This window comes from Echinicola rosea (genome assembly GCF_005281475.1).
GTDB lineage: Bacteria > Bacteroidota > Bacteroidia > Cytophagales > Cyclobacteriaceae > Echinicola > Echinicola rosea.
The window spans coordinates 2,127,844-2,185,514 of sequence record NZ_CP040106.1; the positions used below are offsets into that span (position 1 = coordinate 2,127,844).

Below are 57,671 nucleotides of genomic sequence, written 5' to 3' on the forward strand. Positions count from 1 at the left end.
CACATAATCCCTGTCGATGTACGTGATGATTTCCTGTAACTTATAAAGTGCTGCTTTTAGGTCGTTCTGGTCTGTCTTTGGTTCTGCAAAAGTGGCCCCGATCCAAATCCCCGCTGAAATGGCCAAGGCCAGGATAATGGGCAACCTGATTTGTGATTTGGTGTTTTTGGTTGGTTTCACTTTTGGCTGTGAAGTGTTTTTTTCTTCGCTCACGATATCCTCTTTTATGATGATTAGATAAGGTTCAGTTTAGGACTGATTTCCAAATATACAATTTAACATGATTTTCCACTATTTCGTTTTAATAAACGCGAGAAAATCAATTTAGGTAACTTCAATTCCTTATTTTAGCTGAAAAAATTTTACTTTTGTCAATACATGTCAGGTGAATCTCACATACAGAAACGATCAATTGCTGAATTAGTTCAGGAAAACTACGTCTTTGCTGGTGTTTTACACTATTTTGGGATTAGTTTTTACAAGTACGAACAACGGTCACTGGAGGATGTTTGCCGTAAATTCAGGGTAAATCCTCAGCAGCTCATCAGTGAGCTAGAGGTGTGGGCGTGGAGGAAGGATCCCAGCCAAGACGAACTTTACTTGCAGCCGATCGAAGTACTGGTAGAATACCTTAAAAACAAGCACCATTTTTTCTTAAGGCACCAATTGCCTTTCTTGTCCAATATCATTTCTGGCGTAAAACTTCCCAGCAAATATGCAGGGCTATTGGCTGATCTGAGGTTGATGTTTCCGTTGTTTGTGGATGATTTTATCCACCATATCCATGAGGAAGAAAGTAAAGTGTTTGGCAGGATAAAGACACTCCAGGAAATAGAGGACAATCGGTACAGGCTGGAGGAGGCATTAAAGATTCTCAACAGGCCTTCCATCGCTGGAATGGCGCATGATCATGATGCACATGATGATGAGATGGAAGGGATCCGCAAGCTTACCAATGGCTACCGGCTCGAAGACGGGGCACCTACGGCCATCAAAGTGCTGTACCATGAAATGCAGGAGTTCGAAAAGGAATTAATCATCCATGCCAGAATCGAAAATGAGCTGCTGTTTCCCAAGGCGGTGGAATTAGAGAAAGAAGTGAAGCGTAAGATTATCAGTACCATAAGAATGAACTAGATGGGCAGGGTTTTAGCGATTGATTTGGGAACAAAAAGGACGGGTTTGGCCGTTACGGATATATTGAAAATTACTTCCAATCCGTTGGAAACCATTCGTACGATGGACTTGGACAAGTACCTGAAAGCATATGTGGAGAAGGAAGATGTAGAGGCCATTGTGGTGGGATTTCCAAAATCCATGGATGGCAGTGATACTAATATGACACAGCCTGCCATTAGGCTCAAAGACCGGCTTTCCAAAACGTACCCTGATTTAAAAATAGTGCTGGTAGATGAGCGGTTTACCTCCAAAATGGCCATGCAGAGCATGATTACCATGGGCAGTAAAAAAAAAGATAGAAGAGAAAAGGCTGGTAACCTGGATAAGATCAGTGCGGCCATCATACTACAAACATATTTAGACCAACTATGATATATCCGATTGTAGCATACGGAAACCCCATATTAAAGAAAGAAACAGAGGAGATCAACGAAGGAGAAGATATCAATGAACTTATCTCGGATATGTTTGACACTATGGACCATGCCAGCGGCGTAGGCCTGGCAGCACCCCAAATCAACAAAGGAATCCGGCTTTTTGTGATAGACAGTTCATTGATGCTTGACGAGGACAGCGAAGAAAAAGGTTTTCGTAAGGCATTTATCAATCCCATAATCCTGGATGAGTATGGCGATGACTATAGCTTTGAAGAAGGCTGCTTGAGTATTCCTGATGTGAGGGCTGAGATCACCCGTCCGGAGACATTGACCATTGAGTATTTTGATGAAAACTGGAACTTGAAGGAGGAGGCGTTTTCAGGCATGACCGCACGGGTTATCCAGCATGAGTATGATCACCTGGAAGGAATCCTTTTTGTAGATTATATTAAAGGCCTCAAAAAAAGGTTGGTGAAGAGCAAACTGGTCGATATCAGCAAAGGAAAAGTACCAACGGATTACAGGATGATTTATCCAACTAGGTAGCCGGTCACCTGCTCCAATACCAATACGATTGGTGAGACAGAAAAGAAATTAGACCGTTTTATGAAATTGAAAAAAGTAGGCTTTCCACCTACTTTTTTTGTAATATAGCGCGCATGGAAGACCTCAAAATAGCACTTATTCAGACTGATTTGTATTGGCAAGACCGTGGTGCCAATTTGGCCATGTTGGAGGAGAAAATCTGGCCACTACAGGGAAAGGTAGATCTTATCGTGCTCCCAGAGATGTTTCCTACGGGATTTTCCATGGAGGTAGAGAAGCTTGCAGAGCCGATGAACTTTACCACTACCAAGTGGCTTCAGCAAATGGCTTTGCAAACAAAAGCAGTCGTGACTGGCAGTGTGATCATCAAGGATGGAAAGGGTTTTTATAACCGGTTGCTGTGGGTACGACCTGATGGTGAAGTGTCCTATTATGACAAGCGGCACCTTTTTAGGATGGCAGATGAGGAGCATCACTTTAGCATGGGGAGAAAGCGCGAAATTTTTTCCCTAAAAGGCTGGAGGATTCTTCCTCAAGTGTGTTATGACCTCAGGTTTCCTGTGTGGTCCAGAAATACCTCCAATAGTAATGGCCAAATGGAATATGACCTGGCTTTTTATATTGCTTCTTGGCCGGCGGCAAGAGACAGTGCCTGGGACGTTTTACTCCAGGCAAGGGCCGTAGAAAACCTCTGCTATACCCTAGGCGTCAACAGGGTAGGGGAAGATGGAAATGGTATTGCCTATTCTGGACATTCTGGAGCTTATGATTTTAAAGGCAGTACGATGGCCTTTTCCAGTGAAAAGGAAGAGGTGCTATTGGTGACTCTGGATGCAAATGCACTGGTCCGCTACCGGAAAAAGTTCCCAGCTTGGATGGACGCTGATAAGTTTGAGATTGAGCAGCGCAATTGATTTTTATCCAAATATGCCTTTTTTTCCAAGCAGAAAGCTGTTGTATCTATAGCAAATGGAAGGTACTTGATGTTGTTGTGTTGGGTTACCAAGCTTGCCCATCTACGGCGGACCGATGGCTTAGGCAAGACTGGTGTGTTTTACCTGTTGTTTCGATAGCTGAATTACGGAACCATGAGCATTGAGTTTTTAACTTACTAACCTCAGTTCGATTATAAAACCGTCACTACGAGGCTTAGCGGTAGGCCTGAGCGGGTGGAAGCCGTGGCAGCTCGCCGCGGCGAGTTGCCACACCCTTTTCCAACCCACATCCTCCTAAAAAGGGTTCGCAATAACGCTTTTTATACTAAAAATAAGTCGAGCTCAGGTTACTATCATCTACTCCACAATCAGTTTTTTTGTAGTTCCTTTGCCTGTATCAGCCGTGAATTGTACGTAATAGATTCCGCTGGCCAAGGTGCTTACGTCCATTTCCACAGGGGTATTTGCTTCAATGTCCACTTCCTCCATGAGCACTTGCCCCAATGAATTGACCATTCGTGCCTTGCCTGACTCGTTGCTGAGTAAAAAGGCAGGGCCACTGCTGGGATTTGGGTAAAGGTTTACCTGAAGCTGGCCATCCACTGGCGGATCGATGCCAGATGAAATGTCCTCCAGTAACTGCAATCCCCCGCCATTGTTGCCCAGCACCAAATGAGTCTTGGCGCCAAATGCCTCTGGCACAGCCGCGATCCACGTGTTGCGTCCCAGCCGAGTGGCCGTCACGTTGCCGTTTGGTAAGGTCAAAAGTTCCGTTTGTGGGTTGTTGGAATTGATGAAATCCGGGATGTAGCTGAGAATGCCTCGCTGGTCAATGGCGTACAGGTCGAGACTACCATTGGCAGGGATGGATTTGACTGCTAAATTTCGACGCGATGGATTGTCCGAGAAGCCCAAATAATCCTCGTTTAATAACTCAAAAGTGGGCGTTTCTTCAAAAACCACTCTGTAGCGCAGCAATTCTCCCGTTTGGCGAGCCAGTAGCATGAAGTTTTCACCATTGTGTTGATAGAAATCAAAATGATCATTAGCTCGAAGGGTAACATTAGGAAGGTCAACTGGTATGAGGTTATCTGCTGCACCGCTTTGGGCGTAAAGCAAATCCCTCGTCAATACGAAATCTTCAATTTTCACTCCTGAAATGAACAGGTGCTGCTGTTGTGCCGCGGAAGTGACTTCCAAGTATTGCAGGTCTGTCAGATCTAGCGAGGAGAGGTTCAGGTAATCCGTTTCTATAAGGGCCAAGGCTTCGCCATCCCAAGTATAAAGGAAGGCTTGGCCGACTGGGGTTCCGTTTAAGATGGTGTTGGCAGTGACGATCAGCTGGCCGGAGGTATTGTTGCCTTTAAAAAATGGCCTGGTATTTTCTCCCAAATCAATCATTTTCTCTTGCAGAAATGCCTGTGTTTGCATTGCGGGATTGGCAGATGCTGCCATTTGATAGATGCTTTGGGAAAAGTCAATTCCGGCAGTCAGGCTGGTTTGGGAGCTGTTTGAGGAGATCAACAGCTCACCGTTTAGGTACTGCCCTACGTGGAAGATCGGGAACTTGGGCAGGTCTCCAAATCCAGGGATGGAGGTTTCCGAGCTGGTGAAAAGGGGAGTAGTGTTTGTCCCTTGGTTGGGTAGGTAGTAGAGCGTGTTGCATTCATCCTGTCCCATGACCAGGTCCAGCAGGCCGTCATTGTTAAAGTCCTGAAGGAGAATGGAATGGCCCCCAGCGTGTTTTATGGAGTTGTTTTCGTGGTTTTGGGGGAGTTTTCTGGAGATCAGGTCTCCGTCACAGGTTCGGCCAAAAGAAAAATTGCCACAGCCACAAAACTCAAAATTGCCCCAGCGCACTTTTGGGTTTGCAAAGCCATCTATTCCGGCGGAGCCATTTCGTTCGACACTGGTGTTTTGGTAATACTCCAAGTAATCCCCCACAGTAAAGTTAAAGATCACCACATCCAGGTCTCCGTCACCATCCAGGTCTTGGATGGCAGGCGTATCAAGGTTGTTTGCTTGAAAGTTGGAGCCATTTTCCAATTTCAGGAAATTCTCAGCCACTTCCCAAGAGGGATAGGACTGGCCTGATGGTGTAATGTTTCGATAGGCTTTGATCCCAAAAGCAGTGGAGGTAAAGAGGTCTTTTTTGCCATCTCTGTCAAAATCCGCCAATACCAAAAAGCCATTTACGTCCTCTGGGAAATAGTGGTGCATGTACGGTAAGTGATTGAAGGTGTCCCCATTTTGCTCAAACACCTTGATGTTGCGGGAATTGATGTCCCAGATGACCAGCTCTTCCGTTCCGTTGCTATTGACGTCCATGGCCTGGATCTGTGCGGCATTGATTCCACCGGCCAAGGCCATGGACAGGGCTTCCCCGTTTTGACTAACTTCTTTTTCTGTAAAACGGTAGGCTTTTTGTCCCTGGCTGGAAAAAGTAATCAGTAAAAGAACAAATGATAAAAGGTGTTTCATCAATAAATGAAGGTTATTCAGCTATAGCAAAGATGGAGAAACTTTAGTTTTACGTCTAAAATTAAACGAACAATCTTGCATAAAGATGTGATGGAATCGTTTATTTTGGGTAAAAATTGATCAGTGGGGCTTTGGGGCAGCCAATGGTGAAGTGGCTGCAGGAAACGCAAATTCGATATTGATTGATTCGGTTTATCTGTATTAAATAGTTTACATATCATTACAAATGTCTAGCATAGCATCTCTGTACAGCATTTACAAAAAATCAACAGGCGTAAGCACGGATACCCGTAAGATAGGAGCGGGCAATCTTTTTTTTGCCTTGAAAGGGCCAAACTTCAACGCGAACTCCTTTGCTGCAAAGGCACTTGAAATGGGGGCTGCTGCTGTGGTGATCGATGAGGGAGCTTTTGCAGTGGAAGGTGATGAACGTTATGTGTTGGTGGAGGATGTGTTGGTTGCTTTGCAAAAACTTGCCAATTATCACCGTAAACAATTGGACATTCCTTTTTTGGCGATCACAGGCAGTAACGGCAAAACCACCACCAAGGAACTGGTCAATGTGGTGCTGAGAAATAAATTCAAGACCTATGCCACAGAGGGCAACCTCAATAACCACATCGGCGTACCGCTGACATTGCTGGCCATGGATGAGCGGACCGAATTGGGAATCGTGGAGATGGGTGCCAATAAAATCGGGGATATTGCTGAACTTTGTGAAATAGCCGAGCCCACCCACGGGCTGATCACTAATATTGGCAGGGCCCATTTGGAAGGCTTTGGTGGATTTGAAGGGGTGTTACGGGCAAAGACCGAGCTGTACCAGTTTTTGATCAGCCGTCACGGCAAAATCTTCGTCAATAGCCAAAATCAAATCCTGGCCAACATGATGAAGCGGATGAATGGTCCCGTGACCTATCCTGCCAAAGGTGATTTTTACCACTGTGAGCTAGTGGAGGCCAATCCATTTGTGACATTCAAGACGGCTGATGGAAGCGTGTACGAAACAAAGATGCTTGGAGGCTATAATTTTGAGAATATTGCTACTGCTCTGACGGTAGGGAAGTTTTTTGGGATAGAGGAAAAGGCAGGGGCAGCGGCTGTTTGTGCATATACCCCAGGCAATATGCGCTCCCAATTGATCGAAAAGCGCAGTAACATCATCGTGCTGGACGCCTATAATGCCAATCCCAGTAGCATGGAGCAGGCCATCAGGACATTTGGGAAGATGACCGGAAAGCCTCATAAAATGGTCATTTTGGGAGATATGTACGAACTTGGCGACAACACCGTCGAAGAGCATAAGAAATTAGGTGAATGGGTGAATGAGTATGCTATTGACAAAGTGTGCTTTACAGGAGAGCTTACTCAAAATGCCTTGCTGACGGCACCAAGAGCACTGTATTTTCCTGATCCCTTCAGCCTTCGTAATTGGCTGGGAGATTCCAAGCTGGAAGATCACCTCATCCTGATCAAAGGCAGCCGCGGCATGAAGCTTGAAGGTTTGGTGGAATTTATCTGAGGGATTTAGAAATTAGGGTATAGTAAGGCTTTGAGTTTGATCGAGTGGGTACGGTGATTTTAAATTACTTGGGTCAAGGTGTCCTGGTTGAAAATATAGGCTAGCCGAAATAGGAGGCATTCTTTGCACTTGTAGCTTTTACTGACATCCGTCTGGACAGACGATAACGGTTCCTAATCCATAAATCGGGCAATGCCGTTTAGTTAAGGGGATTTCCTTCTTTTCATATACCAAAAAGTCCTTTTTTTGATTGACTTTGGTTGGGGAAACCTGATCAACCTGGTGGATTTTATCCTTTTCCTTTTTTCCCCCGAAAGCCTTCGGGGCGGGCTATTGATGAAAAAAGAAAGAAAAAAATCTAGGCCGGTGGTCTGCCCTTTAAAATGGGACATGGATTTACCCTGCGACGTGGATCCGCCACCCATTTTAATTTCCAGCCGATGGCTACGGCCTAAAAGCGAGTGGGGCTCGCTGTTCCACGACGCGAGCCAACTCCCTTTCTTAACTGCCTGCACCACCGGATGAAAAACAGGCATACCAAGGGCCGTCAAAAGGAAGCGATACATTTTTGGGACTTATTAACTGAATTCGCCTTGCAGGTATTGGACGTTAAGAAATTAAAAACGGGCGGGCAAAAAGGCAGGCTTGTTTGACGAAGTGCTGCCCAAAAAGAATGTTGGCAGCTCAAGAAGGTTTACATGGCTTTAGACAGGAGGAGTTTGCCTGCATGAGGGGTAGACTTTAATTTTAGCCCAATAGCTGCACACCTGTGCGCCGTGGCGTAGCGGCGGGGTTTTTTGAATTTTATAGTCTGTTCACAAGAGCGAATCAGGCCTGTCTAAAATTTACCTTCGTCATACCATGTACAACCCTATTTATAATGTCTTTATAGGTCAAAAATATTGCCTTTATAGAAATCTGGATTTATATTAAATGATTGAATATCAATTATTTAAATTGTGATTATGAAGGGTAAATTGTGTGTGGTTTTAGGTGTTTACAGCTTGCTTTTTTTCATTGGGCTGATTTCATGCATTACATGTGGACCTTTCCCAAATAAAATCAAGAATGTTGGCTTGGATTGGTACAATGTGATTGTATCGTTTTCTGAGGATGAGGTGATCATTGATGATGCGTCCAGTGATACAGTAAGGTATGATCAATATGCTATCGTTATGGTTCCACGGCAAGAAACCTATTATGGCCAAGGAGAAAAGGGGTGGGGCTTGAATTTCATACAGCCTACATATGCCTGTTCCCCAGTTACGCCCAAAACGGATGAGAGAGTTGAGCGGATTACTGTTTTAAGCAGTAGGGACTTTGATGCAGATCACCCCGCTGGGACTGATTTGGCAGGGCTATTTGATGTAGTGGTTAACGAGGGCTGGTACTATTCACAGGAACCAATGCGTTTAGTCGATTATTTAAAAACCGACCCTTTAGTAGCAGCTCAAATAATTCTCGTTTTGACCAGTGAGCCAGAGATAACTACAGGGTTTGAATTTTTAGTTGAGTACTATCAGGACGGTGTAGAGGATAATGACTTTTATAGTTTTACCACTGATCAGATTGTGATAAAGAAAGGTGAATAGCGTTTGGTGTTTGACCTGCAATCTCCATTCAGAAATATCCAGCGAAAATGGCTCGGAAATCCTATCTTAAACCCTGTTTGACGCTTTAGCGTGCGTCTTATGTTCCAGTGTATTAGCTACACAAATTAGCTGGTTTACCTTGCTTTTTACCAAGTCATGGAATGCCGGTTTAATACAATGTTTTTTTATCTAATACACAGGAATTCCAGCTGCTCACCTTCCAGAAAGTCACCGTCTCGCTGGGGAAGTAGCAAAAAGCCATCCGTTTTGGAGAGGCTGAAAAGGTCTCCGGAGCCATTATGGCTGAAGGGAAAGGCGTGACCCGTTTTGGCGTCGATACGGACAGACACGAATCGTGATAAATTGGGATTGCCGGGGATTTTTTCGCCCAACGCTTTTACTTCCAATTGAAGGGGTGTCCCCATGGAAGCATGTAGCCATTGCTGGAAGTAAAACAAGTGATTTACGTAAGTCGAAACGGGATTTCCCGGGTAAGCAAATACCTTGGTGCCTTTTTCTGGGTGGTGTCCAAACCAAAAAGGTTTGCCAGGCCGCTGGGCGACACGATGAAAGTGCTTGTGTACACCCAAATCGCTCAACACAGCTGGAATATGGTCAAATTTCCCTTTAGAGACTCCCCCGCTCAAAAGCAATACATCGTAGGTATCAATGAGTTTGGAAAGGGTGTTTTCCAAGGCTTCTTTGTCGTCATTGATATGATACATCTTACTAAGAATGCCTTCTTTTACAAGGGCAGACCACAGGGTATAAACGTTGGATTTACGGATTTGATGGGGGAGCGGTGTCTGGTTCACATCTACCAATTCATCTCCCGTAGAGATGATGGCGACAGAAGGAAGTTTGGCTACCGATACAGTTGCTTTTCCCACAGTAGCCAGTATGCCGATGTCAGCAGCGGTGATCAGCTTTCCTTTCGAAATGATTTTTTCCCCTTTTTTGGAATCACTTCCGCGATTATGAATATAGCGCTTGGAGGCTTTTTCTAACTGGATATGGGCATTTCCATCCTTTATTTCTATTTCTTCGTAAGGAATGATCGTGTCCGCACCGACGGGGAGGATCGCTCCGGTCATCACTTCCAGACAGTGGTCAGCATCCATCAATTCCATTTGCGGTGTTCCTGCCGATTGGATGCCTTGGACGGTATAGGAAGGTTTTAGGGGATTGTCCAGGTTTCCGAGTCGGATAGCGATACCATCCATCATTACCCTGTCAAAAGGAGGGGCGTCCAGGTCTGTAAAAATGTCCTCTGCTAAAAAACGACCAGTGGTTGCAGATAGCTTTATGTCTTCTGTACCGTAGGATTGTTGTTGGCTGAGAACTGACTGCAGGGCTTCATTGATGGTGATCATGGGATACTTATGTTTTTAATCTGAAATGGAAATACAAATCCCTCTTCTGGTAGGCTGGCACACGTTCAGACCGGCCTTTTTAGGAGAAAGTGTAATTCTTGGATACGGCAAAGGACTATACCCATCCTTCTGCTTCTAATGCGTTCATGCCTCCTTCTACGTTGTATATGACTTGTTCAGGATGCAGGGATTGAAGTAATTGGGCGGCTTTAAGACTTCTCATGCCGGATTGACAGATCAAAGTAACGGGAGCCTTTTCGTTGATTTCTTGGTGTCTTTCTGTGAGTTGGGACAGTGGGATGTTCAGTGCGTTTTCCAAATGCCCCTCTTCAAATTCCCCTTCATTCCTCACATCGATGACCTGCTGCTGCCTATTTGCTTCCTGTTTGTTCCAGAACTCTTCGCTGGTCAAACTAGTGACATCCATATCGGTGCTGCACATTGGCTGCCCGTAGTTGTTTTTGAGTGCCGCGATGGATTGGTTTTCAGGAACCACGGGAAGTCCCACTTTAAGATGGGTCTGTGCCAGGGTATCTATGATCAGCAATTTGCCACTCAAAAGTTCTCCGATTCCCGTCAGGACTTTGACGGCTTCCAGTGCCTGATAGGTGCCAATAAGGGCAGGTAAGATGCCCAAAACACCGTTCTCGTCACAGTTTAGAATAGCTGAAGTATCACCTCCCTCCGGAAACAGACAACGGTATGTGGGGCCATTTTGATAGTTCATGACACTTACTTGCCCCTCAAAATCGTGTAGGGCACCATAAATAAAAGGCTTGTCGAGGATCACACAGGCGTCGTTTACCAAATAGCGCGTGCCAAAATTGTCTGAGGCATCCACGATGAGGTCGTAACCAGCCAGTTCATGCAAGGCATTTTCGGGTGTTAAAAATTTGCGGATATTGGTAAAGTGCGTAGATGGATTCTGCCGCTTTAAGTGCTGGATAAGCACATCAGTTTTGGGTTTGCCCACATCTTCTGGGGTGAATAGCGTTTGCCGTGCCAGGTTACTTTCGGCTACGGTATCTTGATCCATGATGGCTATTTTTCCTACGCCCACGCCATTGAGGTATTGGGCAGCAGGTGTTCCCAATCCACCTGCTCCGATGATCAATACACTGGCTGAAGCGAGTTTTTCTTGGGATTCTCTTCCAAAACTTTTTAGCCGTATTTGCTTTTGATAGCGTAATTCGTCCATTAGTTTTCTTCTATTCTTGATTTTGCCATTTCATAATCTTCGGGGAAATTGGCGTTGAACAGTTCCAGGTCGTTCTCAGGATAGATGAGGTGAACATCTGAATTCATGAGAAATTTTCTGGGGCAGCTTTTTCCCGATTCATTCATAAACTTCTTGGCTTCGATCAGGCCTTTTGGTTCCCAGATGCCGATGAGAGGTTCGGGGAGCTTGGATTCGTGGGTAGCATATACGGTGGCGGATTTTTGTGGTTGCCGCTGTTTTACCAAAGCCCTGAGGCTTTCTTCATGGATGTGGGGCAAGTCCACTGCCACCACCAGCCAGGCTTTGTCCGGATGTTGGTGATGAGCGGATAAAATCCCATTAAGCGGGCCTTTAAATTGGTCTTCGTCAATGATATGGTTTAGTCCAGAAGTGATGATGTTCTCCTGGTCAGCCCTGCAACTAATAAACGTTTTGGGACACAGTTCCCTAAGCGTATGGTAAAGGTAAGATCGGTGGTTAGTGCGGTAGTATTGCAGTTCACCTTTATCTTGTCCCATTCGGGAGCTTTTGCCTCCGGCCAAAACAAGTCCGTACAAATTATCTGTTGAATACATTTTTTCCTCCTTCTTTGGCCATTAATTTGGTTTCCATAATGTTGATGTCATGAGTAAGCGCTTTGCACATATCGTAAATGGTCAAGGCCGCCACACTGGCAGCAGTCAGGGCTTCCATTTCCACGCCGGTTTTTCCTTCGCATTTTACCGTCGCCGTGATCTCTAGTTGTTTATTGCCTGGGGCAATGTCCAACTGGATTTTGCTCAAGGCCAAAGGATGGCAAAGCGGAATCAAGTCCGAAGTTTTTTTGGCGGCCATGGTACCTGCGATGATGGCAGTTTGTATGATGCTGCCTTTTTTGCCCAAGAAATTATCCTTGGAGAGGCGATCAAATACCTCCTCTGGAAAAGTAACGATCGATTGGGCCGTTGCAGTTCGCTTGGTGACGGATTTTTCGGAAACATCTACCATTTTGGCATTTCCGTCACTATCGACATGGGAGAGTTTTGGGTCTTTCATCCTCCGATCAGTGTCATTGATTTTTTGGTTTCGGATTGGTTTTCGGCTTCAAAGCCGTCTTTGTGCCTTGCTTGCATGGCGGTATATATGCTGAATTTGAGGCCGTTAATATGGTCGTGTTCACGTATCAGTGCTCTCAGGTCAATGGTTTCCGTGGCGTAGAGGCAAGTTTGCATTTCACCTTTGGCCGTAACCCTTACCCGGTTGCAGGTGCCACAGAATGTCCGGGAATAAGAAGGGATCACTCCAAACTTTCCTTTGCTCCCCTTTAGCTGATAGTTTAGGGAAGTGGAGCTTGCCGGTGCAGGAAGTTTTTGGATAGGGCCAAAGTGATCCTTGATATGTTCCAAAATGGTGATGTAATCCCATTTTAGGGTGGCCGGACCGCTGGATTGGCCGTTAAAAGGCATCTCTTCCAAGAAACGAACGGTAATGGGGTGATCATGTGCGTACCTTACAAAAGGAATGATGTCTTGGGTGTTTTTTCCATCCATTACCACACAATTTAGTTTTACGTCAAAGCCCTCATCCATCATCCGTTGGACATTGGTCATGACCGTATCGAATTGATTTCTTCGGGTAATCTCATTAAAACGCGATTTGTCGAGGCTGTCAAAACTGATATTGATCTTGGTAATCCCTAGCTTTTTGAGGTGAAGGATATGGGGACCGATCAGGGTGGCATTAGTGGTGATGGAAATTTCCTCTAGCCCATCGAGGAAGGCGAGCTTTTCCAAAAAGTCCATCAGTCCTTTTCGGACAAAGGGTTCTCCGCCAGTGATACGGATTTTGTCCACACCCATTTCCACGAAGGACTGCGAGAGCAGCAGCAGTTCGTCCCAGCTTAGCAGTTCGTTTTTATGGGCAAATTGTACGCCTTCTTCTGGCATGCAGTACTGACAGCGCAAGTTACAATTGTCTGTGACTGCGAGCCTCAGGTAGTTGATAGTTCTTCCATGATTGTCAATAAGCATGTGGGATAATTTAGGGGTGTGCATTGATCCAGGTGCTGTGGTCCTGGTAGGTTTCTTTTTTCCAGATAGGCACGACTTCTTTCAGTCGGTCTATCAGGTGTCTGGAAGCGGCAAAGGCCGCATCGCGATGGGCCGATGAGGTCCCTATAAATACCACAGGGTCAGTGATTTTTTTCTCGCCAATGGCATGGACCATGACCACTCTATGCAGGGGCCACTTTTGGCCTGCTTCTTCGGCTAGCTCTTCCATTTTCAATAAAGCCATTTTTTCATAGGCCTCAAAAAAAAGATGGCTTACTTCTTTCTGGTTGTTCAGGTCCCGTACGGTACCAATGAACGTGCAGATACCACCACTCTCTGGATGTATAAGGTGCTGATAGGCTTCGTTGATGTTGATGTCTTTCTGTATCGTGATATGACGTTCCATAGGTGATTTTATCCCCCGCTTACCGGAGGGATCAAGGCTACTTCATCGTGTTTGTTTACAATCGTTTCTTCACTGGCGTAGAACAAATTGACGGAAACTGCCAATGATGGAAGCTTTACTAGGTCGGGGTACTTTTGGAAAAGTAGGGATTTGAGGTCCTTTACTTTTACAAATGTTTCTTCCACCGGGAATTCTATCATTGCTGATCCAGTGATATCCTTTGCTGCACCAAATGTGTGAATTTTCATACGTAATACTTTTTGCTTCTAATGAGCGGTTGAACGTTAACCAAGCGATTAAGTCACTCGTTATTAATGACATCTGCAAGGTACGAAAGAAATTTTGAAATACGTAAATTTACGTAGTTTTTATTTCTTTTCTTCCACTCGCCTAAAGCTTCCTCAAGGTAGGTATAAAAAGGGGTTGATTACAAGGTGTCGGGAACAAAGATCACGAATTTTGAAAATCATGACCATTTCATTCGCTATAATTTCTTGCTCCTCCCAGTGGCTGTGCTGGTTTTAAATATTTTCTATGTGCTGTTTGAGTCCAGGTTCGTCTTCCAGTTTTTTTAGAAGCTCTACCACGTTGTTTACCTTCAGCTTTTTCATGATATTAAAGCGGTGGGTTTCTATGGTACGGATGCTTTTGCCCAGCTGTTCGGCGATTTCTTTGTTGCTGGTACCGTCAGAGATCATTTTTAATATCTGCTTTTCCCGTTTGGTGATGTCATAATCATTTGCAGGAGTGATGCTTTTATTGGCCCTTTTGTCCTTTACGTTCAAGTAACTCTTTACCAGTACTTGGCTTATATCACCACTAAAATACTGTCCACCTTGGTGGATGGTTCGAATTGCCTTCATAAACTCATCTTTACTGGTGTCTTTCAGTAAATAGCCTGCGGCACCGCATTCGATGGATTGCAGGATATAATCTTCATCGTCATGCATGGAAAGAATGAGGGATTTGGTTTCTTGCTGAGTACTGGTCAGCTTTCTGGTAGCGTTTAGTCCGTTCATGACCGGCATGCGAATATCGATGATCAAGATATCGGGTTTTACTTCCTTTACTTTTTCGAGGGCTTCCTCTCCGTTTGATGCTTCGCCGATCACTTCTACTTCACCTTCATTTTCCAAGAGATTTTTGATGCCACTTCTTACCACCATATGGTCATCTGCCAGTACTACTTTAATCTTTTCCATTCTACGTATGTTTTACTCAATTAGTCTAGGGGGACGTTAATGCTGATCGTGGTTCCTTTTCCTACTTGGGATGAGATCGTACATTGTCCATTGATAAAATTAGCTCTTTCCCGGATATTGAACAAGCCGTGGCCAGAAGTTGATAAATGTCCTTTTTCTTCCAATTTGTTTACCTCAAAGCCTTTGCCATCATCGACAATATCCACATTCAAAAATTGGGAATTGTGGGTTAGGATGATCTTTACCTCTGAGGCCTCAGCGTATTTGATCGCATTATTTACGGCTTCTTGGCATATTCGGTACAGGTTGTTTTCTACCTTTCCCTCCAATCGGTTCAGAAAGCCGGTTTGGTTTTCGAAGGTCACCTGTAGGTCCGATAGTTTAGTGATTTCCCGGCAAAACTTGTTGAGAACGGGCACGATGCCATAATCGGATAGGGCACTTGGTGTGAGGTTAAAAGAGATCCTTCTGACTTCCTTGATGACATTTTTCAGGAGGTCTTTGGAGGTCTTTAACTTATCGCGTTCATAATCGGACTTTACCGAGTGGATGCCCTCCAGGTTGAACTTCATGGCGGAAAGCAACTGGCCGATGCCGTCGTGCATGTCGCGGGAAATTCGCTTTCGCTCTTCTTCCTGCCCTTCCAGGATCAATGCAGATCGAAACTGTTGCTCCTTGACTTTTTTCTCGATGCGCTCTTTATTGATTTCTTGTGAAATGGCCTCGGCTTCCTTTTTTTCTGTTTCATCGGTAGCGATGACCATGAGGGTTTCGACGTCCCCATCATCGTCCATGGTGGGGGTAATGTTCATCTTGATCCAGACAAAGTCGCCCATGTCGTTGACCACTTTGATGTCTCCTGACCACGTTTTGCCCGAAAGGGTCATCATGCGGATGTTGTCAAGGTACCTGGAATCATAGCCCTGTTGTTGCAGCCATTTGAAGATGTTTTTTGGGGCTTCGTCAAATTCCATGATTCTGGAAAACTTGTCCGAAAAGTAGAAGAAATCTCCTGTGGGCTTACTCTTCGCAAATACAGTGTAATCTTCCACGGCGACATCTACTTCCAATAAATCCTGATAGGCCTGCTCCAAGGAACTGTAAAGCGAACTGATCTCCAAGGTCATCTTATGGGCTTTTTGTTCAGAGAGAAGCAGTTTTTTGAAGGTCTTTCTGATGGTTTTGGCGGATGGTATAAATATGAAAAAAATCTCAAATGAAATCACCCCAAGTGATAGGATCAGTAGGAATATCTCGATGCTCTGTAGGTTGGTGACCTTGTCCTTGGCTTCATCGTCATATTGAAAGACAATGTTGTCCATTCCGTCTAGGAAGGCTTGTTCATGATTGATCACGGTTTGAATGTGTTGGCTTAGACTGTCTGCGGGAAGGGCAAGGTCCTGCTCCAGTTTGTCAATGATTTGTTGTGCCGAATGAACCATGATGACATGGTCGTTTTCGATACCTGCAAACAGCTCTTGAACCGTTTTGCTGTTGTGGCCTTTTATGTCGAGCGTGCTGTCGCCAAATTGCAGGCCTTTATGGACTTCTTGCCACTCTTGCAGTGATGTCTTGAGGCCGGTGAGGTATTCCTTTCTTTTACCACTGCTAAGACTGTCCCCAAGTAATAGCACGTATTTGCTGATTTGCTGACTGAGCATACGCTGTCTTCCGGAGAGGTTGACCACCCTAGAGTCGTCTTTCTGTTCGCTAATGAATTTCTGTACCAAAATCTGGCTTAGGATGATACTGGTGGCGATGGCGCACAGCGCTATCAAGTAGTACCTTACTAATTTTTCGAATTTGGGCCTTTCCGATAAATGAGGATTTTTCATACTTCCGATATTCAATGGCAAAGTACGTAAATACACTTAAAAAAATAAGTAAAGCTTGCTTTCTTTAGCGTAAGGAGTCCCTTAGCAATAAATTCCCATCTAAGTAATCAAGTGTTATGGATGAATCATTTTTAGCAGAAAACCTGATGGATTTGAGTTCGAGTTTGATTTTTAAGCCTTCTGCATCAGTGGTATAAGTCATGTCTGAAGCTTTGTGAAAAGTATGGCTTGACATGGCTTCGGCCTCATGATAGAGGGCCAATACTAAGTTGTTGAGGTTTAGGTCCGTTTGACTTCGGGCATTGGAAAGGGACAGTCCATTTTTCTTGGCATTGAGGTGGATGCTGAAATTGTATGAGCCAGCTTGAAAAGAACTGGTGTCCTGATTGTAAATGTGGAGAGGTGTAAAATAATCATATCCTCGGGTCTTTACGGCTTGATGCGCTTGGCGGTTTGCTTCCAGTGTGATCAGGGAACTGGAGAGGGCATCCGGGGTTTCGGGAATCCCCAATGTTTCCAGGTAAAATGTGGCTGCGGTAGTTTGGTTCCACGTTGGCTTGTCTTTGTTGATGGTCTGCAGGATTTGGTCCACATCTTGATCAAACCATGTTTTCATTACTTCCAGCCCGTGGTGCGCTTCGAGGTAGCGGGTGATGGAGTAGATCTCCTTTACCTGTTCTTTTTTGATGAGTTGATTTGACGCGCTTTTTTGCATGGGGCTCAATTTGGGGAAATATGACTGGTCCCAAGTGATTTCATGCGTGGCGTGCTCATCTTCCAGCAGGTGATGGTCTCGCAAGAGTGCTTGTAATCTTCTGTACTGGCTTCTTTCACTGACTGAAAATATCCCCCAAGGGCCAACTGATGAAAAAAGGAGGATGCATGCCAAGGACAAGGGGATGAATTTAATACTTCTGAAGCCGAGTTTAAAATAAAAACAAGTCAAGCTAAGCCAAATGCCCAGTAATACAATAAGATATCTATTGATGGTGATTCCGTAATCCTCGATACGGATCCCGATAGCGATAAACAGCATGACCACCAAGGGGAACAGCAGGAAGTAAAAGATGCGTGAAAACTGACCGATCCAGCCAGACTCCTTGTCGTCCCGATAGGGGTACAATAGCAAAACGGTCAAAATCCCCCAAGTGGCCACTCCAATGATAAGGTAGGATACAATACCCTTTGGCCAGTCCCAAGCCATGATGATTTTTAAGCTGTACCCATATAGGATCAGCAGGTAAATTACCAATAGGCTCAGGAGGATGTACTGGCTGAAGATTTTCAATCCTCCGGGATAATTCACCTCTTGGTCGATCTGGCGAAGATCCGAGGGGATACCGGACAAGAAAAACCAGGTATTGAAAACCCCAATGATCAATACGAAGAGCTGAAGGTATATCTTAGGGTCAAAATTCACCTCGAAAAGGAGGTGCAGTGCAGCCATAGCCATGACGATCCCTAGGTACAGTACAGCTGAAAAGAGCAAGGCCGTCAAAAAACGAATAAATAGTGTTTTATTATAATTCCAAAAGGCCAAGGTGTGGGTGTTTTTTAGGTAGGGTGTGAAAGAGACCATCAAGTGAATGCAGGTGCTGAAAATACCAAATCGATAATAGGGCATGGCGGTGCTCTCTGAGCTGCTTCCATTTGGGAGTGAAAAGTAAATTAATACAAGAAAAATAATGCCCAATACATGATTAATGTAAACAAAAGGTGTTGGTAAAGCCTTCTTTTCGTTAAAGATGGTGATGCAAAAAAACAAGGAAATCCCTAGTGCAGCAGTAAGCATCAAGTTGATAAAGGGGAAGACATTGTCCAGCCAGTTTTCACCTTCTAATAAATAATTCCCTGCAGAAGATGCCAAGATTGCGGAGAAAAGGGCCAGCGGAAACCGCTTGACAGCTTTCAGGGCATGGCTATTCAGGTAACTAAGCGAGGGGAGATTAATCATAGATTCGGATATAAATCAGCTATACAAGTTAGATTAAAATACCTTAAAAATAATATAAATGTAAAATATATATTGAAAAACGTATTTTTTACCGATTTTGTATGGTTTTCATCGAGGGGCAAAGCAACATGCCATATCCGTTTCTAGGGGACGGGTAATAGGGAGGGAAATGAGGGTAAAACCGAAAACGTGGGATGGGCAATTTACCATGGGCTTCACCCATGGTTATAAATATATCGTCCCTCTGGGGCTAGCTTTCGAGTGTAATCTTTCAACCCGCTTTATGCATAAGGAATCGTTATGAGAGCTGAAACTACAAGAAAATCAGGCTGTTTGGAGGTTGAATCATAGCATTGCTATGGAGAAATCGAAAACAGCAGCGAAGCGACTGATTTTGAAGTAGTGTCAGGTCGTAATAGATAGGCTAATGCATAATGCGGGTTCCATGCAGGTCCAACATGCACTTGGTGTCTTTGGGACCTTCTATGTTGAAAAACAAGAGAATCAGCCAAAATCCTTTCATATAGGGTGTTTTTTTACAGTTTTCTCCCATAGTTTGTCAAAACAATCGACTAACTTGAAAGTGTTGGGCCGAAACGGAATCAAGCTCTGCCGGGGGGCAACTTGCCAGGGATAGGTCCTTCCGATGAATTATATTCATTTTAACTGCGGGCTTGGGAATCCCTGTCCGCAGTTTTCAGTATAATTCAGAAGCGGTATGCCTAAGAAAACCCCACCGGTGAAACCTGATCTTCACGGCCCGGCTTTTTTATACCGTCAAACTTACCTCTTTAATCAATCTTCTATCAGCGGTCTGTATCTCGCCGCATCGTATTTTCATTTCAAAGAGGAGGGGGATGCAACCTTTGTGTAGCGGTCCTCCCTGTTCAGGGTGCTGCAATCCCAAAATTTCATTTCTTCCCCCATCCTGATTTTCAAGGTATATTTTTCCTTATTATGATACTACTCCGGTCACATATTCTTTCCGGTGGACGATCACATACCTGATCCTGTTCAGCAGTTTCCTGGCAATCCTTATGATGGCCTTGTTCTTTGGCATTGTTTTGATAAGTTCATTGAACTTGGCCATTAATGCCGGATCCTGCCTTATGGCTACCCAGGAGGCTTCGATCAGCATGATCTTCAGCTCCTTTCTTCCTCTGTTGATCAGTTTGCCCACAACCATTTTATCGCCAGACCCATACATTCTTGGCACCAATCCCACATAATTACAGAGTTCATCAAGTCGCTTAAACCTTGTAAAATCTCCCAGCTGGGTCAGAAAGGCCATCGCCGACATTAAGCCTATTCCCGGAACGGTTACCAAAAGATTATAACTGTCCTTATAGCGGGATGTCCGGGAAAGCTCACGGACTTGCCTGTTGATGCCCAACAGCTCCTTTCTTAGGTTATTGACAATTCGCACATAGTTGTCAATGAGTGGACCTACCATCGGATCTGCACCGGAGAGGCTTAACAGCCAATCTGTGTAGGGCCTGGACCAATACCTTGTTTGTGCTGTTGTAAAACGTTCAGCCATGCTTATTCCAAATTGAAACAACAACGACTTGACCCTGTTCTTCTTTCTCGCAATATCTTTTACTATCCGGAACCTCTGACGGACTAACCCCCGGTCAGCTTCCAATTGCCTGTCCGGTATGTGGATGCCCGACAACGCGCCGCTTCTCAGGGACCGCGCCAGTTTTCTGCTGTCGGCCTTATCGGTCTTCTGCAACTTCTCTTTCTGGCTGGTGGGAACATCTGCCGGATTTATCACCATGCAGTTTACACCTAGGTCCCGTAATCGCCGGCAGGACCCAAAACCACTGAACCCCGCCTCATAAACGGCGTGATAGGCAGCTCCCGGGAAGTTCTTTTCAAGATACCGCACCAGTTGCTCCGCATCCGGGTCACGGCTCATCGTCTTGTGTTCGTATTGCTCGCCATAGATGCTGACCTTCCAGCTTTTCTTGTGGTAGTCAATACCTACATAAACAGATTGCCCCTCAAATATCTTTTGACTATCTTTCCTTTGCATAAGCTTGGTTCTTAACGTTTACATGATTTAATACTCTTGTTAAGTTAAGAATTTTGGCTTATGCACTTTTCAAACATAATACCTTTTTGGCACTTTTATGTATCGGTGGTTTTTCCATTAAGAAAACTGGCAGCTCCCAACTTTTACGCTCTATCCGTGATTGGCCAATAAAAAAGCAGGGTTTATCAACCAAACCCTGCTTTAGTAAAACGAAAATAGGTCTACTACTAATTGTTGTCTTTATAGGTTGAGCTATTGGGCTGTGAAATTGGCAATGGAAATCTTTCTGAAGCCCAAGCTGAATTTTATCCTTAGTCTTCGAACCCTACAAAAACATGCCCATCTTCCACTTTGACCGGATATACAGCGATGTCACAGGTGTCTCCATTGATATTTTTGCCGGTTTTGAGGGAGAAGTTTTTTTTGTGGAATGGGCAAGCTACTTTCGGTTCACCTTCAGTGGATCCGATCATACCACGGCTGAGGATCATTTGCATCTTGTGAGGACAAAGGTTCTGGCAGGCATACCATTCGTTTCTTCTGGAGAAGTTAAAGATGGCGATCTGGAGGTCTTTGTATTTTACACAGGCTCCACCATTTTCCGGAAAGGCACTTACAGGGGCAGCCTTGAACCAAGTGTTGATTTTGGAGGTGTCGGCGGTTTTATATTTTTCCAATTCTGAGATCATGGCTTCTTGTATTTAATATCTTCAGTCTTTTGTCTGGTGTCTTGCTTATCCCCAAGATGCGGGGATTTTTTGGCCTCTCATTTCTTTCCATTTAAGGCTAGGGTCCTCTTCATTGGCGTTGACGAAGTGTTTGAACTTAGCCCTGAGTTCAGGGTTGTTGACCACTTCTTTCCATTCACAGGCATAGGTATCGATCATAAAGGCCATTTCTTTTTCCAGTTCTTCCCCGATGCCAAGTGAATCATTGACGACCACGTCCCGGACATAATCCATTCCGCCTTCAAGTTTGTTGAGCCAAGTGGCGGTACGGGTAAGGGGCTCTGCAGTGCGGATATAAAACATCAAGAAACGGTCGATGTACTTCAGGCAGGTTTCGCGGTCCACGTCATTGATGAGGAGTTGGGCGTGTTGAGGTTTGGAGCCTCCGTTTCCACAGATATAAAGGTTCCAGCCTTTTTCGGTGGCAATGATGCCAAAGTCTTTGCTTTGCGCCTCGGCGCATTCCCGGATGCAGCCAGATACCGCGCCTTTCAGTTTGTGTGGAGAGCGAAGCCCTCGATAGCGCTCTTCTACCTCTATGGCAAAAGAGACCGAATCCTGTACCCCATATCGGCACCAAGTGCTACCTACGCAGCTTTTAATTGTCCTGAGGGATTTGCCGTAAGCGTGGCCACTTTCGAAGCCTGCGTTGATCAATTCTTCCCATATATCGGGGAGTTGGTCCACTCTGGCACCAAATAGGTCGATGCGTTGGCCTCCGGTGATTTTGGTGTAGAGGTTATACCTTTTGGCTACATCACCAAGGACGATGAGTTTTTCGGGTGTGATTTCCCCTCCTGGGATTCTCGGGACTACCGAATAAGTGCCACCTTTTTGGATATTGGCAAGGTACCTGTCATTGGTATCCTGAATGGTGTCCTGTTTGGTGATCAGCTCATTCCAAGTACTGGCAAGGATGGAAGCGACTGCGGGCTTACATACCTCGCAGCCGTCTCCTTGTCCAAACTGATCTAAGAGTTCATTGTAGGTTTTGATGCCTTTGATCTTTACGATGTCAAGCAGCTCTTGGCGACTGTAGTCAAAATGCTCACAAATCACATTTTTGACTGTTTTGCCCATGGCCTTCAGTTGATGCTTCAGTAGGTCGTTGACCATTGGCATACATCCGCCACAGCCGGTTCCTGCTTTGGTGCAGGACTTGATTTCGTCTACTTTGGTGACACCATCATTTTCGATCAAGCTGCAGATGGCTCCTTTGGTGACATTCTCACAGGAGCAAACTTGCGCTTCTTCAGGGAGGCTTTCCACTCCGGCACCCACCGCTTCTTTTCCGCCCCGAGCTCCCAAGATCAGGTCTTCGGGCTCAGGTGGCAGCGGCATGTTGTTTTGGGTCATTTGCAGCAGGATGTTGTAAGCAGACGCATCGCCGACCAAGATCCCGCCAAGGAGGCGTTTCCCGTCCATGGATACATTAATGCGCTTATAAATCCCACTGTTTTTATTTTCATAGACAATAGGTTTGGAAGGTTCGATTTCACCAAATGGATCACCAAAACTTCCTACATCTACTCCTATCAGTTTCAGTTTTGTGGACATGTCAAAGCCTGTAAAAGGCTTCACTTCGGTATTGATCAGTTGATTGACCACTTGAGTGGCCATTTCATAGCCGGGCGCTACCAATCCATATACCATATTTTGGTAAGAGGCTGCTTCGCCGATGGCATAGATGTCCGTATCATCCGTTTGGAGGAATTCATTGACCACGATTCCTCCCCGTGGGGCGGTGGTCAGTCCGGCGTCCTTGGCCAGTTCGTCCCTAGGTTTGATGCCGGCAGAGATGACGAGCATCTCCGTGTTCAGGTGGGTGTTGTCCGCGAAGCTCATGCCGGTAATTTTACCATTTCCGGTGATCTTTTTGGTGTTTTTGCTCAGGTGGATATTGATGCCCAACTCTTCCAGTTTGGATTGTAAGGTGGCAGAGCCGGCACTGTCCAGCTGACGGGGCATGAGTCTGGGTGCAAATTCAATGACGTGCGCTTCCAGTTCCATGTCGATCACCGCCTTAGCCGCTTCCAAACCTAATAGCCCTCCACCGATGACAGCGGCGGATTTTACCTTCTTGGAATAGTTGATAATAGCATCAAGGTCTTCCAAGGTCCTATAGACGAATACGCCTTTCTTATCGACACCGTCGATAGGGGGAACAAATGCCGCCGATCCTGTGGCTAAAACCAACTTGTCATAATGGTAATCATGGCCAGTGTGGGCGATGACCTTTTTGGCGTCCCTGTCGATTTTTACGATCATCTCATTGGTGTGTAAGTCGATGTTGTTTTCATCATACCAAGATCGTGGAGCCATCATCAGCTCGTCCGCTGTGGAGCCCGAAAAATAAGCGCTAAGGTGTACCCTGTCATATGCCGGCCATGGCTCCTCCCCAAAGACTGTGATCTCAAATTCTCCCTCTGTAGCCTGCGCTCGAAGTTTTTCGCAAAACTTGTAGCCGACCATCCCATTTCCGATTACTATTATCTTTGTCATATGAATGTTGGTTTTAGGTTTGGCTTCTTCTAAGTAGTTTGACTGAATTACTGACTGATTACAGCGGCTAAGTTATAAATTAATTTTTATAATACGTAAAAATACGTAAAAAATTACTTAAATTTGTTTTAGTAACTAAGTATAAACACGCTATGACTACTTTAAATAAGAAGCTTTCTATCGTAGGTGCCGGTCCAGGTGATCCCGAATTGATTACCTTAAAGGGCGTTAAGACGCTTCAATCGGCCGATGTAGTATTATATGACGCATTGGCCAATGAGGCTCTATTGGAATACGTACCGGAGACGGCGATCAAGGTGTTTGTGGGAAAACGGGCCGGTATGCATTACCGCCAGCAGCGGGAAATCAACCGCATGATCGTCAATTACGTAGAAACTTGCGGCCATGTGGTCAGGCTAAAGGGCGGAGATCCCTATGTATTTGGGCGTGGACACGAGGAGTTGGAGTATGCCGCAGCGCATGGAATACCCACTGACTACGTACCCGGTATAAGTAGTGCGATGGCGGTACCCGGTTTGGGGGGCATACCGCTTACCAAGCGTGGGATCAACGAAAGCTTTTGGGTGGTGACGGGAACCTTGAAGGACCATTCTACGGCCAAGGATTTGCGCTTTGCGGCACAATCTTCCGCTACGGCCATTATTCTGATGGGGATGAAGAAGTTGCCTGAAATCGTGGCATTGTTTGAGCAATATCGTGGTGCCGAAGAGACCGTGGCGATCATTCAGGATGGCAGCAAGGAAACTGAGCGATCCATCGTTGGTGACCTTGGAAGCGTATTGGCCTTGCAGCAAAAAGAACAGCTTACCGCCCCCGCTATTATTGTCATCGGCGAGGTGGTGAAGGAAAAGGGCAAGGCATTAGGGCAATTTTTGGCCGAAAGAGCATTGGCAGAATAGCAATGTGTAGAGAATAGAGCCAAGAGGCAAGAGCCAAGAATTAAGTATCAAGAGGTATTGAACTTGAGATATGAGAAGTGAGACTCGAGACAAATGTACATTGTATTAAAACAGTCCTCTCCTTTTAGGGGAGGTTAGGTGGTGTTATTTTGGAGCAAAGAGAAACCTGGGGTGTGCCGGGCTCCAGGTTGTGCTGTGTCTCTGACTGAATTGAGTTGTTTCTTAAATAGATCTCTGCTACAGGAAGCTGAGCCTTACAAAAGTCATTTCATCATCCTTATTGTCCAATATCCAAAGTGTTCCATCTTTGGCAAAATAATGGGAAATAGTATGGTCGATTTCAGGAATCAGTGCTTCATTGATCATATTGAATTCACTATCAAAGATGCTCAAGTAAGCATCTATACTTTTGATTTCGGGAACTCTACTTTCCCGTTCCGATGTAGTTTTATACTCAGTTTGGAATGAAAAACGGTAGTAGCGGTCGTTTTCTTGATCATAGACCAACGGGCCAAACCTGATTTGTTCGTTCATTTTTTCGAAGACTTCGAATAGCTCTTCTGTGGTAGCGAACTTGTTGGGATGATCAGTACTGACTTCGTTTGGTGTCAGGCGGCTCTCGTAATCCACTTCGAGAATTTGATTGGCAACATTGTCAAACCGGTAAATTTCATTGGTAAACTGATGGGAAAGGACTGGGGTGTTGTTTAAGATAGAAAAATAAATGATGGGGGGCATGTATGTATAATCCTCAGAGGATAGCGTGTAACTTTTGATTTTTTTCTGAGGGTCAATATCAAATCTGCTGACCATCTTGGTGTTTAGGTCAAAGAGGGCCAGTTCAGCTTTGAAATTGGCATTCAGCCCTTCTTCAGTGACCAAAGAGAGTAACTTGGTTTTGTCTATAAGTAAGTTTTGCCTACAAATCTCAGCACCTTGGAGGACCTCTCCATTCCAATTGTGTGCGGTAAGGTTGATGGTTTGTACCACTTTTCCATTGAGGTCAAAAACCTTTTGCTTGAAAAAACCATCTGAGATCAGGAGTTGGCCGTCCTTTATAAACTGAAAGCTGCTCATACTGTTTCCTGTCCCCTCTGGGCCTTCTTTTTGAAAGGGTGTTTTACTGACCAATTCCAGCTTGTTAAGATTGACTTTCTCCAAGTGATTGTCAAAATGGTTGAAATTGTATAGAAACTGCTCGTCGGTGGTGATGCCTGAATTATTTAAGTTGCGATCGACATCCAAAATCTCTCCTTTGGCATCGATGCTTACGGTATCCATGGAGTACGTGATGGCATCGAATTGGATCGCGTCATTTTCTTTTTGCTGGCAGGCACCTATAAGGAAGAGCAATAGCCAAAAGTATATTTTATTCATGCTAAAAAGATGGAAGTTTTGATTGTAAGTTTAAAAATAAGTTGTTGCTATTGAAGGGAAAAGCCATTTAGGGAAATTTAACGAAAAAAATAGTTTTTCAACATTGACCTTTAGCTATTCCTGATGCCTGCCTGAGCTTGTCGAAGGATATTGTCAAGGATTCCCGCGGTGGGTGAGTTGCCATAGCTATTCCGATGAAAGGCTACTAAGAATCTTTTAAATAATTCAAAGTCATTTGTGAACAGGGAAGTACAAATGGCACGATTGATTCTTGGCTTGATAATTTTTCAATCTTCAAATTTTTAATGCATTATATCTTCCAACTCTCCCCAAAACCTCCTAAATTGGCTTATGTGAGTAAATAATAACAACGAAATGGCTGGAGATAGATTTGAAAACACCATCGCATCGTTTGATGCAATTAATGCAGAAGATCCTCATAAGGAGGAGGTTGATGGTAAGGAAATCCCAAAGGAATTGGTGTATGGGCATAGGATGACTGGGATGTTGTTGGATTTTGAGCCGGGGGCATCAGAGACACTAAGGCTTGCTGCCCGCTGCCAGCATATCAAGCGATGGGAGATTCCGAGGGAAGCGTATCCAATGGATCGAAAGGGCTACCTGATGTGGCGCACAAAACTGAAAAAATTTCATGGTGAATTGGCAGGCGAGATCATGAGGGAGCATGGTTATGCTGATGACGATATTCAAAAAGTGGATGATCTTCTCAATAAAAGAAGACTGAAGACAGATCCAGAAACACAGGCCTTGGAAGATGTGGTGTGTTTGGTGTTTTTAAAATATTATTTTGATGACTTTATCAATAAGCATCGCGATGAGGAAGAGAAGCTTGTGGACATCGTCCAGAAAACCTGGAAAAAAATGTCCGAAAAAGGCCATGAGGCCGCGTTGGCCATGAAGCATTCCGATGAAGCTTTGGGGATCGTGCAGAAGGCTTTGGCATAGAGTCTGTATAGCTGAGTTATTTACAAAAAATGCTTCCTTAGCTACGTTTAGGGGCTTTTTTTTGCCTTGATCTAGCCCAAAACCCACTACCACATTACCTGTCATTTAAGCGTTGACTTGACACTAGTCGCGGTTGCACATCCAGCTTATTAAGCTGATCGGGAAAAAGGATACCGATCAGTGGCAGTTCCTCCTTCACATTGACTCCTGTAATATTGGGGTTTGTTTTCGTTTCCAATGCATAACTTTCGGTTTTTTGATGAACGGTTGGAGGTTTTTGGGGTGGTTATTGACAGGTTTTGGGTGGCGGTATGATATTATGTTTGCCCATTTATATAATATGTTGATTGTTTAAATTAAAATAGTTGATTGATTTGGTGTTTTTTAATATAATTAGGATAAATGATTGTAATGTGTAGGTTTGTTGTGTATAAACGAAAGTTTTTCGACAACCCGGAATAGATTCACGTTACTTTTTAGAGAAGACAATACTTAAAATAACCGAATGTAGTGAGGGAGACGATCAATAAATTAATTAAGGGGCAATTGTCCCCCATAGGCGCAGTAATACTATCGGTGCTGGTGTTGGGCATTGCGGTGATTCCAATAGGTGATTTCCACTGGAGCTTGGCATTTCTTGGAAAGATGCATCCACTGTTGGTGCATTTGCCGATAGGGATATTTATGGCCTTGATTGCCTTGGAGATTGCCAATCTGTTTATTCCAGAACGAACACTTAGACCCGCATGTGGCGCGCTCTTGTGGCTGACAGTAATTACTGCTATTCCCACACTAGTAGTTGGCGCCCTGTTGGCGGGTACCGGTGGATATGGCAGCAATGTACTGGTGGTGCACAAGTGGCTGGGTGTCGCTACGGCATTGCTTAGCATATGGCTTTTGGCTCTTCGTGGGTACCTTCAAGACCATGACAAGTCACCGGTTCCCTATTATAGTATCTTGGCCATGACCACCATTATTTTGGGGGCTACGGGCCATTACGGAGGTTCGCTGACACATGGCTCAGGCTTCTTGACCGAAGACCTGCCCGATGATGTACGGGCATTTTTGGGGGAAGACCCTTACGGGGTAGAAGGACTTGCTACCATGGAAAGCGATGAAATCGACAAGACGCTTAGTCAGATAGAATTTACCAAAGATATTAATCCGATCACGGCAAGTTATTGTGAGAGCTGTCATGGAGAAGATGAACAAAAAGGAGGACTCCGACTGGATGATATAGATCCTGACATGGTCAAAGGCCACGATGCCGAGACTTGGCGCGCTATGCTCGATATGGTGAATTCTGGAGAGATGCCCCCGAAGGAGGAAAAGCAGCTTTCAGATGAGGAACGAAGGGTATTGGTGGACTGGATCACGGCCTCAATCCAGCGGGCAGTAGCGCTTCGGAAGGCCGATCAAGAGCCAGTTATCCGGCGATTGACCAAGGACCAATATTCCAATACACTGACCGACCTGTTAAAAGTAGATGTGCAGTTTGGAAATGTGCTTCCTGACGATGCCAAATCTGAAATGGGATTTTCTAATAACGGCCAAGTGCTCGGGGTGTCACCACTCCATGTAGAATATTATAAAAAAATAGCCAGAAGTGCCATTGACAAGGCCATTGCACCAGAGAAAAAACCGACAGCTACCCGGTATAGGATCACTTTTGGCAAAGGTATTGGAAAAGGCAAGACTGCTGCCATGATCGGTGGTTATCAAAGCGCGCCGATTAATTCGGAGGATTTTATCGTTGAGGTTTTGGATGAAAATGGACGTCCTATAGTCGCAAGGGACAGTGTGGAAAAATCGCAATTGGAGGAGGTCAAGCGGAATATAGGAGTAGGAATGCGAGGATCCAATGCTGATCGCTATCAAGTAGTGGATGAGGGGATCATGCTTTATTCTGCTGTGCCACATAAAGAAGTCACTCCCAAATCCTGGCAAGGGCCATCGCCAAACTTGAAACTATTGTTTCGGAGACATTTTCCCGAAGAAGGAGACTTTGTCTTCAGGGTAAAAGCGTCCCGCGGCTATCAGTGGAGTGCCCAAAAGGAAGGTTTGATAGGACTTCGAAACGACCAGCCAGCTGATAAACTTGAAGAAACCGTCGTGCTCGCACCAAGCATGGGCAGAGGCCTTCTAAATATGTCTATCCAAGGGCAGTGGATGAAGCCTAAGGAGCTTACAGAGAATTCCTCTGCTACTTTTACATTTGAGGCACCTCGTGATGGCTATTATCAAATAGACTTTGAGCACCCTTACGTAGGGGCAGAAGGAATGCCATCAGTGGAGCTACAAATTGATAAACACAAACTCCAGGAGAGGTTCCATTTTGATGAGAAGTTCAAGGAGCAAGCTTCCATGACCACCCCGCTGACCTTGGCTTATCTAAAAGCCGGCAAACATCGCCTAAAGATAGGAGGGAAGTTTTTCACTGGATTTAGTAAGGTTATCGTGACTCCTTTTCCTGAAGATCACCCCGTGGCTCAGCAACTTGGTGCCGAGGCCGAAAAAAGCCGTGCCAAGTATGACAAGGACCTTCCTGTGATCAGGACCTTTGCCGGAGAAAGGACGGATGATGGTATGGATTACCAGACCTTTGATACATACAGGAATGTAAGCAATGAAACAGGTAAATGGCAGGATTTTACCTTTAAGGGACGTTTGGAAAACCTCCCAATTCCGGTGATTGATACTGTAGAAACCGAGATTTTGGCCAATATAATGATCTTGGGATTGTGGAATGATTACCTAGTAAAAGACAATGAAGACTCTGGTCCACCCTTGCTTATCAAGGAGCTGGAGTTTGAAGCACCTTATTATCCACAGTGGCCTCCGGCAAGTCATGAAGCGATTTTCTTTGAATCATCAAAAAAATATGACAAAGCAGCTTATACCGAAGAAATCCTCGAAAGCTTCCTGACAAGGGCTTACCGTCGACCGGTGGAAGATGAGGAGTTAAGGCCATATTTGGAATTTTGGGAAAGCATAAGGAATGATTATCCACGGTATGAAGACGGAATCAAAGAGGTGTTGATAGCGGCATTATGTTCTCCCAATTTCCTATATCTCGCCGAGCCGGAAAAAGAAACAGAGGAGGAAGATAGAGAGTACTTCCTTGCTTCTAGGCTTTCCTACTTTCTATGGAATGCAGCACCGGATGAAGCGTTGATGGAGTTGGCGGAGGAAGAGGACCTGCATAAGGACCGGTACCTGAAAAAGCAGGTAAACAGAATGATTGATGATGAGCGCATCTGGGAGATGGTGAGGCGATTCTCCAACGAATGGCTGCGTGTGGACCGCCATGAAGCCATGAGCACCAATGTGAATGCCTATCCTGATTTTACGCGTTTTGTGAAGAAGGACATGACAGAAGAGACGTATCAGTTTATGCACTATGTGCTCCAGCAGGACTTGAGTATTATGAATCTGATCGAATCCGATTTTGCGATGCTCAACCAAAATCTAGCGGAGTTTTATGGTGTCAAAGGAGTAAAGGGGAATCAGTTTAGACCCGTTTCGGTCACACCGGACATGCACCGTGGAGGCTTATTGTCCCAAGGGGCATTCCTTAACGGTCACTCCGATGGCAGTCAAGCCCATGCTATAAAAAGGGCCGTTTGGGTAAGGGGCAAGATCTTAGGTGATGAGCCACCACCGCCACCGCCAAATGTTCCTGAGCTGGATCCTGAGACGCCAGGTTTCGAGGAGCTGACGCTAAAAGAACAGTTGTTTGTCCATAGGGATAAGGCAGCGTGTATGGATTGTCATAAAAAGATTGATCCGTATGGGATTGCTTTCGAAAACTACAATGCCGTGGGACGCTTTGAAACAGTGGCTTCCAATGGTAATGTAATTGATGCCAAGTCCGAACTGCCTAATGGAGAGGTGGTTAATGGGATTGATGAAATAAAGTCGTATATTCTGAATATGAAGCAGGATACATTTACCCGCTCCTTGGTAAAGCACATGTTTTCGTATGCTTTGGGCAGGGATGTGACTTTTGTGGATGAAAGAGAGATAGAAAAGATTGTAAGTAAAGTTCGCGACGATAATTATAGTTTCCGATCAGTGGTGGAAAATATCGTGATAAGTGACTCGTTTAAAGGCGAGTTTTGAATTACGATGGATTGCGGACCACAGCTTACCTAATACATAACCGAATAGCCTAAATATCATAACCGATAACCAACACGTCATGGGAAAGAAATCATGGGAACTCGATAGAAGGACTTTTTTGAAAGGCCTGGGTGTAGCTTGCATGTTGCCTTATATGGAGGCAATGGGCGGGCCAATGCGTAAATTGGGCGGATTGAGTGAAGCACCTAAGCGCCTTTGTTTTGTTTATTTTCCCAACGGGGTGGGGCTTCCTCCATCTTCCAATCCCAACCATGCGTTATGGAATTGGTTTCCAATGGGAACGGGAGCAGATTATAAGTTTACCAATACGCTTTCTCCTTTGGAGCGACATCGAAGGGAGATCACTATCATGGGAGGGCTAAGCCATCCCAAAAGCCGACATCTATTAGGCCACTTGGCGGGGGATACTTGGTTGACCGGTGGAGACCTGCGGGGTAGTCAGTATAACAACAGTATTTCCGTAGATCAGGTAGCCGTACAGCATTTGGCCAAGCATACTCGGTATCCTTATTTGGCACTTTCTTCAGATGGTGGAATTGGGTATAAGTCGAGGGTGTCCACCCTCTCATTTGATCCTAATGGTCGGCCGATCCCATCAGAGCACCGCCACCGGGAGATTTTTGAACGTTACTTTGCACCGGGTGGTGGAGAAACTTCTCAGTTGAGAAAGAGGAGTTTGCAAAAAGAGCAAAAGATTGTGGATTTAGTTTTGGAAGATAGTAAGCGACTTGAGAAACGGTTAGGTAAAAATGACCAAATGAAGCTGGATGAATACATGACATCGCTTAATTCGGTCGAAGAACAGATCAAGCGAAATGAGAAATGGCTGGATGTGCCGATGAAAGATTTTAATGCTGATCATATCAATCTCAACCCCAATGCTGCTGTGGATCCTGAGAGCTATATTCGTTCATCCTTTGACCTGATGGTGCTTGGGATGCAGACGGATATTACTCGGGTCATGACCTATATGATGGCCCGGGAAGACGGAATGGGGTTCGGTGAAAATTACCCAAAACTTGCACTAGGGTTAAATAAGGGACATCATGCCATCAGTCACGACAAGTCCAAAAACCATTGGCAAGAGTGGGGAAGCTATGACCAGTGGTTGGCCAAGCAATACGCTTACTTCCTTGACAAAATGAAAACTACCGAGGATGAATATGGCCCACTTTTGGACAATACCCTGGTTCTTTATGGAAGTGCCTGTAGCAGTACCCATGATGCCATTAATTATCCATTGGTGCTGGCTGGTGGTAAAAATATGGGCGTCAAACACGGGACTTATACCGATTTTAAAGAAGAATACCCCATGTCCAATTTGTTTGTGAGCATGCTGAATACCATGGGGATCCCTGTGGAGCGTTTTTCAGATAGTACGGGCAAGCTAAACTCCGATATTTTCGGCTAAGGTTCATGAATGTTAAGATTGTCCGTTTTTACAGCCAGGATTTTTAGGTTTATAGTGATGAAGGGAATTCCCTATAATCGCGGTTTTTAAATCGGGCGCTGGAAAAAAAATAAGATTTTTTTGCCCCTGTGTCAGGGTAAGGTTTTCTATGCGTGTCTTTTTTTTGTAATGCCAACTATCCCCTGTGCAAAAATGCATCAGGATATCGGCCATTGATCAATAGATAATTTAGAAAAGCGATGAAACGTAAGACAATTTGTTCGGCACTGATGGTGTCGGTGCTGTTTTTTTCCTGCACAGATAATAACCTGTGCATAAAAGGAGATGGGGAGGTAAAAGAATATGACCTCGAGGTAGATGAATTTGATGAAGTGGCCCTTGAGGGTCCAATAGACTTGACGATTGTCCAAGGAGAGGTACAGTCGTTAACGATCCTAGCGGAAAGCCAGTTGATGGAGGCCTTGGAGTATGATGTGCGAGGGGGGGAGCTTATGGTGGGCTTTAGGGATAAGGTCAAATGCCTGAAAAGTACAAAAGGAGTCCGTGTAGTGGCCACTATTCCAGATATTCATAAAATCAGCATTGATGGGGACAGTGAGGTCGAAAATGTCGGAAACCTGTCGCTGACAGACCTGACCATTGAATGTCATGGAGAGGCTGAAGTGGAGCTTTTTGGCACCGTGGTCCGTCAGTTTTATATAGTTGATGGAAAAATTGAGGTGGAGAATTTTGGCCTAGTGTCAGCAGAGACCAGTATTGAAGTAAACGGGAAAGGGGAGTTTGAAGTAAACTGCACCGAAACCATGTTTATCGATATCAACGGCAAAGCGGATGTGGACTACAAGGGGCATCCAAGGATATATCAAGAAGTCAATGGCTTGCTGGACATCGACGATGCCAATTAATTTCATATTGGAAGCCTTCTGCCAGTAGTTTTTCTTGTAAAAATCATTCTAAATTGTTCTAGGCCGCGGTTTTTTCGTGGGACTTATTATCTTTGGTTTTATGAAAACACTGGTTATTGATATAGGAGGCTCGAACATTAAGATATTGGCTACCGGAGCGGATGACCGCATCAAGATTCCCTCCGGTAGTGATTTTTCGCCTGAGGAAATGATACCATTGGTAAAGAAGCATGCTTCCAAGTGGGAATATGACCATGTAGCGATTGGTTTTCCGGGGATTGTCAAGAACAGTAATATTCTTACAGAACCTGTTAACTTGGGGCATGGCTGGGAAACGTATGATTTTGAAGCTGCTTTTGGTTGCCCCATCAAGATTGTTAATGATGCTGCCATGCAAGCCTTGGGAAGCTATGAAGGCAGGAAAATGCTTTTTATGGGATTAGGGACAGGCTTGGGTACAGCAATGGTCGTCAACAACGTCGTCATTCCTATGGAAGCAGCTCACTTGCCTTATCGTAAGGCTACTTTTGAAGCCTATTTAGGTAAAGCCTACTATTTCAAAAAGGGCCCAAAAAAATGGGAGAAGCATGTCCACAAAGCGGTTGAGTACTTCTTTAGGGCCTTCCAGCCAGATGAAATTGTGCTTGGAGGAGGCAATTCCAAAGAACTCAAGAATATCCCTGACGGATGTCGCCTAGGATCCAATAAGCATGCGTTTAAAGGGGGATTCCGGCTTTGGGAAGAGGATTTTAAAATTTGATGAAGGGAACTTTAGCTATTCTTTTAATTCCGTAAAAATAATTTCGTTGCCTAGTGTTATTTGCGACAAATGCTTGGATTTGCCCTGCCAGTCCAAAGGTGTCCAATAAGCTGGATATTTAATTTGCACGGTATTTCCAAGTAGTTTTTTTTCAAGCACGTCATGCTTCAGCCCAAGGTCAACACCTCTGTTGATATAGAAAAAGGTGTCAGTATTATTTAGCTTGATAAGAATATCCTTGTAAGGAGTTGCTGAAATTTCAGTAATAATCCCAGTGGTTATGAGCGCTTCTTTTTCGGTAATTTTTGGAACTGGCCTAAGTGCCATCAAGGCCAAAGAGACCATCATTCCAATGGTGGTGTATGCTATTCCTTTTTTCATGGATGTTGCTAAGTAAGGTGCTGGTAGTGATAAAGTTAAGTCGTGGTTTCTTTTCCCGCAAAAAAAAATGATGGAATTTTAGCAGTTAAGCGAATGAATAATGTTGTGGGTTGTAAGAGAATGGATGGTAAACCTAGCAATTATTATAGTCTTCAAGGGACTTGGGATTGGGAAAATTATCACTCTCGTCCTCGTCGGGACGTTTGTGGAGGCATTGGAAATCCTTTTCGATCAAGAGGATGTTTTCATAGGATTGACCTTCATGCTGGACATGTCTAATACTTACCTCATCTGTCGAAGCCCAGGCAAAGGCCAGGGCCTCAGGAAGGATGATCTTCAGGTGGTTGTCTTCAAAAATCGCTTCAACTTCTTGAGCATTGCCTTCCAAAATCAAACTGTATTCCAATCCAGGCTTATTACGGCCAACCAAGAGGTGCTCGGTGATGGATTTTCCGGCAGCAACTTGCTGTACTTCCGTTTGGGTAAGGCGTAGTCGAATGGAATTGTTATTGATGCGCAGTTTCATAAATTAATTTTATTTATGGATAAGCTTAAAGGCGGATTTTGGACTTTCGCAGACCGAACAGCAATAGCTACTGGGAAGTTTCATGAAGGAAGTGCCCGCTGGGATTTCTGCTTCTTGGTCCCCGTACTTTTCATCGTAGATGGTCAGGCAATTGGCACATTGGTACTTCCGGTGCGGGCGTTGGGTTTTTTCTTTTTCGACCTCACCGCTTTCTTCTTGGCTTTTTTGTGCTTCCAGCTGATCATAATATTTATAACTAAGCTCGATCAATAGCGGTGGGATGGTGTCCAAAGGTACTTTTTTGGCATAATAGAAATATTCCGAAAGGTTAGGATTAAAGTCCTTGGAGTATTGGATATTAAAGGTGTCCGGTTCAGATTCCTGTTCTTTTTTTGCCTTTTCGATGGCCACGGAAGTGAACAAGGCCATGTGTTTGGTCTTGACAGAAAAACTCAGTCCATAAGTACTGATATCCTGTTTGTCGAGTGCCCTGACCAGGTAATTTTTGATGTCCAAGGCCTCTTCGTCGAGCACCGGAAGGTGCCAGTTGAGTTCGAGGGAACTGTGCCGGATATTGATTCCAAACTTGCCCAAGAGCTTTTCCCAGCTTAGCCGGTCTTTTTCGGCGATTCCCCTGACGATGATGGATTTCCACGGAGTGAGTGAAATTTTCCCAATATTAGTGTCAATGCACAGTTGGCAAAGTGCTTTGAGGAAGCTGATTGTAAACTTGTTGTTTCGCCAGTACAGGCCTAGCCAGTATTTTCCGCCTACGATGCGGTTCATTCCTTCATAGTAAGGGGAGGTGGCCTCGGGATAGTCCAGTTCCTGTTCGAGCGGGCTGGTGTTTGGAGCGGTGATGCTTTTGGCCTTTTCGTAGATTTCAGGATATTTTAAGCCGCTTTTTACGGGGTTGATTTCCTCGATGACCTTAGCCATTCGTGCAAGATCGTATCCGTAAATAAGGTCAGGCGCACACCACGGTTTGGCATCGATTTCCGAAAACCTCAGGTACAGGTACCAATAATTATCAAAAGAAGAAGCCACGAAGTTGATATTTCCGGTAAACAGTGGCACCAAACTCTGAACGGGGTCGGTGATATTGATCTTTAACTTGGGCAGGTAGTCAAATGTGTCCAAGATATAGTGGTAAGTATGGGAAGCCAGCCAGTGGGTGGTCGGCATTACGTCTAAGGCGGTATAAGACGTTACGATATTATGGAATTCTTCTCCATCGGTATCATAAGCCGTGTTGATGGCATTGAAAGTCTCTTCCAATGTCTTCAGGTTTTTGTCCTTTACAGGAAAAAGAAGGTCCTGCCTAGAGCCCAGGTGGATATAGTTGGTGCCAAGTTCATTGGCCGTGTTGATGGTTTTCAGGAAATCACCGGGTGAGATAATACCACCTTTTACGAATACCCTTACTAAGTCCGCTTTTTGCATTTTCTGATTACTTTATGCTATTGTAAAGTTAAGGTTTAAAAAGGAAAGATTGGCCCATTCCAGCTTGCATTCACCTGCATCAGGTAATTAGGACGTATGTTGTAATGGGAAATGGGGAAGCAGCAGCAGTGAGCAAGATGGTGTGTGGTAGTTTTTCAAAGGCTCCACATAGTCGTCCATCATGCTCCTCGGTTGCTTATGCTTTGACCAATTCCGGTAGTGTTGATTCCAAGATACTCTTTACTTCCGGTTTACAACTCCCACAGCCCAGTCCTGCTCCGGTTTGCTGGCAAAGCTGCCTGAATTCATGGCAGCCGCCCTGAATGGCTTTGGAGATGTTGCCAGTTCCCACATTGCCACATGAGCACACCATCTCTCCGATCATTTCCTCTTTGGTGGAGTTGCCCCGCAGTAGTTCTTGTCGCTTTTTGGATAATTCTGTCTTTTCTTCGATCAGGCTCTTGAATTCCGCGAATTCGGATTTGTCTCCCATTAGAATGGCACCTACCAATCGATCATTGTGGACAATGCATTTTTTATAATACGTCTGTGCAGTATCGATCAGGAGAATTTCTTCGTATCCTTCGCCGTTGGCGGGGACTTCAGGGATCCCTATGGAGCAAAGGTCCAGATCGGCAAATTTAAGGATGTTCATCGGGATTGATCCTTTGTACAGGCTGAGGAGATCGCCCGTTATAAAGCGCGCGGCAATATCGGCTTGCATCTCGGCCGCAGCGGTGATGCCGTTCAGTTTGCCTTTGTGTTCAGCGATTTCACCCATTGCAAAGATAGAAGGATCACTGGTCTGTAAGTAGTCATTTACCTTAATGCCCCGTCCACAACTAAGTCCGGCAGATTTTGCCAATTCCATGTTGGGTCTGGTGCCGATCGCCAGAACCACAGCGTTGCACTTGATTTCTTGTCCACTTTTAAGAAGCACATTGACCTCTTTGCCGCTTTCATGGCTGTCCAAGTGTGCGATTTGATTGTTCATGTAGAGTTTGACGCCCATTTCCTCTATGCGTTCACGCAACAACGAGCTGGCCATAGGGTCCAGTTGCCGCTCCATTAATCGGGATCCAAGTTGTACGATGGTCACGCCGACATTGATTTCCCGAAGTGCTGCGGCCAATTCCAGCCCCAATAAACCACCTCCGGCGATCAGGACATCCCCTTCGTAATTGAGGTATTCTTTAAGTTTGTCCGCATCGTGACGACTTCTCATGGTGAATGTCCCCGGCAGATGCATCGGCATATCTGGCGGAATGAATGCCCTGCTGCCCGTCGCCAAGATCAAGGTGTCATAGTGGTGGACACGCCCTTTTTCGTCTGTGACCGTTTTATTGGATCGGTCGATAGATTCAATGCCATTTTCCACGTATAGTTGGATGTTCAGCTTTTCCATTTCGGAAAGCGACTTGAATTTTAGCAGGTCTTCCCAGACTTTGTGGCGGTTGACATAGTCGGGTAGGAGTACACGGTTATAGAAGGGGTGTTTTTCTTTGGAGAAAACATGGATATCATCCCCTTGGTTAAATTCCCTGTAGGTATTGATAAAACGGTATGCGGCAGCACCTGCACCCACAATGACGATTTTTTGCCTCGGTTTGACATACTTGGCCACCTGGACAGTCGAAAACTTAAAGTCCGGCTGCTTCGATACCGGATCAATACCGTTTCCGGTCAGGTTGTTGGTACGTGAAAAATCACTTTGCAATATTTTGCCCCAGTGCATGGGGAGGAATACGACGCCTTTTTTGATCTTGTCTGTCACTTGTGCGTGCACGCGCACTTCCCCGCGCTTACCGGAGATCAATACCGTTTGGCCATCTTTGATGTTTCTGGAGGCGGCATCTTTGGGGTGGATCTCAAGAAAGGGACTAGGGATATGTTTGTTTAGCTTGGCTACTTTTCCCGTACGGGTCATGGTGTGCCACTGGTCCCTGATCCTTCCCGTCGTCAGGATCAATGGATAGTCGTCAGAAGGGAGTTCGGTTTGGTTTTTCGGGCCATTGGCAAGAATCTGCGCTCGACCGTTTGGAGTGTAGAATTTCCTGTCGGTAAATAGCCTGGCAGTTCCGCCTTTGCTCTTATCCGTAAATGGCCATTGGACGGTGCCGTTGGATTTGAGGTAATCATAATCCAGACCCGAAATATCTATATTAGTGCCTTTGGTCAATTGACAGTATTCGGCGTACACTTCCTCCATACTGTCAAAATCAAAACCACTGTAGTTCATTTTTTTTGCAAAGCGCAACAGGATTTCTGCGTCTGGTAATGCTTCACCGGGGGCATCGGTAAACTTGTTGAGGTAACTGATGCGGCGTTCGGAATTGGTCATGGTACCTTCTTTTTCTCCCCAGCCAGCAGCTGGAAGGACAAGGTCAGCATATGGAATGGCCTCTGCTTTGGCAGAAATGTCTTGGACGACTACAAATTTTGCTTTTTTCATGGCCGCTTCCACCCGTCGGGCATCTGGCATGCTGACCAACGGATTGGTACAGATGATCCAGAGCGCCTTGATCGAGCCATCTTCCAGTCCTTCAAAGATCTGAGTGGCCGTTTTTCCAGGTTGGTCTGGTAGGCTGTCCACCCCCCAGAAGTCAGCGACTTCTTCTCGGTGTTCAGGGTTGAGCAGGTTACGGTGGGAAGCCAACAAAGTGGCCATTCCGCCTACTTCACGGCCGCCCATGGCGTTGGGTTGACCGGTAAGGCTAAAAGGCCCCGAGCCAGGCTTGCCTATATGTCCTGTGATCAGGTTCAGGTCAATTAGTGCGAGGTTTTTATTGACCCCTTCTGCGCTTTGGTTGAGTCCCATGGCCCAGAGTGAGAGGAATCCCTTGGCATCGCCTATGTAGGATGCTGCTAACTTGATGTCCTCTTCAGGGACTCCACAGGTGGCCGCGGCTGATTCCAAGGAGGTTTCCATTACCAGTTCTTTATAGGCTTCGAAGCCGTCGGAATGGTTTTGGATGAAATCCATGTCAATGTCCCCGTTTTCGATCAAGCAACGGCCAATGGCCAAGTAGAGCGTTTCGTCTGTACCAGGATTTAGCTGAAGGTGAAGGTCCGCAAGTGAGCAGCTTTGCGTCACCCGTGGATCCACGACGATGATTTTAGTGTCGGGATTTTCTTCTTTGTGCTTCTCAACCCTTCTCCAGAGAATGGGGTGGCACCAAGCGGGGTTGGCACCGGCCACCAGAAAGCAATCTGCTAATTCGATGTCTTCATAGGCAATGGGTACACTGTCCTCGCCTAATGTTTTGATATACCCCATCACCGCTGAGCTCATGCAAAGCCGGGAGTTGGTGTCGATATTGTTGGTCTTTAGGTAGCCTTTTGTAAGCTTGTTGACCAAGTAGTATTCTTCTGTCAGGCATTGGCCGGAGACATAGAAAGCGACCGCATCCGGTCCGTGTTTTTTGATGATTGACTTGAAAACGGCAGCCGCGCGATCAAGGCCCGTGTCCCAATCCACTCGTTCAAGTGGATGGGATTTGCCCCAGCGCATTTGAGGATACTGCAGTCGGTCAGATTTGTCCTCGACCACGTAATGCAGGTTCATGCCTTTGGAGCATAGCATTCCACGGTTGACAGGGTGGTTGGGATCGCCTTCTACAGTGGTCCTTCCTTTATTGTCTTTGTTGACAATGATCCCGCAACCTACTCCGCAGTAAGAACAAGTACTTTTATAGCTTTCAGGTTTCGCCGTTGACATGGGATAGATGAGTTTACGTTAGCTTTTTACGTATTCGGGCTGAAGGTTTTTCTCGGAAAGTGATGCATCCATTTCAATTTTGGCAGCTTTTTCATCTTCAGAGGAAAACCGCACTAGTAAGGAAACCGCACTGATGGCCGTTACCGAGATGCCTAGGATGGTCAGGGCCTCCCCATAGGAAATGCCCTCCATTTTGAAGAGAAATCCGGCAAATACCGCCCCTGCATTTCCTCCAGCACCTACGATTCCGGAAATGGTGCCGATGGCTTTTTTATTGACAAATGGCACAACCGAGAAAGTAGCACCTTCTGCCATCTGGACGAATAAGCTGAAAAGAATCATGGTGCCGATGGCCAGAGGCAATACGGTCATCTGAGCAAAGAGCGTCAGTGCAAGCCCTTCTACCAAGAGTACAGCTCCGAGAAACCCAACACGACCCTTGAGTCCCCATTTGATGCCGGCCTTGTCACCAAACATTCCCCCTACAGAGCGGGCAAATAAGTTCATTACACCAAAAAGACCGGCTATCAGACCTGCCGTTTTCAGGTCTAGTTGGAAGAAATCATGATAATAAATGGCCGCTACGTTATTAATGGTCAGTTCAATGCCAAAACAAGCACCATAGATCAGGAACAACGCCCAGACACGGTGATCGGAAATGGCCGCTTTGAAGGCACCTTGGCCGTCGGCTTTTTTCTTTTTCTTATAATCCAGGTCTGCTTTGCTCAAGTCACTGATGTTTCCCTCTGGAAAGTCTGTTGTCCACTTGTAATAGGCAATTCCTGTAAAGATCATGGCGATGCCCGGTACGATCATGGCATATCGCCATGCCTGGGCATCCAAGTAGCCGAGTGATACAAAAAGCCCAAAAATCAATGGCATGACCATCTGTGTCACACCACCGCCCATGTTTCCCCAGCCTGCAGAAGTGGCATTGGCAGTGCCCACGCAATTTGGTGCAAACATTACAGAAGTATGGTACTGGGTGATGACAAAGGATGAACCGATCACCCCAATGGCCAACCTGAAAAGCAAAAAGGATTCATAACTGTTGCTGAGCCCGATTAGCATCACTGGTATGGAACCTAAGATCAGGAGGTACGTGTAAGTGATCCTTGGCCCAATGCGATCAACTAGCCAGCCGATCATAAGCCTAGCGATGACAGTGATCGATACAGAAGCGATAATGATGTTACCGATCTGTGATTTGGTCAGGTCCAGTTCGTCTCTCACCACGGTCATCAATGGCGCGACACCGAACCAGCCGAAGAAGCATAAAAAGAAGGCAAACCAAGAAAGGTGAAATGCCCGCATTTGCGGAGTTTTAAAATCCAGCAATCTAATGGATGTGGCTTTTTTTGCTGCTTGTTTCATGATATTGTTGGTTAATCGTTGGACATCTGATTTGGATGGGGGTTTGAAGTTGATTTCAAGTTGAAACGGTAGCCGAGCCGTTTGCCCGGCGTCCCGTTCCAGAGCAGAGAACTATTTTAACTTTAATGGCGATAGTTGGTCGGTCGAAAGGCGGAAGTAAGCCAACCTGAAGAGAAGTTTGTTTCCTGCATTTCCTCAACTGTCCGAAACTGTTCTTCATATAGGTCGGTCTTGCCTCATCACCTCTCTTTGCTCAACCTTTATTCTACTCAGTAGCACTTCTGATGAAGTGTATTGTTGTCTTTACGATAATCAGCAATTTTACGTAATTGATGTTTGCTGAAATCCAAATGGTTATTTGAGGCTAAAGTCCATGACTATTTTAAGCTATTTTTTAGTGCCAAAGCACATAGAAAGGTATTGTGGCGCATTCCTTTTACGTATTTCAATACCTTGTCTATGTGTTTAGCTGCTAGTGGATTAAAATTTTAATGTGCTACTAACAAGTGCTAAGGTAAGTAATAATTTTTAAAATACGTATAAGTACGTAAAAATATTTACGTAAAAACTCGTGTTTTACGTAAAACACAAAGCAATGGGTGTTTCTAAAACCGTCCCTGCTATGGTTATAATTCCTCGTAAGCTTTTCGCTCAAATCCTAAACTGCCCACGTGAAAAATACTAACTTGTGATAGTTTTGGTAGGGATAAAACTCAAAGAAATGAATAAGGACACATTGCAATTTTTGGTAGCATTGGCGGAAAATAACAGCAAAGAGTGGATGGATGCCAATCGGGAGTGGTATCAAAGTATTCGAAAAGGTTTTCTGGAGACGGTAGGAACTTTATTGGAAGAGCTGAAAAAGGTGGAGCCAGGGTTGGAAGGCCTTCGGCCAAAAGACTGTGTGTTTCGACAAAATCGGGATATCCGTTTTAGTGCCAACAAAGCTCCATATAAAAATAATATGGGGGGCTATTTTTCTCCAGGCGGGAAAAAATCCCTTGGTCCTGGATATTATCTGCACATACAGCCTGGCGAGTCATTTTTGGCTGGAGGAATCTGGATGCCTGCAGCTGAGGAGCTGAAAAAAATAAGACAGGAAATTGACTATGCGGGAGATGAATTAAAAGCGGTCATTGAGCAGCCTGCATTCAAGTCTTCATTTGGGGAGATCCATGGAGAACGGCTGAAAACCTCTCCGCGGGATTATAGTACGGATCATCCGCATATCGACCTGTTGCGACTGAAGAGTTTTGTGGTGACCCATCCCTTGACCGACGAGGAAGTGTTGTCTGATCGCTTGGTGGAGACTTGTCTTGGTTATTATTTCAAAATGAAAAATTTTCATGCTTTTCTAGCCCGTGCAGTTGATGATGCTGAGAGTGGGGAAGGCATTATTTGAGATGTGAGACATTCATATGCTGAGTTGAGATCCTTCTCCACCCTCTTTATGGCCTAGGAGCAATTGGGGTTTTTCCTAATTGTCGATTACAGCAGGTGCTTTTCGATCATCATGGCCACGCCATCTTCTTTGTTACTGGCGGTAATCTCATCGGCTACCGCTTTGACTTCTTCGCGGGCATTGCCCACCGCCACTCCATGGCCTACTGCCTTGAGCATTTCGATGTCGTTATAATTGTCTCCGAATGCAATGACCTCTGAGAGAGCAATGTCGTATTTTTTCTTCAGTAGCTGTTCGAGTGCACTGGCTTTTGAAATGGCTTTTGGGGCGATTTCGATGTAAGTGTCCTTGGATCGATAGAGGTGAAGGTCTTCGTTTTTCTCCTTTTCCAATGCCTTAAATAGCGCATCTATTTCTTCAGCAGGCCCCATGCACATGACTTTGTGGGCACCTGCTTGGCGCGATTGCCAGTCAGGAAGGACTTCTTGCCAAGCTCTAATCACTGGTTTTACCTTGGTGCTGGTGATTTCGCGTTGTGTCCAGAAGTCATCTTGGGGAGCATACCATTCATCCTCATGGTAAACACTGACATGGATGTCCGTACCATCGGAGATTTCTTGGATGTGATGACAGATGTTCAAGGGGATCTTTACCGTGTCCAACTGCTCATACTCCTCTTCATGGCCATTAAAGTGAATGACATATCCACCATTGTAGCAGATCATTGGATTTTGGAGGCGTTCCATGGTTCCCTGTAGGTGGCGCATGGCACTCGGCATCCTGGAAGAAGCCAGAATTACGGGGAAATACCTTGGGAGCTGAGCGATGGCATCGAGGGTTCTGGCGGAAATTTCCCTGTTCTTATCCAATAGTGTACCGTCAATGTCGGTACAGAGGGCTTTGAATTGCATGGTTTACTTTATTGATTCAAAATTTTCGTAAGATAAGAAACTGAATCCGATTACCCCTATGAAAAGAAAGGTTAATGCCACCGTAATGGCGTATAGAATCAGGGCAGCTTTAGCATAATTTGATTTGGTTGTTGGGGTGCTTTTGTCCACGGCCCATACGATCAGCATGATAAATCCAACGACCGGCAGTCCAGAAATCAGTAAGGTGATGATCCAGTCTCCTACAGACATAGGGAGGTTTTTGTCAGCTTGGTGAGGAAGGTTATAGTCCATGTCAAGTATTGTTTATGGGTTGGGGAGTTAATTGAAATGCTAATTGGAGCTCGTAGTTCCCTTGGTCAAACTGGCCACCTCAAAAAGGTATTGGCTTTGGTAGATGGCCCTAAAGGGGTCGTTTTCATCTGTTTTGATGATGAACACTTCGATGTTTTGGTAATCCTCACTGTCTGAAGCTTCTACAAATACCTTGGCACATTTTCGGGCAATGTTCGCTTCGTTTTCGTATAATTCAGGAAGGGTACCGTCGTAGAGTCTCAGTTCTATTTTGCTGCTGTCACTGTTATAATCTTTGTGAAAGCTGGATTCCACTCTTCCAAATCCCCCAACGGCCCTGACTTCTTCGGAGCCTTTGAAGAAGTCACTACTGGCAATCCACTGCACCAGCTTCTCAGGATTACAGCTACAGCTGCCGAGAAAAAAGCAACTACACAATACCAGCCAGTAGGATGTCTTTAATGGTCTCATAGTGGAAATTTCTTTTCAAAATTAACCTAAAATAAGGGAAGTCAAAATTTGATTTGCTATAATAATGACTTACATCATATAATAAAAGCAGTCGTTGATGCGGGATTTTCGGTTTCTGTCTTTTGGATTTCCCCAGAGGAACAGGTACCGAAAGGATATTTCGTGGGCGCCTTTGGTCTGGCTGCCGATCGGGGATAGCTGATAGTCATAGCTGTAGCCAATCACAAAGCCAGACTCCAGTTTTACCCCTAGCAAGGCAATGATGGAGTCATGATTTGGGCTGTTTTGGGTACCGGGAATACCCCTGTAGCCGAACCCTCCGATGACTTTTCCATATAGTAATTGCGTGCCCAAGTCCAATTGTTTGAAAGGGCCTTGTTGTTTATAGCTGGCCAAAAGCGTGATTTGGTTGTCAAACTGCGAGCCCCATTGGTAGTTGGAGCCTAGGGGAAAGCTGTAGCCTCCATGAACCCCAAATTTTAGGGGTAGGTGGTGTTGGTTTTCACCAGGGAAGAAACTCAGGCGCGGTTGGTTGACATGATGGGCAGCCATTCCGAAGAAAAAGACATCGTTGTTTACCAGTGCCCCAAACGAAATATCCAAGTAACTGTAAGGTTCAAAGTTCGGGATCTGGTCCAACGTATTCGGGGCGACGGTTTGCGAAAAGAGGTTGATCTGGTCACCAAAGATAAGGTTGTCCAGCACGGCACTTCTTTTGACGATTGCTGCTTGCCCCCCAAACCTGAAATTCCACGTGTCTGCGAATTGGAGGTTGTAGGCATAGAATAGGGAGATGTCACTGGTGTTGATGTTTTGGTTGGACTCCCTAAAGCTGTTGACTGCAATGCCAACACCACTGTTCATATCAAAGCTGTAATGGTCCATGTATGCGGAATAGGCTGTGAAATCATTGGAAAGCCCAGGCCATTGTTTTCGGTAGTTGGCGCCTATCCGGGTCAGCTCGGTGGATCCCGCCATTGCCGGGTTGAGGTAGAGTGGAGCGGCATAGAACTGCGAATACTGAAAATCCTGGGCTTTGGAACTTCCGAAGGCCAAGGTCAGGGCAAGCAATACTATGGTGAGCTTTTTAATCATTTTAAGAGCATAAATACATCAGTCATCGAGTCCTTACGGCCATCCAGCGTCGTAAAGTTCAGTTTGTACACATAGTTGCCTGCATCCGCGGGTGTGCCATTGACGGTGCCGTCCCATCCAAGGGCATTCAGGTCCTCCGTGCGGTAAATGACCTCTCCCCACTTGTTCAGTACCATAAATTCCAGTTCGGCGATCAACCGGAATTTCGGAAAGAAATGATCGTTCAGTCCGTCCCCATTTGGCGAGAATACGTTGGGCATCATGACAAAATGGTCCGTTACCTCTACGTTTAGCGTGGTTTCCGAAGTACAGCCAAAGGAATCTGTGACCAGCAATGTAGCTAGGTAGTTCCCGGCGCTTTTATAAATGTGTCTGGGATTTTCTTCCGTACTGGAACTGCCATCGCCAAAGTCCCAAAAATAACCGGTGATGTTACCGGAAGAGAGGCTTTGGAAGGCTACTTCAAAATGTGCCAAATGGGCATTGTGCGTAGCAAAGGCCTCAGAGTTTACTGCTGCATCCACTAGGGTCGGGGGATTTTCGACAGCAAAGGATTCACTTACCACACAGCCACTGCCGTCTGTGATGTCTGCGATGAAGAGTCCTGATTCGGTCGTGGTCATTTTAAGCCCTCCATCAGTGACCTCTCCGCCGGACCAATTGATGGCGTATGGAGGAGTCCCACCTGTGACGGATAGTGTGATTTCTTCGGTTACTTGATTTGTCTCACAGGAGACCCTTGTATCCCTGATATTGTTGACCGTGATCGGAGATGGCCGTTTGATTTCCATAAGGCGAACGACACTACAGCCAGCGTTATCGGTGACATTGACTTCGTATTGTCCGGCAGTAAGTCCGCTAAGGTCGGTAGTAGTGGCGCCATTGCTCCAAGTGATGGAATAGGGAGGAGTGCCACCAGAAATGCCAATAGAGATATTCCCGCTTTGCGGGTCAGTACAGTCGATGGCGTCAGTAATTTGACTTTCGATGACCAATGGGGATGGTTCCAGGATGTTGAATTCCTGACGGATGCTGCATCCATCAGCTTGTTCGATGGATACGCCGTAGGTACCGGGTGAGAGATTGAAGAGGCTTTCGAGTTCAGGGCCATGATCCCATCGGATGGAGTAATCAAGGTCACTCTGCTGAAGGTCTAGGCGAATACTGCCATCATTTGCTCCGGAACATGAGATTTGATTTACTTGAGGGGTTACTTGGAAAATCGGGGCGTCCTCTATGGTAATGTTTTCGGTTTTGATACAACCAGCTTGGTCTTCAACGGTTACCGTATAGGTGTCCGGGCCAAGGTCAGTGAAGGCCAGTTGTGAAGATCCAAAATCCCATGAGACCGTGTAAGGAGCCACGCCGCCTTGGATGTCCAAGGTTAAGGAACCGTCATTTGCACCATAGCAGGAGATGTCCTCTTTTTGGTACCCAATCGTCAGGGGGCTGTCCGGTTCGGTAATGGATATTGCACTGAAGTTCGTAGGACAATTTTCCCCATTGAGCACCGTAACAGCGTATGTTCCTGCGGGCAAATTACTGATGCTCGCCCCAGTAGCAGGATAGGGCTGTCCGTCTTTTTGCCATTCATAAGTGTATGGCACATTGGGGTTGCCTCCGCTAGCTTCTATTACAATAGTGCCAGTGGCCTCTCCGGCACAGTAAACGGGAGTGGATCCCACTAAATTCACCTGTACCTGGGAAGGTTCTTCCAAGGTGTAGGAAGCCGTGCTCGCACAACCCGTCCCATCCTGAACGGTAAGCTGGTAAGTACCTGCCTCCAGGCCTTCTAGGAGGGGAGCTGAGGAAGTAAAGCCATTAGGGCCGGTCCATTCATAGCTATACTGCCCGTCGCCTCCAGAAATGGTGGCTTCGATCTGTCCGTCGTTTGCTCCAAGGCAACTGATCGGGAACCCGCTAACGTCCGAGATGTCTGCTTGAATGACAATGTCAGGATAGACCGTGATGGTATGGGTGAGGTTATTGGCAGCACAGTCGCCTTGGGACTGGGCAGTACTGCTGACCGAAATGACCACATCGACAGGGGTGTCAGTGGGGTTTGTCAATGCCATGGGAGGAATGGTGGCGGAATTGCCAGAAGGTACCACTCCCTCTACACCATTTGCCAAAGCAGTCCAGCTGAACGTGGCATCGGGGATGTTGCTTGAAATCGTGACCCCTTGACTGGTGCCACCACTGCAGATGGCTTGTTCTGTACTGGTGAGTGTGAGGTTGGAAGAAGGAATGACCGTGACAGTAAGCAAGAATGGAGCCCCATTGCACGCGCCCCGAATTGGAGTGATTTGATAGGTAGCACTTGCAGCTGAATTGCCTGTATTGATCAGTGACTGGCCAATGGACGCCGCAGGCTCAGTGTTGTTGCTGGCTCCATTGATCTGGTCAGCATCCAGTATCTCCCAGCTATAACTAGCTCCGGGGATATGGTTTTCAGGTAAGTAGCTGAACGTTTCTCCATTACAGATCTCTAATGCGGCATCTTGATGAGCCAGTTCTGGCTGAACCGTGATGGTATAGGTAGCTGGTTGGACAGCACAGGCTCCTTGGGTGGAAGAAGTGATCATAGCTGTTATAGTGACTTCTGCAGGCGTATTGGTCTGGTTAATGAGGGGTTGTGCAGGGATTTCAGTGGAGCCACTGGCAGTTCCTCCCGTCACGGGGCCATAATCCGCTGTCCATTCTAAGGTCGTGCCCGGATCAGAACTGAGGATTACGGGTGTGGTGGTTTCCCCAGAGCAGATCACTTGGTCAGATTGGGAAAAGGTGATGGCAGGGGCTGGCTCCACTGTCACGGCCACTTCATCCGTGGAAGTACATCCTGTCTCGGTATCCGTGACAAGCAACGTAAATACCGTGCTTGCCGTAGGGCTGGCAGTGGCCGCAGGGGAATTGGCATCGGTGATGGGGGTGTTGTTGGCGCTGGACCATTGGAAGCTGAGGTTTTCGGTGTCGGTTATTTGAGCCGCCAGGTCGATGGTCTCACCGAGGCAAATGGTGCCGTCTTCACCGGCATTGGCCACCGGAGGAAGGTCGAAGGAGAAGGATACTGTCTTCGATGTCGTTCCACAACCAGAGGAAACAGCCAGGGTGATGGATTTCTCTCCAGGTGTTCCAAAATCAATTTCCCCGGGATCAGCGCTCGTGGAGGAGGACGGCGTACCGCCCACAAATGTCCATTGATAGGTGACATCACCATTGTCACAGCCTTCTACTGTCGCTTGGGGGGTGATGACGGTAGGTTCGCAAACACTAGGGATAGGAGCGAGCTCTACCACCGGTGGGGCATAGACTTCTACTTCCTCACTGGTGGAAAAAGTGCCACAATTGGTGATCATGCTCAGGTTAATAGTGTAGCGCCCTGAGCCATTAAAATTAAACGTGGGACTGGGAGCATTTTGGTCAGATCCCTCAGCAAATTCCCAGTCGGAGCCAGTGCCACAAAACTCACCTTGGTACTGCACTGACCAGTTGTAGATCGCATCTTCTCCACAACTGGTATCTACAAAGGAGGTATTGGTGGTGGTGACCGACAGGGGACCGCACCCACTTGTGTTACTTAGCTCAAATGCAGGTTGCGGAATTTCGTTTACACAGATTGTTTTGACCTCTTCATTGATGCCGCAGCGGTTTCCGGTGATCAGCCGGATGGTATAGGTGCCGGCTTCCGAAAAGACCGGGTTGATGATTTCGGAACCATTGGTCCAGGAATTAGGTGCGTCTGGGTTGATTTGGGTTCCCAAAGTACCTTCGGGAAGTTCCCAGCCGGTTGCTGGGCTGATTTCCCAAACAAAAATCCCTAAATCTTCACATTGCCCATTAGTGGTTACTTCTCCACCAAATTCCGTGAGGTTTTGGATAGGGATGGGGGCATCTACACAGACAGGTTCTTCCGGTGCATCAAATTCAGGATCGGGGATTTCTGAAACATATATTGGCGATACCACCGCAGCCGATGCCGAACAGGGATTGGATGCGGTGATGCTGACAGAGTAGGAGTTGGGAAAGCTGCCGCTGTTTACCCCGCAGGACGATTCTTCGAAGGTGTGGGTAACCGATGCTGGAGGTGGGTGGCTAAAAATTTCTGGTGGAGAACCATCGGAATAATCCACCGTGTACATGGTTCCCGTGGGATTGTTCTCTGTTCCGGTGATGGGAAAAGTGAGGGTTTGCCCCCCACAGACATTGGTGTTGCCGGGATTGCCCAGCCCTACAGCGGGATTGGATCCCACAAAAATCCCATATTCTTCTGTAGCGGTGCAGCCGTTGGGGCCGGTAACGGAATAGGTGAGCCTGTAAACCCCCATGCTATAGCCATGGGAGAGCTCTGTCCATTCCGTACCCGTAAAAGGTTCAGAACCGTCTCCCCAGTCCAGTGTGTAGGAAACATTGGTTTCTTGGGTGGTGGATTGGTTGTAAAAGGTGAATTGGGAATCATCATTTTCACAAATGATGACGTATTGTAGGTCATCAAAGTCCACATCGTCCTGTTCGGTCCCAACTGCCAAGGAAGGGGCTTGGTTAAGCGTGATTTCCTGCGTGGCGGTGCTTTGGCTGCCATCTGCTTCGGTGACAGTCAGGGATACCGTGAAGGTTTCCGTGGCCGTTCCAGGGGTTCCGACAAATTGGTGTACAGGGTTTTGCTCATTGGATACGTTTAGCTCCCCGGCGTTGGGGTCGCCAAATTCCCACTCGTAAGAAACGATATCTCCCGTGGATAAGTCTGTAAAGGCAATGTCATTCATGCTACATTGGACGTCGGTATCGAACTCAAAATCCGCAATGGGAATAGCTAATTCGTTTGCTATGAGGGGGCGGTGCCACTTTTCCACCAGCGCATAGGCTGCCACTGTTGCCAGAATAAATCCTGCAGCTAGTAAAATAGTGTACAGAAAAAAGTACCGTTTTGAGTTTTTCATGAAAAATTAAAACAAGCCTGGGGTTGGTGTGGGTAAAGGTTTATTAAATATAAGGTTTCAAAAAGAATTTACAGTGTTTAATACTTTTTTAATTATTTAAAATACATAAAAATATGTATAAATTATTATTTCTATGTGTCGATTTTACTTGAACTTTTATGAATGGCCAATGGAAGAGTAAGATATGAGTAGTCGCCAATCACAGGCAGAGAATAATTAGCCATGGCAAACCCATTTTAAAAAAATGTTCCTATTTGCATTTATATCTGCCGTTCCTACGGAACTTACCCTTTTGTGTGTAATCATTTTTGGTGCAGGTGGTCACCTGTACCTTTCTATATGACCCTCCGACAAAGGCGGATGAGGCAGGATGCTCAGTTGCTAACGCCTATTCAGGGTTTAATTCCATTTAGTTAGTGTGTATCTGGAAAATATGGGTTCTATATTTTTTCCTTGGGCAGTTATTTTTCTAGCTAAATCCCTAGGTGGTTTTCATCCCTTTACCTTTGTCACTTTTTTGCTGCAGGTCAAAAAAGTAACCAAAAAAACCCGCCGCTACGCCACGGCGCACAGGTGTGCAGGTATTGGGCTAAAATTAAAGCCTCCCCCCATGCAGGCAAACTCCTCCTGTCTAAAGCCAAGCAGGCCTATCTAAAGCCAGGTAAACCTTCTTTAGCTGCCAACATTTGGGCAGCACTTCGTCAAACAAGCCTGCCTTTTTGCCCACCCGCTATTTAATTTCTTAACGCCCAATACCTGCAAGGCGGATTCAGTTAATAACCTGAGCTCGACTTAATTTTTGTATTAAAATCGTCATACGAACCCTTTTAAGGAGGATGTGGGTTGGAAAAGGGGGTGGCAATCCTGAAATACTGAGACTGCCACGGCTTCCACCCCTCATATCTCCCTCTAAGCCTCGCAGTGACGATTTTAAAATAATAAGTCCCAAAAAGGTATCGCTTCCTTATTACGGTCCTTGGTATGCCTGTTTTCCAGCCGATGGTGGAGGCCGTTAAGAAAGTGAGTTGGCTCGCGTCGTGGAACAGCGAGACCCACTCGCTTTTAGGTCGTAGCCATCGGCTGGAAATTAAAATGGGGAACGGATCTCGGTCGCAGGGTAAATCCATGTTCCATTTTAAAAGGCATACCACCGGCCTAGATTTTTTTCTTTCTTTTTTCATCAATGGAAAAAAGGAAAAGGATAAAATCCACCAAAATGGCCAAAGCCATACAGTTAAAGTCAAATAGAAAAGAAACTCCTAGCAGGTGAAAACAGGGGAATGGCCTTAACTAAACGGCATTGATTCAGGATTTAACCTCAACCAAGCCAGCCACTATACATGAGCAGATAGTTGCGAAGGCTTGTACGAGGCAAATCAACTCATCATTCTTTCTGCCCATCCAGCCATTCGGCAATCTAGTGTCAAGCCAAACCTAAACCTACGGGTAATCCGGTGTGTCTTTTGGTCTATCTCTACGTTGCAAAAAGACTTCCTTAGCTACGGATAGGGGCGTTTTTTGCGCCTTGATCTCGTCCAAAATCCACTACCGCCTTACCCGTCATTTAAGCGTTGACTTGACCCTAGGCCACTGCGGGTACCAATGTACAAATCGGGGCAAGATGCCAGCGGCACGATAAATTTAGTAACCTGCGGGTTCATCCGCAGGAGCTTAAGCGCTCCTCAACCTCTCGAAGAAGTGCCAGCGGCACGGATGATAGCTATGCCTACACGAAAATTGTCTCCCTTCAAAACACTAAAAGCGCTTGCCCTGAATAATTAGCTAATCAAGGATGTTAGTTTGCCTTTCCTTTTATAAATTGGCTATTCAACAACAAAGAATGGCTTTTTTCAAACCTATAGAATTAAAGAGTTTTATTTTTGGACAATATTTCACGGATGGCGTGAAAATGACGCTTGGTGTATTGTTGCCAGCTGTCGTATTTTCGTTATTAGGTGATTTTAGGACAGGGATTAGTATTTCACTTGGTGCTTTTTTGGTGAGTATTTCTGACAGCACAGGACCTTTGGAGCACCGGAGGACAGGGATGTTGGCGAGTTGTGGTTTTGTGTTTCTGAGTGCCTTGGTGACAGGGGTGCTGAATAAATATCCCATATTGATGGGGGTTGAGATAGCCGTTTTCGGTTTTGTGTTTGCGATGTTTACCGTGTATGGCACCCGGGCTGCTGCTGTTGGAGCGGGAGCATTGCTTGGAATGGCCATTTCGATGGATCCCCATAAGACAGCCTCCGCGTTTTGGCTGTATGCGTTGATGGTTTTGATTGGCGGAATATGGTACACTTTGCTGAGTTTATCCATTATGCAAATCAGGCCTTACCGGGTGGCCCAACAGGCCTTGGGCGAAAGTGTGCTGAAGGTGGCGGAGTTTTTAAAGCACAAGGCGGCTTTTTATGCCATTGATACCGATGTGGAGGCCAACTACCGAAAGTTGGCCGCCATTCAAGTAAGCGTCAATGAACACCAGGACAGCGTGCGGGAGATACTTTATAAAACCCGAAAGCGGGTGGGAGAGTCCATTAGTTCAGGACAGTTGCTATTGGTGATATTCGTGGATATGGTGGATATTTTTGAGCAAATGATGGCTTCCCACTACGACTATAAAAGGCTTCAGGAACTATATGGCCAATATCCGGTGCTACATGATTTTAGACGTGGGATCCAGTTGGTGGCAGAGGAGCTTTCCAGGCTCGGCTATGCCTTGATCAATAATGAAAAACCCAAGCACCCCCACTATCCCATTGATTTTTTGGCTGGGCTCCGGAGCCAAATTGAATCGTTGGAAAAGACAGGTGTAAAATGCCTGATGCTTCGTAAAATCTATGCTAATTTGGCTTCAATTACGGCACGAATAGATGATATCTACAATTATTTCTATGAAGACAAGCTGACCTTTATTTCCCAGACGCGTGAACAGAGTCTTTCCAAATTTGTAGGGCATCAAAGTTTCTCCTTGAAGTTGATCGTCGATAATTTATCCCTTGAATCTAATGTCTTTCGCCATGCGCTTCGGCTTTCGGTGACGTGTTTGTTGGGGTATTTGATTTCCCTCCAGCTCTCCTTGGGAAATCACAGTTACTGGGTGGTGTTGACGATATTGGTGATCCTGAGGCCGGGGTTTAGTTTGACCAAACGAAGAAACACGCAGCGGATTTTAGGGACACTGATAGGAGGACTTACAGGAGTGCTTATTTTGTACCTAGTGCCGGATTTCACCATGAGGTTTGTCTTCTTGGTTTTGTTTATGGTGTTGGCCTATAGCTTTCTCCGGATCAGGTATTTCTTGGCAGTATTGTTTATGACGCCCTTTATTTTTATCGTGTATGCTTTCTTATACCCTGAATCCAATTTTCTGATCGTCAGGGAACGGATCATTGATACGGTGCTGGGATCTGGATTGGCCTACCTGGCGAGCAATTTTTTCCTGCCCAGCTGGGAATACACAGGATTTAAGCAAATGTCAGCAAAGGTGTTGAAAGCGAACTTGGAATACTTCGCCATGATCATCAGTAGGTTTGATCCTACTGCGTTCGATGAAGTGGCTTATCGGTTGGCAAGAAGGAAGATGTACCTCCAGTCGGCAAATTTGTCAGCAGCTTTTCAGCGGATGCTGGATGAACCAAAGAGCAAACAGAAGAATAAGCAGGACTTGCACCAGTTTGTGGTGCTGAACCACATCCTTTCCTCTTACTTTTCCACGCTTTCTTCTAGCTTGGTGCGTTCGGATGTGGTACTGTCTTCCCATGATCAGGTCGTAAAGATCAAGCGGATCCGTAATTACCTGATGAGAAGTCTAGAGCATTTGGGTGAAGCCAGTGATGAGTTGGATTTTTCGATATTGGACCGTGAAGATAGCTTGCTTAAAACGACCAATACCGCCGAAATTTCACTCCTTACCGAGCAACTCCAGTTGATTCAGAAAACCTGTTCGGATTTGGAAAAACTTAGCCGAAAAGTGATGTCACATTGACTTAGGGGAATTGCAAGGGAGGAGGGCTGTGGTCGTAGGTAAAACGTTTATATTCCCCTATATTGTAATGGAAAAAATAACCAATACCAATGATAAAAGCCTCTCTGAAAACTACACTGTTTATCCTTATGCTCCTTTTTACGTTCTCACTTTCCGCCCAAGAAACCGTTAAATTTGCGATGGTGGGGCTGTCCCATGGCCACAGCCCGTGGTTTTTTGAGTGGGGAAAGGAGGAGGGGATGGAATTGGTAGGTGTTTATGAGCCGGATAAATCCTTGTCTGGAGCGTTTCGCCAGCGCTATCAGCTGCCCGAAACGCTGATGTACACGGATCTGGCCAAGATGCTGCAGGAAACCCAGCCGGATGGTATATTGGTCTTTGGGGCCATCGCGGATCATGTCGAGGCGGTGAAGGCGGCCGCGCCGATGGGAATCCATGTGATGGTAGAAAAGCCACTGGCCACTACATTGTCCGATGCACGGACCATGGCGCAGCTCGCGCGGGAAAATTCCATTCACCTGTTGACGGATTATGAAACCTCTTGGTACCCCGCTACCGAGCAGGCTTTCCGTTTTTTTGAGGAGCAGCAAACAAGGTTTGGAGAGATCCGAAAGATGGTGTTTCACCATGGCCATGAGGGTCCCAAGGAAATCGGGGTGGGATCGGAATTTTTGGAATGGCTGACCGATCCCGTGAAAAATGGCGGAGGAGCCGTGGTGGATTTTGGGTGTTATGGTGCCAATATCATGACCTACCTGATGCACGGGAAAAAGCCTATTGCCGTAACGGCAATAACCAAAACCTATAAGCCGGAAACTTACCCCGAAGTGGATGATGAAGCCACCATAATCGTAGATTATGAAAACAGCCAAGGTATCATCCAGGCCTCATGGAACTGGCCTTTCAATAGGAAGGATATGGAAGTTTATGGCGAAAAAGGCTACGTCATTACCAAAGATGATGTCCAGCTCTACTATAGAACCAAAGGTGCCGATGAAAAACAAATGAAGGCGGTTGCGGCCGAGCTGGACGTGGAGACCAATCCTTTTGAGTATTTTCGTGAGGTAATTGTGGGGGAAAGGGTTCCGGAAGCATATAGTCCCTATACTTTGGAAAATAATTTGCGGGTAATGGAGATCCTGGATGCTGCCAGGAAGTCTGCTGAACAGGGAGAAAGAGTAGTTTTGCAGGAATGAAGTGTTTCTTCCAACATCCCTATTTTATAGAAAATCTTGGAAGAAACACGTCTAACCCCTAATCGTAATCAGCATACCTTACGGCAAAGACACAGCGGTTATCTTGACCATATTTGGAAGTTTCATATTCGGTAAGGTTCCATAAGTATCCAGAACTTTGTTCAAAATAAAGGTCCTCAGCACCATGAGGCCAGCGGTAGCGCGAGCCGTTGGCATCACCGTCATGGTACCGTACCAGCCGGGCAGTGGAGCCCTTGTATGTACTTTTGCCCGTGGCGGCCATGATCGTAGTGGTGCCATTTCTGTACACCCCCTGCATATTGAATACGGGACCATTGTTTCCGGTGGCGTTATCTTTTGGTATGACTACTTCTACCGGTGAACTGGAAGGAATCTCTCCTTGGCCATTAAGCAAAAATCCGTGAACTGTCGGTGTAGAGGAACTGGATGATGAAATGTATTGTCCCGTCCAAAGCCTTGGGTTGGATGCGCTGTCTTCTCCCAAGGCAATACAGGAAAATGGCTCGGCATTAGGGATGTCGTAATAGCCGGATTGAGGTAAAATATACCTGTAGTTAAAAGCCCTCAGCGTTCCGTCTGTTTCTTCTCCCAGTCGGGATTTTGAGCTGTCACCAGCGACTTCCACGATTTTGTTCAGATCAAAAACCCTTATTCCCAACTGAGTGGAGGCAACGTAAAGCTTTTCGTCGAAATAGGCCAATCCACCAGCATGCACCCGTACCGGTCCAAATTCTCCCAATTGGGTGTAGTCATTTGATGGGGTATAAAAAGGATTGTCAATGTCCTGCACCAGAAGGATGTGTCGATACGTGATGTCATTCATGTCGGTGATGTCCACTAGGGAGACCCTGGCGCCTTTGTGTTTATTTTCAATGCCAGGAATCTGGGACGGCCCCACAGCGTACCAACTTACCAATAGGAAGTTTCTTCCGCTCCATTGGAATCCTGTAATGCCTTGAGGTCGCCAGTCCTCGGTTTGCTGGTCTCCACTGTTCCATTTAAAGCCCGTGACCTGTCTGTCAGCAGGGATATTGAATCCATATACTGAGTTATAGCCGTTGGTGGTGGCGGTACGGTTAAGGTCCAGTGTGGCAGGAGTCTCAAATCCGTGGGAGGCCAAGCTGGACACAAAGCTGCTCTCGTCCGTATAGCTGCTGTTGATGGTTGTGGTGGTCGAGCTGATGGAATGAAGAGGTTCTGTGATTGGTGCTTCAGCGACATCGATAAATTCATCATCAGTACATGAAGTGCCAAGAACGAGGCTACATGCTAAAATAAAATGGTTGATTTTCATGGTTTTATGGATTATGGGTTTAAAAAAAGGGTGATTGCCATTTTTTAAGTTGACAATCACCCTCTGAAATTTATGAGGTCAATTTTCTTGATCCCACCAGACTTTTACGTTGATTTCATCTCCACCCATTCGGTTGACTGCTTCTTGGTAATTTTGAAAATTACTGTTGGCTTCATCGATGGGATAATAAAACCGCGATGGCATTTCGCCATCGTTTAGCATGGATGCGGATGTGGGGAG

At 45.8% G+C, this 57,671-nt stretch carries 46 protein-coding genes (2 of these 46 only partly in view); 16 read left to right on the forward strand and 30 right to left on the reverse strand.

The genetic code is table 11. The annotated features are described in order from the left end of the window. On the reverse strand, positions 1 to 180 hold the 5' end (the start) of the coding sequence (locus FDP09_RS08655) for a S41 family peptidase (protein WP_137404973.1). Its footprint begins 1,467 nt before the window's first position; only the first 180 of its 1,647 coding nucleotides appear in the window; the start codon lies at positions 178 to 180; the stop codon falls past the left edge of the window. 198 nt (positions 181 to 378) lie between these two features. Here FDP09_RS08655 and FDP09_RS08660 point away from each other — a divergent pair, with 198 nt between their 5' ends. From FDP09_RS08660 to FDP09_RS08675, 4 genes are all read left to right on the forward strand, one after another. Beyond that, on the forward strand, positions 379 to 1,137 hold the full coding sequence (locus FDP09_RS08660) for a hemerythrin domain-containing protein (RefSeq protein ID WP_137402283.1): 759 nt from the start codon (positions 379 to 381) through the stop codon (positions 1,135 to 1,137). Then, on the forward strand, positions 1,138 to 1,551 hold the full coding sequence (gene ruvX / locus FDP09_RS08665; RefSeq protein WP_137402284.1) for a Holliday junction resolvase RuvX: 414 nt from the start codon (positions 1,138 to 1,140) through the stop codon (positions 1,549 to 1,551). Next, positions 1,548 to 2,102, forward strand: a complete 555-nt coding sequence (def, locus tag FDP09_RS08670) for a peptide deformylase (protein WP_137402285.1) — start codon at positions 1,548 to 1,550, stop codon at positions 2,100 to 2,102. Before ruvX ends, def begins: the two co-directional genes overlap by 4 nt. Before the next feature lie 113 nt (positions 2,103 to 2,215). Continuing rightward, positions 2,216 to 3,016 carry an amidohydrolase gene (locus tag FDP09_RS08675; protein ID WP_137402286.1) on the forward strand — a complete coding sequence of 267 codons (801 nt, stop codon included), beginning with the start codon at positions 2,216 to 2,218 and terminating at the stop codon, positions 3,014 to 3,016. Between the two features lie 378 nt (positions 3,017 to 3,394). Here the strand turns inward: FDP09_RS08675 and FDP09_RS08680 are convergent, their stop codons facing one another. Continuing rightward, a complete protein-coding gene (locus FDP09_RS08680; protein ID WP_137402287.1) occupies positions 3,395 to 5,518 on the reverse strand; it encodes a T9SS type A sorting domain-containing protein in 2,124 nt (707 codons plus the stop codon). Positions 5,519 to 5,744: 226 nt separating this feature from the next. Between FDP09_RS08680 and FDP09_RS08685 the strand changes: the two genes are divergently transcribed. After that, positions 5,745 to 7,040, forward strand: coding sequence for a UDP-N-acetylmuramoyl-tripeptide--D-alanyl-D-alanine ligase (locus FDP09_RS08685; RefSeq protein WP_137402288.1), 1,296 nt, complete (start codon positions 5,745 to 5,747; stop codon positions 7,038 to 7,040). Positions 7,041 to 7,243: 203 nt separating this feature from the next. On the opposite strand, the gene FDP09_RS08690 is transcribed toward FDP09_RS08685, so the two are convergent. Then, positions 7,244 to 7,606 (reverse strand): hypothetical protein, encoded by a 363-nt coding sequence (locus FDP09_RS08690; RefSeq protein WP_137402289.1) that lies wholly within the window; start codon positions 7,604 to 7,606, stop codon positions 7,244 to 7,246. A 399-nt stretch (positions 7,607 to 8,005) separates the two neighbouring features. Here FDP09_RS08690 and FDP09_RS08695 point away from each other — a divergent pair, with 399 nt between their 5' ends. Continuing rightward, positions 8,006 to 8,632, forward strand: coding sequence for a hypothetical protein (locus tag FDP09_RS08695; RefSeq protein WP_137402290.1), 627 nt, complete (start codon positions 8,006 to 8,008; stop codon positions 8,630 to 8,632). A 185-nt stretch (positions 8,633 to 8,817) separates the two neighbouring features. On the opposite strand, the gene FDP09_RS08700 is transcribed toward FDP09_RS08695, so the two are convergent. The 13 genes from FDP09_RS08700 to nirB all read right to left on the reverse strand — a co-directional run bounded on the left by FDP09_RS08700 (position 8,818) and on the right by nirB (position 23,919). Further along, positions 8,818 to 10,005 carry a molybdopterin molybdotransferase MoeA gene (locus FDP09_RS08700; protein ID WP_137402291.1) on the reverse strand — a complete coding sequence of 396 codons (1,188 nt, stop codon included), beginning with the start codon at positions 10,003 to 10,005 and terminating at the stop codon, positions 8,818 to 8,820. Positions 10,006 to 10,120: 115 nt separating this feature from the next. Continuing rightward, positions 10,121 to 11,203 carry a HesA/MoeB/ThiF family protein gene (locus tag FDP09_RS08705; RefSeq protein WP_137402292.1) on the reverse strand — a complete coding sequence of 361 codons (1,083 nt, stop codon included), beginning with the start codon at positions 11,201 to 11,203 and terminating at the stop codon, positions 10,121 to 10,123. Continuing rightward, positions 11,203 to 11,799, reverse strand: coding sequence for an NTP transferase domain-containing protein (locus tag FDP09_RS08710; protein WP_137402293.1), 597 nt, complete (start codon positions 11,797 to 11,799; stop codon positions 11,203 to 11,205). Before FDP09_RS08710 ends, FDP09_RS08705 begins: the two co-directional genes overlap by 1 nt. Next, complete coding sequence (gene moaC / locus FDP09_RS08715) at positions 11,783 to 12,259, reverse strand: cyclic pyranopterin monophosphate synthase MoaC (protein WP_137402294.1); 477 nt, start codon at positions 12,257 to 12,259, stop codon at positions 11,783 to 11,785. Before moaC ends, FDP09_RS08710 begins: the two co-directional genes overlap by 17 nt. Next, positions 12,256 to 13,233, reverse strand: coding sequence for a GTP 3',8-cyclase MoaA (moaA, locus tag FDP09_RS08720; RefSeq protein ID WP_137402295.1), 978 nt, complete (start codon positions 13,231 to 13,233; stop codon positions 12,256 to 12,258). Before moaA ends, moaC begins: the two co-directional genes overlap by 4 nt. A gap of 10 nt (positions 13,234 to 13,243) precedes the next feature. Then, the gene (locus FDP09_RS08725) at positions 13,244 to 13,660 is read right to left on the reverse strand and encodes a molybdenum cofactor biosynthesis protein MoaE (RefSeq protein WP_137402296.1); all 417 of its coding nucleotides are present in this window, start codon (positions 13,658 to 13,660) and stop codon (positions 13,244 to 13,246) included. An 8-nt stretch (positions 13,661 to 13,668) separates the two neighbouring features. Then, positions 13,669 to 13,908, reverse strand: a complete 240-nt coding sequence (locus FDP09_RS08730; protein WP_137402297.1) for a MoaD/ThiS family protein — start codon at positions 13,906 to 13,908, stop codon at positions 13,669 to 13,671. A 273-nt stretch (positions 13,909 to 14,181) separates the two neighbouring features. Continuing rightward, complete coding sequence (locus FDP09_RS08735; RefSeq protein WP_137402298.1) at positions 14,182 to 14,862, reverse strand: response regulator transcription factor; 681 nt, start codon at positions 14,860 to 14,862, stop codon at positions 14,182 to 14,184. Positions 14,863 to 14,882: 20 nt separating this feature from the next. Next, positions 14,883 to 16,697, reverse strand: coding sequence for a sensor histidine kinase (locus FDP09_RS08740; protein ID WP_187328825.1), 1,815 nt, complete (start codon positions 16,695 to 16,697; stop codon positions 14,883 to 14,885). A 64-nt stretch (positions 16,698 to 16,761) separates the two neighbouring features. Next, positions 16,762 to 18,651 (reverse strand): DUF4153 domain-containing protein, encoded by a 1,890-nt coding sequence (locus FDP09_RS08745; RefSeq protein WP_137402299.1) that lies wholly within the window; start codon positions 18,649 to 18,651, stop codon positions 16,762 to 16,764. A gap of 955 nt (positions 18,652 to 19,606) precedes the next feature. Further along, entirely contained in the window at positions 19,607 to 20,689 is a 1,083-nt protein-coding gene (locus FDP09_RS08750) for an IS110 family RNA-guided transposase (protein WP_137402300.1), read from the reverse strand. A 311-nt stretch (positions 20,690 to 21,000) separates the two neighbouring features. Beyond that, the gene (gene nirD, locus FDP09_RS08755; protein ID WP_137402301.1) at positions 21,001 to 21,378 is read right to left on the reverse strand and encodes a nitrite reductase small subunit NirD; all 378 of its coding nucleotides are present in this window, start codon (positions 21,376 to 21,378) and stop codon (positions 21,001 to 21,003) included. Positions 21,379 to 21,423: 45 nt separating this feature from the next. Continuing rightward, positions 21,424 to 23,919, reverse strand: coding sequence for a nitrite reductase large subunit NirB (gene nirB / locus FDP09_RS08760; RefSeq protein WP_137402302.1), 2,496 nt, complete (start codon positions 23,917 to 23,919; stop codon positions 21,424 to 21,426). A 152-nt stretch (positions 23,920 to 24,071) separates the two neighbouring features. Here nirB and cobA point away from each other — a divergent pair, with 152 nt between their 5' ends. Continuing rightward, positions 24,072 to 24,839 carry a uroporphyrinogen-III C-methyltransferase gene (cobA, locus tag FDP09_RS08765; protein WP_137402303.1) on the forward strand — a complete coding sequence of 256 codons (768 nt, stop codon included), beginning with the start codon at positions 24,072 to 24,074 and terminating at the stop codon, positions 24,837 to 24,839. Between the two features lie 237 nt (positions 24,840 to 25,076). On the opposite strand, the gene FDP09_RS08770 is transcribed toward cobA, so the two are convergent. Beyond that, on the reverse strand, positions 25,077 to 26,216 hold the full coding sequence (locus FDP09_RS08770; protein ID WP_137402304.1) for a DUF4221 family protein: 1,140 nt from the start codon (positions 26,214 to 26,216) through the stop codon (positions 25,077 to 25,079). A 375-nt stretch (positions 26,217 to 26,591) separates the two neighbouring features. Here FDP09_RS08770 and FDP09_RS08775 point away from each other — a divergent pair, with 375 nt between their 5' ends. Continuing rightward, positions 26,592 to 27,182: a DUF4202 domain-containing protein gene (locus tag FDP09_RS08775; protein ID WP_137402305.1), complete on the forward strand. Its 591-nt coding sequence runs from the start codon at positions 26,592 to 26,594 to the stop codon at positions 27,180 to 27,182. A gap of 94 nt (positions 27,183 to 27,276) precedes the next feature. Here FDP09_RS08775 and FDP09_RS23755 read toward each other — a convergent pair whose 3' ends face one another. Further along, positions 27,277 to 27,420, reverse strand: a complete 144-nt coding sequence (locus FDP09_RS23755) for a hypothetical protein (protein ID WP_187328826.1) — start codon at positions 27,418 to 27,420, stop codon at positions 27,277 to 27,279. Between the two features lie 272 nt (positions 27,421 to 27,692). Here FDP09_RS23755 and FDP09_RS08780 point away from each other — a divergent pair, with 272 nt between their 5' ends. From FDP09_RS08780 to FDP09_RS08795, 4 genes are all read left to right on the forward strand, one after another. Beyond that, the gene (locus tag FDP09_RS08780; protein WP_137402306.1) at positions 27,693 to 31,304 is read left to right on the forward strand and encodes a DUF1592 domain-containing protein; all 3,612 of its coding nucleotides are present in this window, start codon (positions 27,693 to 27,695) and stop codon (positions 31,302 to 31,304) included. Positions 31,305 to 31,383: 79 nt separating this feature from the next. After that, entirely contained in the window at positions 31,384 to 32,736 is a 1,353-nt protein-coding gene (locus FDP09_RS08785) for a DUF1552 domain-containing protein (RefSeq protein WP_137402307.1), read from the forward strand. A 239-nt stretch (positions 32,737 to 32,975) separates the two neighbouring features. Next, complete coding sequence (locus FDP09_RS08790) at positions 32,976 to 33,641, forward strand: GIN domain-containing protein (protein ID WP_137402308.1); 666 nt, start codon at positions 32,976 to 32,978, stop codon at positions 33,639 to 33,641. Positions 33,642 to 33,741: 100 nt separating this feature from the next. Next, on the forward strand, positions 33,742 to 34,401 hold the full coding sequence (locus FDP09_RS08795) for an ROK family protein (protein WP_137402309.1): 660 nt from the start codon (positions 33,742 to 33,744) through the stop codon (positions 34,399 to 34,401). Positions 34,402 to 34,416: 15 nt separating this feature from the next. On the opposite strand, the gene FDP09_RS08800 is transcribed toward FDP09_RS08795, so the two are convergent. From FDP09_RS08800 to FDP09_RS08820, 5 genes are all read right to left on the reverse strand, one after another. Beyond that, a complete protein-coding gene (locus FDP09_RS08800) occupies positions 34,417 to 34,782 on the reverse strand; it encodes a hypothetical protein (protein ID WP_137402310.1) in 366 nt (121 codons plus the stop codon). Positions 34,783 to 34,915: 133 nt separating this feature from the next. Further along, on the reverse strand, positions 34,916 to 35,308 hold the full coding sequence (locus FDP09_RS08805) for a DUF7009 family protein (RefSeq protein ID WP_137402311.1): 393 nt from the start codon (positions 35,306 to 35,308) through the stop codon (positions 34,916 to 34,918). A 9-nt stretch (positions 35,309 to 35,317) separates the two neighbouring features. Next, positions 35,318 to 36,751 (reverse strand): rubredoxin domain-containing protein, encoded by a 1,434-nt coding sequence (locus FDP09_RS08810; RefSeq protein ID WP_137402312.1) that lies wholly within the window; start codon positions 36,749 to 36,751, stop codon positions 35,318 to 35,320. Between the two features lie 196 nt (positions 36,752 to 36,947). After that, positions 36,948 to 40,469, reverse strand: coding sequence for a nitrate reductase (locus FDP09_RS08815; RefSeq protein WP_137402313.1), 3,522 nt, complete (start codon positions 40,467 to 40,469; stop codon positions 36,948 to 36,950). Positions 40,470 to 40,487: 18 nt separating this feature from the next. Further along, positions 40,488 to 41,843 (reverse strand): MFS transporter, encoded by a 1,356-nt coding sequence (locus FDP09_RS08820; protein WP_137402314.1) that lies wholly within the window; start codon positions 41,841 to 41,843, stop codon positions 40,488 to 40,490. 721 nt (positions 41,844 to 42,564) lie between these two features. Here FDP09_RS08820 and FDP09_RS08825 point away from each other — a divergent pair. Continuing rightward, positions 42,565 to 43,245 (forward strand): DUF2461 domain-containing protein, encoded by a 681-nt coding sequence (locus FDP09_RS08825; protein WP_137402315.1) that lies wholly within the window; start codon positions 42,565 to 42,567, stop codon positions 43,243 to 43,245. 86 nt (positions 43,246 to 43,331) lie between these two features. Here FDP09_RS08825 and FDP09_RS08830 read toward each other — a convergent pair whose 3' ends face one another. The 5 genes from FDP09_RS08830 to FDP09_RS08850 all read right to left on the reverse strand — a co-directional run bounded on the left by FDP09_RS08830 (position 43,332) and on the right by FDP09_RS08850 (position 50,932). Beyond that, complete coding sequence (locus FDP09_RS08830) at positions 43,332 to 44,156, reverse strand: Cof-type HAD-IIB family hydrolase (RefSeq protein WP_137402316.1); 825 nt, start codon at positions 44,154 to 44,156, stop codon at positions 43,332 to 43,334. A 3-nt stretch (positions 44,157 to 44,159) separates the two neighbouring features. Then, complete coding sequence (locus tag FDP09_RS08835) at positions 44,160 to 44,429, reverse strand: hypothetical protein (protein WP_137402317.1); 270 nt, start codon at positions 44,427 to 44,429, stop codon at positions 44,160 to 44,162. A gap of 39 nt (positions 44,430 to 44,468) precedes the next feature. Beyond that, positions 44,469 to 44,900: a hypothetical protein gene (locus tag FDP09_RS08840; protein ID WP_137402318.1), complete on the reverse strand. Its 432-nt coding sequence runs from the start codon at positions 44,898 to 44,900 to the stop codon at positions 44,469 to 44,471. A 69-nt stretch (positions 44,901 to 44,969) separates the two neighbouring features. Beyond that, positions 44,970 to 45,995 (reverse strand): PorP/SprF family type IX secretion system membrane protein, encoded by a 1,026-nt coding sequence (locus tag FDP09_RS08845; protein ID WP_137402319.1) that lies wholly within the window; start codon positions 45,993 to 45,995, stop codon positions 44,970 to 44,972. Continuing rightward, complete coding sequence (locus tag FDP09_RS08850; RefSeq protein ID WP_137402320.1) at positions 45,992 to 50,932, reverse strand: PKD domain-containing protein; 4,941 nt, start codon at positions 50,930 to 50,932, stop codon at positions 45,992 to 45,994. Before FDP09_RS08850 ends, FDP09_RS08845 begins: the two co-directional genes overlap by 4 nt. Before the next feature lie 981 nt (positions 50,933 to 51,913). On the opposite strand from FDP09_RS08850, the gene FDP09_RS08855 reads away from it, so the two are divergent. The 3 genes from FDP09_RS08855 (at position 51,914) to FDP09_RS08865 (ending at position 56,116) form a co-directional block, all read left to right on the forward strand. Then, positions 51,914 to 52,180: a hypothetical protein gene (locus tag FDP09_RS08855; RefSeq protein WP_137402321.1), complete on the forward strand. Its 267-nt coding sequence runs from the start codon at positions 51,914 to 51,916 to the stop codon at positions 52,178 to 52,180. 592 nt (positions 52,181 to 52,772) lie between these two features. Further along, positions 52,773 to 54,920, forward strand: coding sequence for an FUSC family protein (locus FDP09_RS08860; RefSeq protein WP_137402322.1), 2,148 nt, complete (start codon positions 52,773 to 52,775; stop codon positions 54,918 to 54,920). Between the two features lie 89 nt (positions 54,921 to 55,009). Beyond that, the gene (locus tag FDP09_RS08865) at positions 55,010 to 56,116 is read left to right on the forward strand and encodes a Gfo/Idh/MocA family protein (RefSeq protein WP_229683539.1); all 1,107 of its coding nucleotides are present in this window, start codon (positions 55,010 to 55,012) and stop codon (positions 56,114 to 56,116) included. 58 nt (positions 56,117 to 56,174) lie between these two features. Here FDP09_RS08865 and FDP09_RS08870 read toward each other — a convergent pair whose 3' ends face one another. Then, positions 56,175 to 57,431 (reverse strand): hypothetical protein, encoded by a 1,257-nt coding sequence (locus FDP09_RS08870; RefSeq protein WP_137402323.1) that lies wholly within the window; start codon positions 57,429 to 57,431, stop codon positions 56,175 to 56,177. A 78-nt stretch (positions 57,432 to 57,509) separates the two neighbouring features. Beyond that, positions 57,510 to 57,671 carry the end of a SusD/RagB family nutrient-binding outer membrane lipoprotein gene (locus FDP09_RS08875; RefSeq protein WP_137402324.1) on the reverse strand. The gene runs 1,278 nt beyond the window's last position, so only the last 162 of its 1,440 coding nucleotides appear in the window; its start codon lies beyond the right edge, outside the window; the stop codon is at positions 57,510 to 57,512.

What these genes read in the sequence shown, in the direction of transcription:
- FDP09_RS08660 (WP_137402283.1), top strand. Translation starts at nt 379, where the DNA reads ATGTCAGGTGAATCTCACATACAGAAACGATCAATTGCTGAATTAGTT.
- ruvX (WP_137402284.1), top strand. Translation starts at nt 1,138, where the DNA reads ATGGGCAGGGTTTTAGCGATTGATTTGGGAACAAAAAGGACGGGTTTG.
- def (WP_137402285.1), top strand. Translation starts at nt 1,548, where the DNA reads ATGATATATCCGATTGTAGCATACGGAAACCCCATATTAAAGAAAGAA.
- FDP09_RS08675 (WP_137402286.1), top strand. Translation starts at nt 2,216, where the DNA reads ATGGAAGACCTCAAAATAGCACTTATTCAGACTGATTTGTATTGGCAA.
- FDP09_RS08680 (WP_137402287.1), bottom strand. Translation starts at nt 5,518, where the DNA reads ATGAAACACCTTTTATCATTTGTTCTTTTACTGATTACTTTTTCCAGC.
- FDP09_RS08685 (WP_137402288.1), top strand. Translation starts at nt 5,745, where the DNA reads ATGTCTAGCATAGCATCTCTGTACAGCATTTACAAAAAATCAACAGGC.
- FDP09_RS08690 (WP_137402289.1), bottom strand. Translation starts at nt 7,606, where the DNA reads ATGTATCGCTTCCTTTTGACGGCCCTTGGTATGCCTGTTTTTCATCCG.
- FDP09_RS08695 (WP_137402290.1), top strand. Translation starts at nt 8,006, where the DNA reads ATGAAGGGTAAATTGTGTGTGGTTTTAGGTGTTTACAGCTTGCTTTTT.
- FDP09_RS08700 (WP_137402291.1), bottom strand. Translation starts at nt 10,005, where the DNA reads ATGATCACCATCAATGAAGCCCTGCAGTCAGTTCTCAGCCAACAACAA.
- FDP09_RS08705 (WP_137402292.1), bottom strand. Translation starts at nt 11,203, where the DNA reads ATGGACGAATTACGCTATCAAAAGCAAATACGGCTAAAAAGTTTTGGA.
- FDP09_RS08710 (WP_137402293.1), bottom strand. Translation starts at nt 11,799, where the DNA reads ATGTATTCAACAGATAATTTGTACGGACTTGTTTTGGCCGGAGGCAAA.
- moaC (WP_137402294.1), bottom strand. Translation starts at nt 12,259, where the DNA reads ATGAAAGACCCAAAACTCTCCCATGTCGATAGTGACGGAAATGCCAAA.
- moaA (WP_137402295.1), bottom strand. Translation starts at nt 13,233, where the DNA reads ATGCTTATTGACAATCATGGAAGAACTATCAACTACCTGAGGCTCGCA.
- FDP09_RS08725 (WP_137402296.1), bottom strand. Translation starts at nt 13,660, where the DNA reads ATGGAACGTCATATCACGATACAGAAAGACATCAACATCAACGAAGCC.
- FDP09_RS08730 (WP_137402297.1), bottom strand. Translation starts at nt 13,908, where the DNA reads ATGAAAATTCACACATTTGGTGCAGCAAAGGATATCACTGGATCAGCA.
- FDP09_RS08735 (WP_137402298.1), bottom strand. Translation starts at nt 14,862, where the DNA reads ATGGAAAAGATTAAAGTAGTACTGGCAGATGACCATATGGTGGTAAGA.
- FDP09_RS08740 (WP_187328825.1), bottom strand. Translation starts at nt 16,697, where the DNA reads ATGAAAAATCCTCATTTATCGGAAAGGCCCAAATTCGAAAAATTAGTA.
- FDP09_RS08745 (WP_137402299.1), bottom strand. Translation starts at nt 18,651, where the DNA reads ATGATTAATCTCCCCTCGCTTAGTTACCTGAATAGCCATGCCCTGAAA.
- FDP09_RS08750 (WP_137402300.1), bottom strand. Translation starts at nt 20,689, where the DNA reads ATGCAAAGGAAAGATAGTCAAAAGATATTTGAGGGGCAATCTGTTTAT.
- nirD (WP_137402301.1), bottom strand. Translation starts at nt 21,378, where the DNA reads ATGATCTCAGAATTGGAAAAATATAAAACCGCCGACACCTCCAAAATC.
- nirB (WP_137402302.1), bottom strand. Translation starts at nt 23,919, where the DNA reads ATGACAAAGATAATAGTAATCGGAAATGGGATGGTCGGCTACAAGTTT.
- cobA (WP_137402303.1), top strand. Translation starts at nt 24,072, where the DNA reads ATGACTACTTTAAATAAGAAGCTTTCTATCGTAGGTGCCGGTCCAGGT.
- FDP09_RS08770 (WP_137402304.1), bottom strand. Translation starts at nt 26,216, where the DNA reads ATGAATAAAATATACTTTTGGCTATTGCTCTTCCTTATAGGTGCCTGC.
- FDP09_RS08775 (WP_137402305.1), top strand. Translation starts at nt 26,592, where the DNA reads ATGGCTGGAGATAGATTTGAAAACACCATCGCATCGTTTGATGCAATT.
- FDP09_RS08785 (WP_137402307.1), top strand. Translation starts at nt 31,384, where the DNA reads ATGGGAAAGAAATCATGGGAACTCGATAGAAGGACTTTTTTGAAAGGC.
- FDP09_RS08790 (WP_137402308.1), top strand. Translation starts at nt 32,976, where the DNA reads ATGAAACGTAAGACAATTTGTTCGGCACTGATGGTGTCGGTGCTGTTT.
- FDP09_RS08795 (WP_137402309.1), top strand. Translation starts at nt 33,742, where the DNA reads ATGAAAACACTGGTTATTGATATAGGAGGCTCGAACATTAAGATATTG.
- FDP09_RS08800 (WP_137402310.1), bottom strand. Translation starts at nt 34,782, where the DNA reads ATGAAAAAAGGAATAGCATACACCACCATTGGAATGATGGTCTCTTTG.
- FDP09_RS08805 (WP_137402311.1), bottom strand. Translation starts at nt 35,308, where the DNA reads ATGAAACTGCGCATCAATAACAATTCCATTCGACTACGCCTTACCCAA.
- FDP09_RS08810 (WP_137402312.1), bottom strand. Translation starts at nt 36,751, where the DNA reads ATGCAAAAAGCGGACTTAGTAAGGGTATTCGTAAAAGGTGGTATTATC.
- FDP09_RS08815 (WP_137402313.1), bottom strand. Translation starts at nt 40,469, where the DNA reads ATGTCAACGGCGAAACCTGAAAGCTATAAAAGTACTTGTTCTTACTGC.
- FDP09_RS08820 (WP_137402314.1), bottom strand. Translation starts at nt 41,843, where the DNA reads ATGAAACAAGCAGCAAAAAAAGCCACATCCATTAGATTGCTGGATTTT.
- FDP09_RS08825 (WP_137402315.1), top strand. Translation starts at nt 42,565, where the DNA reads ATGAATAAGGACACATTGCAATTTTTGGTAGCATTGGCGGAAAATAAC.
- FDP09_RS08830 (WP_137402316.1), bottom strand. Translation starts at nt 44,156, where the DNA reads ATGCAATTCAAAGCCCTCTGTACCGACATTGACGGTACACTATTGGAT.
- FDP09_RS08835 (WP_137402317.1), bottom strand. Translation starts at nt 44,429, where the DNA reads ATGGACTATAACCTTCCTCACCAAGCTGACAAAAACCTCCCTATGTCT.
- FDP09_RS08840 (WP_137402318.1), bottom strand. Translation starts at nt 44,900, where the DNA reads ATGAGACCATTAAAGACATCCTACTGGCTGGTATTGTGTAGTTGCTTT.
- FDP09_RS08845 (WP_137402319.1), bottom strand. Translation starts at nt 45,995, where the DNA reads ATGATTAAAAAGCTCACCATAGTATTGCTTGCCCTGACCTTGGCCTTC.
- FDP09_RS08850 (WP_137402320.1), bottom strand. Translation starts at nt 50,932, where the DNA reads ATGAAAAACTCAAAACGGTACTTTTTTCTGTACACTATTTTACTAGCT.
- FDP09_RS08855 (WP_137402321.1), top strand. Translation starts at nt 51,914, where the DNA reads ATGCCTGTTTTCCAGCCGATGGTGGAGGCCGTTAAGAAAGTGAGTTGG.
- FDP09_RS08860 (WP_137402322.1), top strand. Translation starts at nt 52,773, where the DNA reads ATGGCTTTTTTCAAACCTATAGAATTAAAGAGTTTTATTTTTGGACAA.
- FDP09_RS08865 (WP_229683539.1), top strand. Translation starts at nt 55,010, where the DNA reads ATGATAAAAGCCTCTCTGAAAACTACACTGTTTATCCTTATGCTCCTT.
- FDP09_RS08870 (WP_137402323.1), bottom strand. Translation starts at nt 57,431, where the DNA reads ATGAAAATCAACCATTTTATTTTAGCATGTAGCCTCGTTCTTGGCACT.